We start from the raw sequence: 44,111 nt of genomic DNA, 5'->3' as shown, positions 1-44,111 counted from the left end.
CCCCCCCCCCCCCCCTGTCCCCACCCCCCCGTGGCGATACTCCCACGGTCCACTGCACCGGGCTTTCCATCGCCTCAACAGCCTACTGCCAAAACTCGGAGGTTACCACTTTTCGCGTCGCAGCCCCTCCGGGCCCATACTTTGTGGCAATCCGGAGCCTTAGCCTTTCTACCGTCCCTTCCCTTCCTGCAACTTCTTGATCGTATCCCGGAGCGCTATCGCCCGCTCGAACTCCAGGCGCTCCGCCGCTTCCCGCATATCGGCCTCGAGCTCGATGATCAGATTCGGGATCTCGGACTTTGGGACGTGCTTGATATCGGTGATATCGACCTCTTTCTCACGGATTGGTTTTACGATCGTCTGCGGCGTGATGCCGTGCCTGGCATTGTAGTCGAGTTGCATCGCCCGCCGCCGCCCGGTCTCGGCCATCGCCTTCTTGATAGAGTCGGTCATGGTGTCGGCGTAGAGCACGACCTTCGCGTTGACGTTGCGGGCCGCCCGCCCGATGGTCTGGACGAGGCTTCTTGCGTCGCGGAGGAAGCCCTCCTTGTCGGCGTCGAGGATGCCGACGAACCCCACCTCGGGGATGTCGAGCCCCTCCCGCAGGAGGTTGATCCCGACAAGGACGTCGTACTTCCCGAGGCGGAGCTGCCGGATGATCTCGGTCCGCTCGATGGTCTCGATCTCGGAGTGGAGGTAGCGGGTCTTGATTCCCTGCTCGGCGAGATACTCCGAGAGTTCCTCGGCGAGTTTCTTTGTGAGCGTCGTCAGGAGTATGCGGTCGCCGCGGTCGATGGTTGCCCGGATCTCCGCCATCACGTCCGGGATCTGCCCCTCGATCGGCCGGACCTCGACTGCCGGGTCGACGAGCCCCGTCGGCCGGATGATCTGCTCCGCGACGCTCGACCGTTTCAGTTCGTAGTCGCCGGGGGTCGCCGAGACGAAGATGACGTTTTGCATGTAGTCCGAGAACTCCTCGAACTTCAGTGGCCGGTTGTCGAACGCCGACGGGAGCCGGAAACCGTAGTCCACGAGGGACTTCTTCCTTGAGTAGTCACCGCGGTACATCCCCCTGACCTGGGGGAGGGTCTGGTGGCTCTCGTCGATCACCATCAAAAAGTCCTCCGGGAAGTAGTCCAGCAGGCAGTAGGGCTTCTCCCCGGCCTTCCGCCCGTCGAAGTGGCGGGAGTAGTTCTCAATCCCCTTGCAGGTCCCGGTCTCGCGGATCATATCGATATCGTAGAGCGTCCGCTGGCGGAGGCGGTGCGCCTCGAGCATGCCAAGGTTCGGGAGCCACCCCTCGAGTTCCTGCTCGATCGAGGCTATCGCCCGCTCCTTCTCCTCCTCGGGGGCAACGAAGTGCCTCGCCGGGTAGACGAAGAAGTAGTCCATCGTCTCCAGCCGCTCTCCTGATGTCTTGTCAATCTCGCTGATCCGGTCGATCTCGTCCCCGAAGAGCTCGATACGGATGATGTTATTGAAGTAGCCGGGGACGATATCGATGGTGTCGCCCTTCACGCGGAACCGACCCGGCATGAGCTCGATGTCGTTTCGCTCGAACTGGATATCGATCAGCCGCCGGATGATATCGTCCCGCCGCATCCGGTCGCGGACCTTCACCTCAAAGCCCATCCCCTGGAAGTTCGCGGGGTTCCCGAGACCGTAGATGCAGGAGACCGAGGCGACGATGAGGGTGTCGGGACGGGAGAGGAGCGATGCGGTTGCCGCAAGCCGCATCTGCTCGATCTTGGGATTGATCTGGGCGTCTTTCTCGATGTAGAGGTCGCGTTTCGCGATGTAGGACTCGGGCTGGTAGTAGTCGTAGTAGGAGACGAAGTACTCCACCCGGTTATCGGGGAAGAACGACTTGAACTCGTTGTAGAGCTGGGCGGCAAGTGTCTTGTTGTGCGCTATGACGAGGGTGGGTTTCTGGACCTCCTCGACGACGTTTGCTATTGTGAACGTCTTCCCCGAACCCGTGACCCCGAGGAGGGTCTGGAACCGCTCGCCGCGGGATAGGCCGCCGGTGAGTTTCCGGATCGCGTCGGGCTGCGAGCCGGTTGGCTTGAAATCCGCTTTAAGGTGAAATTCCGTCATGGTGCCACCGTCTTCTTCCTGAGGGTTCTGTGATACGTGATCGCGAACCGGTGCGCCTCGTCGCGGATCTCCTGGAGGAAGAGCGACGCCTTCTCGTGCCGCTCAAGCGGCAGGGGGTGGGAGAAGCCCGGCACGAAGACCTCCTCCTCGCGCTTCGCGATCGCCGCGATCGGGACTTTGACGCCGAGATCCCGGAGCACCGCGGTTGCCGCCGCAAGCTGCCCCTTCCCGCCGTCGATGAGGATAAGGTCAGGGAACTCGCCGCCCTCCTTCTGGAGGCGCGTATACCGCCGGCGGACCACCTCGGCAATCGCCGCGAAGTCGTCGATGCCCTCGACCGTCCGTATCCGGAAGCGCCGGTAGTTCCGTTTGTCGGGCTTCCCCCAGAGAAACCGGACCATCGAACCAACCATCGCCGTCCCGGAGAGGTGTGAGATGTCGAAGCACTCGATCGCGACCGGGAGGTCAGGGAGGTGCAGGCGGCGTTTCAACTCGTCCAGTTTGATCCGGTCGCCGAAGAACGCGATCTCGACGTTCTTCCTGACCAGGTCGAGCAGGTTCTTCTTCTCGCCCCGTTGCGGCACGACCACCCGGACTTTAGCGCCCCGGAGGTGGGAGAGGTAGCCCGGAAGCGCGTCGTCGACGGGCACGGGCAGGATCACCTCCTGTGGCGGTTCGTGGTCGGCGTAGTAGCGGGCGAGGAACTCCTCGATGAACCCCTCCGTCTCGTCGAACGTGTACTCGCGCTTCCCGGCAAGCGTCCCACGGTCGACGTTGAAGAGCATCAGAAAGACGGTTCCCTCGCTCACGATATAGTTGACGATATCCTCGTTGTAGGTCTTCTGCCGGTCGACGTGCTGGCGCTCGCGCAGCCCCTCGAGGGCCGTAATCTGGTCGCGGAGTTCCATCGCCCGCTCATACTCCTGCCGCTCTGCCGCGGCGACCATCTCCTCGCGGAGCGCCCGGATGAGCCCGGCGATATCGCCTTTGAGGACCGATTCGGCCCGCCGGACCCTCTCCCGGTATTCGTCCTCGGTTATCCTCCCCGTGCAGGGGGCGCTGCATGAGCCGATATGGGCCCGGAGGCACGGGCGCCGGGGAAGGCGCCGGCACGACCGGAGCCCGAATAACGATTTCAACAGGCGCAGCAGGTCTTCGCGCTCCCGGCCGGAGACGAACGGGCCGTAGTAACGGCCGTTCCCGTCGGGCTGGCGAGCGGTGTGGATCCGGGGGTAGGGCTCGTCGGTGACGTGGATGTAGGCGTACCTCTTCGAGTCCTTTAAGTCGATGTTGTACTTCGGCTGGTGCTTCTTGATCAGGGTGTTCTCGAGGATGAACGCCTCGACCTCGGTGTCGGTGACGATGAAGTCGATCCCGGCGATCGCGGCGACGAGTCTTTCGGTCTTCCGGTCGAGGTCGTGCCGGGAGAAGTAACTCGATACCCGTCGCCGGAGGTTCTTCGCCTTCCCGACGTAGATGATGGTCCCCTCGCCGTCGGAGAAGAGGTAACACCCAGGCTCGGTCGGGAGGCTCTGGAGGTCGATCATGGCTTCTTGAGGGTCTCCTTTAAGAACGCGCCCGTGTGGCTCCCTTCGACCAGGGCGACCTCTTCGGGGGTTCCGGCCGCGACCACCTCGCCGCCGGCGTCCCCGCCCTCCGGGCCGAGATCGATGATGTAGTCGGCGGACTTGATGACGTCCAGGTTGTGCTCGATCACGACCATCGTGTTCCCCCGTGCCACCAGGTCGTCGAGGACGGCGATCAGGTTCTTCACATCGTGGAAGTGGAGCCCGGTCGTCGGTTCGTCGAGGAGGTAGATCGTCTTTCCCGTGGCCCGCTTTGCGAGCTCGCGGGTCAGCTTGATCCGCTGCGCCTCGCCGCCCGAGAGGGTGGTGGAACTCTGGCCGAGTTTGATGTAGCCGAGCCCGACCCTTGAGAGCGTCTCGAGTTTGTTCTTGATCGACGGGAAGTGCTCGAAGTGGTCAATCGCCTCCTCGACGCTCATCTCAAGGACTTCGGCGATGGACTTGCCCCGGTATTTCACCTCGAGGGTCTCGCGGTTGTAGCGCGCCCCCTTGCACTCCTCGCACTCGACGTAGACGTCGGGGAGGAAGTTCATCTCGATCTTGATGAGCCCGTCGCCCTGGCAGGCCTCGCACCGCCCGCCTTTGACGTTAAACGAGAACCGGCCGGGCTTGTAACCCCGGACCTTCGCCTCCTTCGTCTCGGCAAAGACCTTTCGGATCTCGTCGAATACCTTGGTGTAGGTCGCCGGGTTCGAGCGCGGCGTCCGCCCGATGGGGCTCTGGTCGATGACGATCACCTTGTCGATCTCGTCGTCGAACGTGAGGCTGTCGTGCGCTCCGGGGAGCTCCCGTGAGCCATGGAGCCTCTGCATCAGCGCCCGATAGAGCGTCTCGTAGATGAGCGTGGACTTCCCCGACCCCGAGACCCCGGTGACGACCGTCAGGACGCCGATGGGGATATTCGCGTCGATGCCCTTGAGGTTGTTCTCCCGGCAGCCTGCAAGGCGGATGAACCGGTCGCTCTGTCGGCGGGTCGTGGGGACCTCGATCTTCAGGTCGCCGGAGAGATAGCGGCCCGTAAGCGATACCGGGTTTGCCGTGATGGCGTCCGGAGGGCCCTGTGCAACGATATCGCCGCCATGGAGCCCGGCCCCGGGCCCCATATCCACGACCCAGTCGGCGCTCCGGATCGTCTCCTCGTCGTGCTCGACCACGACGAGGGTGTTTCCGAGGTCACGGAGGCGCTGCAGGGTCTCGAGGAGTTTTCTGTTGTCGCGCTGGTGCAGCCCGATGGAGGGCTCGTCGAGGACGTAGAGAACCCCGGTGAGGTTCGACCCGATCTGTGTCGCAAGGCGTATCCTCTGCGCCTCCCCGCCCGAGAGGCTCCCGGCGCTCCGCGAGAGGGTCAGGTAGCCGACGCCGACCTGATTGAGGAACTCCAGCCGGGCGACGATCTCTTTTAGGACCTGTTTTGCGATCTCGCGCTCGCTCTCGGTGAGGTCCAGGGTCCGGAAGAACGAGAGTGCCCCCGTAACCGGGAGATCGGTGACATCGACGATGGACTTCCCGGCGACCTTCACGGCAAGGACCTTATCTTTGAGTCTCTTGCCCCCGCATGTCGGGCAGGGGAGGATTCGCATGAACTTCTCAAGTTCGCGGCGGCGATACTCCGACTGGGTCTGGTGGTAGAGCCGCTCGGCCTGGGGGGCGAGACCCTCCCACGTCCCGGAGTGCGACCACGAGTCCCCGTTCTTCATCTTCATCGAGAGGCGGAGGTGCTCCGATGAACCGAACATCAGCGCCTTATACTGCTCCTCGGTGAGGTCCTTGATCGGTGTTAAGACCGAGAACCCGAAGTGCTTCGCGACGGCGCCGAGGTACTGGCTCCGGTAGCCGTCGAGGAAGTTCCGGTAGAGCATGACGGCGCCTTCGGCGATGGATTTGCTCTTGTCCGGGATGATCAGGTCGGGGTCGAACTCCATCCTGATCCCGAGCCCGTTGCATTCCTCGCAGGCCCCGAACGGGCTGTTGAAGGAGAACATCCGGGGCTGGAGCTCCTCGAATGCAAGCCCGCAGACCGGGCAGGCCATGAGCGACGAGCAGGTCTCCTCCCGGCCATCTTCGTCGACGGCGATGACGAGCCCCTCGGACTTTGCAAGGGCGTTCTCGATCGCCTCAACGAGCCTTGAGCGCTCATTGACGGCAAGCCGGTCGATGACCACGTCGATGTCGTGCTTGCGGTAGCGCTCAAGGGTGATCTCCTCGTCGGTCCGGTGGATCTCGCCGTTGACCCGCACCCGGGTGTAGCCCTCCCGGTCGAGGTCCTTGAAGACCTGCTGGTAAGTGCCTTTCTTCTGCCGGATGATCGGGGCGAGGATGGTGACCGTCCCGGTCATCGTGGAGGCGATGTGGTCGGCGATCTTCTCCGGTGACTGGGCCTCGATAGGGATCTGGTGCTCCGGGCAGAACGGCGTCCCTATCCGGGCGAAGAGGAGCCGGAGGTAGTCGTAGATCTCGGTGACCGTGCCGACGGTACTCCGGGGGTTCCTGGACGTCGTCTTCTGCTCGATGGAGATGGCGGGCGAGAGCCCGTCGATGCTGTCGACGTCCGGCTTCTGCATCAGCCCGAGGAACTGCCGGGCATAGGCGGAGAGCGACTCCACATAGCGCCGCTGCCCTTCGGCGTAGATGGTATCGAAGGCAAGCGTGGACTTCCCCGATCCGGATACGCCGGTGAGGACTATAAGCCGGTCGCGCGGGAGTTCGACGGTGATATTGTTGAGGTTGTGCTCCCGCGCCCCCTTGATGATGATCTTCTTCATTGGTGCGTGCAGATATGTTTGTCCTCCAAGTTCATAGCCGTTTGCAGGCATCAAAATTTAAATAGAATCAGTTAACGGAGCCCGGAATGCCGTTTGTTTGGAGGGGTCAGGGAACATCTCCTGAAGGGCCACCCTTTTTGGTTTTTCCGGTCAAACCATTATACACCAGAAAAAGGAACTTTTTTATGCAGGAGTATCAGATAGTGCCGGGTGCGGGCGCCCCCCGGCGGGTCGTCGAGGTCGTGCAGGACAGGCACGGAAACCAGATCGAGATATTCGACCCGCCGTTCTACCGCAAAGAGTTCGAGGACGCCTACCGGTTCATCATCGACAACTACCGGGTGGCGCCGCGGGAGATCGGCCTCTTCCTCCCCTGCGCCGTGCGGAAACCCTACAGCCAGAGCCCGAGCCACAAACTCTTCCGGCGGATCATCGATGGCGTCCTTGCCCCGGAGGACTACCATATCACCATATTCGGCACCTGCGGGACCGTCCCCGCAGAGCTCGAGTGCATGTACCCTTACCGGAATTACCACTACATGCTTGGCAAGACCACGGACGAGCGGATCCGGCGGGACTTCCACCGGATCGAGGTCTACCGGCTGAAGGGCTACCTTGAGAAGACACGAGATACCTACCGGCACCGGCTCGCCTACTGCATCGGGCCGTTTAGAAAGGCGATGGTCGAGGCCGCGGAAGCGACCGGGATCGCCGTCGACCTCCTCCCCTCCGATCCCATGATCGAGCGGCTCTATGACATCGACTGCCCCTTCCCGGAGGGCAGCCTCTCGATGCAGGGCTACATCGACGAGTTCCGCGAAGGGCTCGAGAGGCTGGCGGGGGAGATACGCGTCAGGGAGACTACGGCTCTCGAAGGGTGCCCGGAGCGGCGGGGGGTGGTGAGGGCGTGATTGGTGGTGGGAAAAGAGCACTTTTTCAGAGGTACAAATCTCTGAAAGTTTCTGATGGCTTGAAAACTCCGAGTTGCACCTGATCAACCCCCACCCCACCCGCGCTTCGCGCTCCTCCCCCGCGCCCCCAAGGGGGGCGGGGGCAGCGCGTGGCGATAGTCCCACGTAAAACATGCACGCGATCTCGACTGGTAGAGGGTGCAAGTTACACAGGTGATAACAGTGGTTGGAATGGGTTGTAGAATAACCCAAACCAGGTTTCTCCCGGGTTGTCCCCATGCAGTGGACCGTGAGGGTATCGCCTTGGGGGTGGGGCTGACGGGGAGGAGGCATGCCCCCTCCCCTGTCTCAACACCAGGGCCATGCAGTCCATCATGATCAAGTCGTGCGAGATCACTAGGCCGGCATGCAATATCCCGGGTTAGATTTCCAAAACCCCCTCACTTCGGCTTATAGTATCCCCACTTCTCGAGCGCTTCCCGGAGTGCGGGAGCCTTCTTCGCCTTCTCCTCGAGCGTCTCGCCGTCCTTCCAGGCCTCGATCGCCTGCATGGTGGCCTCTGCGCCCGCCCGCGTGCCCCTGGGATGGCCGTGGATGCCGCCGCTGACGAGGAGAACGAGGTCGGTGCCGTAGATGTCGAGCACGTCCGGCACGAGCCCGGGATGGAGCCCGCCCGACGAGACGGGGAATGCGCTCTTGATATTGCCCCAGTCCTGGTCGAGGGCCATGTGGTCGACGGCGTTCGTGTGCTTCTCCCGGAGAATGTCCGCAAGCAGCGTGGCCTCCGCCCGGGTGCCGACCAATTTGCCCACAGCGGTCCCGGTGTGGATCTGCGAGACGCCGACAAGGCGCATCATCTTCGCCAGGAACTGCATCGTGATCCCGTGCTTCTCGTCCCGGTCAAAGGCCGCGTGCATCGCCCGATGGGCGTGAATCGCAAGCCCGAGATCTGAGCAGTAGTCCCGGAGGGTCGCGACAGCCGCCGTTCCGGTCACCACGACGTCGATCATCGCGTAGTTCCAGCCGTAGTCCGCAAGCATCTTCGCCCGCTCCTCCATCGTCCTGGTGTCGGCCGTGATGTTGATGAACGCGGACTTTGTCTCGCCGGTCTCCTGCTCGGCCTTATCCCGCATCTTCGCCATCGCCCGGACGCGATCCTCAAACCGGTTGAACGAAAGTGACGTCAGGTTCTCGTCGTCCTTGACGAAGTCAAACCCGCCCATCCAGGTCTCGTATCCGACCTCGGCGTGTTCCTCTGCCGTGAACCCCACCTTCGGCTTCGGGACCGCGCCCGTGAGCGGCCTACCACGGATCTTCATCATATCCCGGATCCCGTCCATCCCGAAGTGCGGGCCCTTGAAGTGCCGGAGGTATTCGACCGGGAGTGAGGCGTCGATCAGCCGGAGATTCGCGAGCGCTTTCATACCGAAGACGTTCCCGGCGATCCCGCTCAGGAGTTGGGCCGCGTTCCCCTCCTCCCAGAGGGCGAGCGGGTACGCGATCTTAACGTAGTTCCCCTCGATCTCGAACGCCTTCGCCTGGAGGTCCCGCATCCGGGGCGGCAGGGTAAAGAGCGTGGTCCAGGTCCCGGTCGAACTCTCCGACGCGATCCTCCCGACCGCCTCCTCCCTGCTGATCCCCTCCGCCGGCTCGAAGTAGTAGAGGGCTACGAGTTCGCCCGGGCCCGGAGTGTGGTTGAGGTCAACAAACTCTTCGTACCAGTCAATCGCCATAGAATCACCTCTTGAAGGAAGGGGTGCCCGGGTAGAAAAACCTTCCATTCTGAGCAGGATATAGAATACCGGAATCACTTTCTCCCCGCAGACGCCAGGTTTATCTGCCGGCGGGTCGAGAGGAAAGCAGAAGGAGTCTTATGGAACGAACTGCCGACAATTTGCGCCCGCTCTTCGATTACGATGCAGAAAGACCACCCGCGATCGAGATTGCCGGCACCGACGTCTCGGTCAGTGACCTGACCTACCAGACTGCCCCGGATCGGGGGGTTCGGGCCTACCTGGTGGCCCCGGCAGAAGTTGACCGGTCGAAACGCTCCGCTGCCATTCTCTTCCTCCACCCGGGACTTGGTTCCCGCGCCACGTTCCTCGCCGAGGCCGTGGCCCTTGCCGGGATGGGTGCGGCCTCCCTGCTCGTCGACGCTCCCTGGTCCGCCGATACGGCAGCAGCCTGGGGTCAGGCAGTCACGGATCCCGGGGAGGCCGTGCGGGAGTATACCCGGACGGTGATCGACCTTCGCCGGGGGATAGATCTCCTCATAGCGCAACCGGATGTTGACCCTGATCGGATCGGGTTCGTGGGCCACAGTGTCGGGGCGCTTTTCGGGGCGGTGCTCGCCGGCGCCGATCGGCGTCTTCGAGCCGCCGTCCTGATGACGGGCACCGGAAGGTTTGTCGACGTCGCCGCCGTGAACCTGCCCGACCTGCAGGGCGAGAAATTCGAGCATTACCGCCGGACGCTCGCGGAACTCGACCCTGCCGTCTGGGTCGGCCGTGCCGCACCCACCCCCCTCCTCTTCCAGGCCGCTCTTCGCGACGAGTTCTTCACAGAGGAGCAGTCCCGGGAGTTCTTCGAGCGGGCGAACGACCCGAAGTCGCTCGAATGGTACAATGCGGGCCACTGCCTGGACGAAGCGGCCCGACGCGACCGCATCGTATGGCTCGCCGGACGGCTCTCGCTGGATCGGCGGGAGGGGGATGGTTCCCGGTAGCGGGAAAGAATGGGTTGATTACTACGAATATAACTTTTTGTCATAATAGATAAACATTATTACGTGGTGAGTTCTTACCAATACGTGGCCAGGCGATGATGGACCTGCCTGTGCCTCGTCCACCCACCCTGCAGCGCGCTACTGCACGTCCTACCTGCACCCACCCAATCACTTTTTTAGCGCTCATTCGGAGATCCCGTCGAGAACCTTCTCGATCCTGTCCACCTTCGCCTCGATCCGCTCCAGCGACTGCCGTAGCATCTGCAATTCCGCGCCGGCATCCTTCTGTTCGGCGACATTCGCCACCTGCCCCTCGATCCACTCCTTGATCCTTACGACAATGATGAAGAGTAGCGTCAGGACGCCGAGATTTATGATAACAACGAAGGACCCGGCGAGCACGGCATTCAAAGAGTTCGAACCGCCGAGCAAACCGGCGATAAGGCCGCTGATCACGAGCAATGCAATAACGGCGCCCCACAGCGCCTTCAGGTAGAGTTGCCACCTATCCTGTTTCATCCTTCGACCTCTCTAACGACATAAGCACGTCCAGATTCAGCACCACCTCAAACGGCACCGCCCGGTAGCATCTCCGGAGGTACGGCGGTTCGTCCGATGTCCGGCTGACCCCCTTCGCGAGACCGAGTTTCTCCAGCTGCCGGAGGTAAATGGCGGCCAGCGGGCGCGATATGCCAAGTTCTTCGGCGACCTCGCGGGCATACTTCTCTTCGGTGGCGATCGCCCCAAGTACGGCAAGCCGCTGCTCGTTCCCGAGCAGAGCAAGCAGCCGCGCCAGTTCGGGAAGGGTGCTGAAAGATAACGTCAACATGTGTTGATTAATTTTTACAGGCATCAATGTTGCGATCCGATGTCTCACAGTACGCCACTCGGGCTCGCCGGGCTGGGAACTGCCTTGTTCCAAGAGATAGGCCACATTTGCTCTTCCTCCCTTCCCGGCGTCGGACCGTAATCTTCTTCCCCCCGCGGGGTGCGTGCACGCGTTGCAGGTGATTGGGTATGGCAGTCGACAGGGTGCGAAAGAACACGCCGCCCGAGATTAACGCCCGGATCGATCGCGAGATCGCCGGGAGTCTTCGTTATTTTGCCGCACAGGACAGTTTCGAGATAACAAAACGTATCTATGAACTGGAGACCGAATGGGACGTCGAACGGATGCTGGAGGCGAACGCGGCAGCCCTTGGGATGACGGGGCTCGTTCTCGGGGTTTTCCGCGACCGACGGTGGTTGATCCTGCCGGGTCTCGTCCTGCCGTTCCTGCTGCAGCACGCCGTACAGGGATGGTGCCCACCGCTTGAGGTTCTCCGGCGGCTGGGATTCCGGACAAGAAGGGAGATTGACCGGGAGAAGTATGCCCTGAAGGTGCTGCGCGGCGATTTCGCGAACTTCACCTCTGTTGCCGGTGCTCCACCGGGAGAGCGCGCAGAAGCAGCCCTTCGGGCAGCGGATGTGTGGAATGGATAGCGCCCGGGGAGAACTCCCCGGGGTGTGCCGTCCCGGGGAGTCTTTGGCGGGTCAGGTAGGTGGGTTGCAGGAGAGCCACTCAAAAGGGAAGGTGCTGGTCCTCCCCGGGTTATGCGTTCTGCCGGCATTGCAGGACCCCTTACGGAGGTGCATCCGGCCAGGAATCCACTTCTGGCGAATGACATCTGCGTGGGCGCCGCCGATCTGGTGTTGCCTGCATCCGGTGCATTTGGGGTATCTGCCTGAGTACATTCCTGTGTGGTCTGGCCAGAGAGCCGTTCCATTTTTTCGGTACCGGGGTTGCGACAGAGATGATGGAAAGGGTCGCCCGGTACCGACTGCTATATTGTCCCCCCGCGGGGGGAATGATTCCCCACCGCCATACAGAACTCGGCCCGGGGAGGGATATATTTCTACGGCGCCCCAGGTGGAATCGTTGAACCGGCCGGTTCAATGCTTTCTGCGGTATCCCGGATGTACCTGAGTGCTAACACCGCGTCTTCCTGTTTCTGATCGATGGCATGCTCCCCGGCAAACACCAGGAAGCGGGCGAGATCCTCAGGCTCCGTCGTCCCGGCAGCCGCCTCGACGACCGCATCGTATGTCCGCTCGGGGAAATAAAGCCCCCGGGCGGCCTCAAGGAGCGCCCGAGCCGCATCGGCACCGATCACGTTGCACTCAACCGCCCTCTGGATGGTCGCACGGATGTTCACGAGCGGTTCGGAGAGCGGCACAAATGTCTCGGGATCGAAGAGGAGCGCCACCTCGTCGTCGGCAACGAGCCTTCCCTCCCGGTAGGCCCGGTAGATCTCCCCGATGCCCTCCATCCCGAGGCTGTCGAGCTCCGCGGCCCGGAGCGCTCCCATGCTGGAGGCGCCGACGACCCGTATCCCGGCCCGGAGGGCAGCGAGAACCTCCCGATGGGCGACGGCGCAGTCCTGGAAGAAGACGCCGTCGATGAGCCCGATGATCCGGGCCCCGGTGCGTGCGGCATCCAGTATATCGCCTCGTTTGGCCGGAGCACGGTAATCGGCGTCGAGGATCCCCCGGGCGGTCGCATGGTCACAGCTGGGACCGAGGAAGACGACGACTCCGCGCGTCACGGCACCTCCCACCCATCCTGTCCTGGTCCATCGCATACATCTCAAGCCCCGGGACGATCACCCGGACGACCGGGATGCCGATCTCCGGCCGGGTGAGGTCGACCACGATCACCCGGGAGAGCCCGGCCGCACCGAGCCGGTCGGTGACGTGGTTGATGTCGGTGAGGAAATCATCGCTGTCAAACGACGGCATGGCCGCGAACTCGACCGCCTCGCACTCCGCAAACCAGTGCCGGTTCAGCCGCTTCGTCCGGTCGTAGCCGATCCTCTTCCTGACGTCCGCCGTGTCGGTATCCTCCCTCGCACCGTGGATCTGGGTCAGCCTGCTCTGGGCGACCTCCGTGAGCGCCCTGAGGACCGCAATCCGGGCGTTCATGTGCGACCCCATCCCGATCGTGAGGAGGGCGGGGTCCTTGAGGACCACGTCGTCGGCGACCGCGGCCACGGTGGGGATCCCGATATCGCTCGTGATGTCCTTCAGGGTGACCTCGACGCCGGCGGCCGCGAACTTCGCGAGCAGATCAGCGGCGAGCCCGTCGGCGATCCCCTCGATCCGGGGGCCGGTGTTCCGGGTCACCTCCACAAGCGACCAGGCGTCGCGCTCGACCACCTCCATCAGGGCATGGAAGGTCGCCTCCTCGAGGGTGTTTCCCGAGGCGAGCCCGTTGGTGTTGGTCCGAAAGAGGCGGCCGCAGGTCACCGGGAGGGGGTGGAAGACCGCATGGGCAGGGACGAGCACCTCCTCCTCCTGGACGATATCATACCCCTCAACCCAGGGGACCGGTATATCGGTCGGGACCCGTTCGGGCAGGATCAGGTCCGCCGGGTCGATCGCCGTCTTCCGGGCAGAGACCTCACTATACCGCCCGACGATGGTCTCACGGCCGTCCATCTCGCCCGAGTAGCGCTCAATCCCCTCCATCATCGCCGAGACTTCCGCCTCGATGGGGGTGGCTCCTTTACCGTTGTAGACCGATATCGCTCCCGCCCCGGCGGTCGGCCGGATGCTCGAGAAGACCGGTATCCCGATCCGGTCGAGGTTCGTGATATCGGCGACCCGGGTGATTCCCGCCGCCGGGAGCCTCGCTCGCGCCAGACGGAGCGTCTCTTCGGGCGGGACGGTGCGCTGGGTCTCTTTCCCGTAGGCCTTCCGGCACGACTGCAGCCGGATCATGCGTCGCCCCCTGAGAACTCGCCCGGCACCCAGCGCTCGCCCTCTTTCCCGATCTCCTTCTTCCAGATCGGCACACTCTGCTTGATCCGCTCGAGGATATACTCGCAGGCGTCGAATGCCTCCTTCCGGTGCCCGGCGCCGACGACGATGAGAAGGATGTTCTCCCCGACCCGGAGCCTTCCTATCCGGTGGATGATCTCGACGGCCGCTATAGGGTATTTTGCAAACGCTTCGTCCCGGATCGTTGTGAACTCCTTCTTCGCGACCTCCTCGTAGGCCTCGAGTTCCATCTCCTCGATCCCGCCGTCGTCCCGAACGACGCCGAGGAAAGTGACCAGAGCGCCCATATCGGGCTTTCGGACCCGGTCGATGACTGCGTTCACGTCAAAATCGTCTCTTGTTACGCTGATCATGCTTGCCAATCCTCCATCATCCGCCCGCCACCGGCGGGAAGAGTGCGACCTCGTCCCCGTCAGCGAGGGTGAGCGTCGCGGCCTCCGACCGCCGGACGCGCCTGCCGTTGTGCATCAGTATCACATACCCCCGGAGTTCGCCGTTCTCCTCAAAGAGCGCCTCTTTTGCCTGCTCCGAGGTCTCCCCGACTGCCGCAAGCAGCCGGCTCATCGTCGTTCCTGTGGGAACCTCAAGCATGAGGTCACCACCGATGGCCTCCCGCAACCGGGCAAAAGCCCTGACTCGAACCTGCATCTCACTTCTCCTCGATTCAGCACCGATCAATCCCGCACGCGTTGCAGTCTTCCTGCCGCTCGACCGCCAGAGTCGTCATGGTGGCGGCCCTTCCGTCCCAGATAAGAAGCCGGTCGGTTAGGAGGTCGCCGGTGCCGGTGATATACTTGATTGCCTCGTTTGCCTGAATAAGTCCGATGATCCCGGGCGTGGTGCCGATCACGGGAGTGACGCCCTCGATGGGCGGGGCTACTGGAAAAATGCATTCCAGGCAGGCCGTCTGGCCGGGGATGATCGTCGTCGCCTGCCCGTCAAACCCCCTGACCGCCCCATGGATGAGCGGCACGCCGCTCCGAAGCGCTGCCCGGTTGAGGGTGTAGCGCACCGCGAAGTTGTCGGCAGCATCGATGATGAGGTCGGCGCCATTCACGAGCGCGTCGGCGTTATCGTCGTTGACGGCAGCATGGACGGCGGTAACCCTGATCTCCGGGTTCTGTGTCCGGAGTTTCCCGGCCGCCGACTCGACCTTCGCCCGCCCGATGTCACGATCAGCATGGAGCACCTGCCGATTCAGGTTGGTCCGGTCCACGACGTCGCCGTCGACCAGCCGGATCTCCCCGATGCCGGCGGCGGCAAGGTAGAGAGCGGCCGGGCACCCGAGCCCGCCGGCCCCGACGATGAGCACCCGGGCAGTCGCAAGCCGTTCCTGGGCCTTTTCACCGAAGAGTGCAATCTGCCGCCGATAGCGTTCCAGTTCCCGATCCGTGAGCATCTTTATTCACTCATCCTCGCTGTGGAGAGGCAAACGTTCGCTTCCGCAGATGAATACGCAATTTATGTGGTGTCCACGGCAATTTGAACGTTGTGATTCCATGAAGTCTCCCGGGCCGGGGCCTCTGCCGGCTATCATCCCGCAAAATCCGGCACCCGCCATGGGCCACCCCCCTCCCGGGAAACGTATATATCGTTGGGGACGGATAATCCGCACGACCCTGCAGGCGAACCGGAGCAGGGAGTGAGAGCATGACAATAGGGCTTATCGATGATGGGGACGCCTGGGACGCGTTCGTGGATGAAAGCATCTCCGGCCGCCTTTTCCATAAATGGGAGTTCATGAAGATAACAGAGAAGCATACCGGCTTTCAATTTCTTCCTTACGGGATCTTCAAGGGCAACAGTCTGATCGCCATCATGCCGCTTTTTCAGAGGCAGACGCACGGGATCAACATCCTCCTCTCCCCACCTCCTCTCCAGTCGGTGGTGCCATACCTCGGGTTCGTCATGGGCCGCCATTACGATATCGCCAAGCAGAGCAAGAAGGAATCAATGCTCAAACAGGTTGGTGACGACCTGGAAGGCGAGTTTGCAGCCCTGGCACCGAACTACCTCTCCATAATCCAGGTTCCGGGTTTCATCGATATTCGACGGTTCCTGAGAGAGGGGTACCAGGCCCGGCTCCATTTCACCTATCTGATCGACCTCGATTCGCCGCTCGACGATATCTGGAACAGTTTCTCATCCAACCTCCGGACCAAACTGCGAAAGGTCGAGAAGAACGGCTACCACTTCGAGAAGAGCACCGACCTCTCGGTCTTCTACTCCACGGTCGCGGAGCGGTTCGGCGACCCCGAGATGAACATCCCGATGATCAGCCGCACCTACTTCGAGGAACTCTACCGGGCGTATCCCGATGAACTCGGGCTCTACTACCTCTACGACAACGACGGCGCCGTGACGGGCGTGCAGGCGACCCAGGAATACAAGGCTTTAACCCTCTGGATGGGTGCCCCGAAGATGACCGCGATGCCCGGGAACGAGTTCTTGCAGTGGTTGCTCCTCCAGCAGGCAAAGAAGGAGGGCTACCGCCAGATGGAGAACGTCGGGGCGAACAACGAGAACCTGAACCTCTTCAAGTCCAAGTTCAACCCCTCGCTCAACCTCTTTTTAGAGGTGAGCCGGGAGGACCTCATCGGCAGGGTTGCGCGATGGGCCTACAGCACCATCGCGAGCAAGGGGCCGGTGAAGCGCAAGGTCCTCTCCTACATCGAGTGACAGGCCGAAGACCCTTTATCGGCCCGTTTCATCCCAGCCTTCGAACCGGACCAGTGCCAGCGACGGCGGTCTTCCGGTGAGCCTTAAGGCATCGGATATCCGGTCGGTGATCGTAAGGTTGCCACCGGTTCTCTCCTGGTACTCCTGCATGAGGTAGGCGGTGTGGTTGCGGTATGTCCGGTCCCGGGTGACGAAGATCAGGTCCTCCTTAAGATCTTCTAAAAGTGTCTCCCAGATGAGTTCATCGCCAACGGTATCTGTACCTGTTGTCTTTGGGGGGTTACCAAGGAGTTTCCGACGTTGAGCCCGGGTGACGAGTTCTTCTGTCCGGCGGAGAACCCGCACGACCGGATCCTTGGAGAGTTCGGTGAATGCCCGGGCCACCGAATCGGCAGAAGGCTCCGCAATCATCCCCTGGATGTCATCATAGAGGGTGCGAACAGCCCGGTTGTACTCCTCCCCGGTACGCTGCAGCGGTGCAACGTTTGGATTTTCTCGTATAATCGACGGCAGGCGGACCTCCTCGGTCTCCCGCCTCCGCACGCCATCGGCGATGCGGTCAAGAACTTTTGAACGGTTGCGGAGGAACTCATCGATGATGATGTCGGGAAAGACGAGATGCTCCTTAAGCGCTCCGATATCAAGGAAGATCTCCATCGGATCCTCATTCGACTCGTAAAGTTCAAGAAAGAGGTTCGTATCAATGCATACGACGGTCATGCTGGCGGAAGATGGCGCCGGGGTACGATAATGGTTTCCCGGGCGCGGCCCGGTTCAGATTAAAAAAGAGAGTCGGGAGACCTTGCCTCACCGCCGGCCGTACTTCTTGAACATATACCAGAGCCCCGCGGCGACCCCCGCCATCACCAGGAGGCCAAGCACCGCGACGTAGGACTGCTCCTTGACCACAATCCGGTACTCGTCCTCCCCTTCGGCCTGGTCGCTCTTCACCGCGGTGACGATCTTGTACTCACCGGCGACGATGTCGGCCGGCGGGACTACCGTCACCTGCAGCGTCGCCCGCTCGCCGGGCTCAAGGCTCGCGACCGATGCCGGGTCGACGGTCACCCGCCACCCTTCGGGCGCGCTCATGTTGACGCCGATGTTCGTCAACGCTCCTCCGGAGCCGGCGTTCGAGACCGTCATATCGAACGTAAGGGTCTCGCCGCGGTTGATCTCGTGGCGGTAACTCTTCGCATACGTCCGCATGTCATAAGACCCCCGGATCCGGAGCGTCAGGTTCTCCTCATACTCCCGGGCGGCCGAGCCGATCACCGTCGTGAGGTTGTACTCCCCGATATCGACCGAGTAGGGCGGGATGAGGTCAAGGTAGAGAGACTTCTCTTCACCGGCAGGGATGTAGATCTCCGATATCTCCTCGGCGGTCTCGCGGCTCTCTTTGAACCGGGCATACCACTGCTCGGGGAGGCCAAGGACGGAGAGTGTGTAGGTATCGTCGTTTCTACCGGCGTTCTTCAGGATCATCTCGTACTGCGGGTTTGAGCCGATCGCCGCTACGCGGGACGGGGACTTCACCCGGAGTTCGGCAAAGAAGTTCTCTTTGTCAAGGGGCACGATCCCGAGATCGGTTGTCCGGCCGATCCGGACCTCGACGTCCTCCTTATCCCAGAGCCTGTACCCGGGTTTGGTGACGGTGACGGTGTAGGTGCCCATCGGGGCCCCGATGCTCACCTTACCCTCGGCGGTCGTGAGCATTCCCTCGATCCGGGTGTTGCCGTCGTAGAGGCCGACGTCGGCACCCTTCACGACGTTGCCTTCCTTATCGACCACAGTGGCCTCAAGCGTCCCGGTCTCACCGCTGTGGGTCTTTGTGACCTGGACGTAAAGCCAGATCGTGCCCTTGCCGATGCCCACCCGGATGGGATACTCCCCGACCGCAGCATGCCCGGAGGTCTCGGCCACCAGGCGGACGGTCTTCGTCTCGCCGGCCGGGATCAGCATCCGATAGACTTCGCGATCACCGTCCTCAAACCGGATCTTCCAGTTGTCGGTGCCCCGGAAGGTCCAGTAGTTGAGGAGGCACGTCCCGGTCTCCCCCCGATTCGTGACCGCAAGGTCAAAGACGGCGGTGTTACCGGCCTCGATCATCTCGCCGGGGAAGTCGCACCGGATCTCTGTCGGCATCGTCCCGCCCCCGGTTGCCGCCGCCGGGGCGATCAGCACGGCAAGGAGAAGGATGAGAAAAATTTTTCTTCCGGTCATCTCCTCACCTGATATCCATCCGCATGAACTTCACGTAGGTCGCGGCGAAGAAGGCCGACGGGAAGACGATGAGTGCGGCGATGTTCATCCAGACCCGGCCCAGGGCTTCGGCAAGACCGGGCTTCTCCTCTGGTGCCATACCATAGGGCACAGGTGCATCCATCGTCGCCATGATCTGCGGGTTCGTCACCGCTATCGCGACGGTGTAGTAGTTCATCTGCGGCGAGAGGAGGTTCGAGATATCGTTGATAAACCGCCGTTTATCTATGTAGTTCTGCATCTCCTCTTCATACTCTCTCCATGCCGGGTCGTCGGCTCCGCCGTAGACCACGTTCTGCGAGGCGGTGCTGACGAAATAGCCTCCGCCGCTCGAGGTCCGCACGACCTCTCTCGGCATGGGAGGCATCTCGGGCATCTCGGGGGGATCGCCAGCGAAGGCATCCGCGGCCATCGCCCCGAACATGGGAAGGAGCGAGGAGACCGCAAAGAAGATCACCAGGGTGTAGATCAGCGCGTTCCCGCTCTCTTTTGCAGCCGTCGACATCGTGAGCGCGACGGCGAAGTAGGCGAGCAGGAACCCGAGCGAGACCGCCCCGAAGATCAGGATGGCGGCAAACTCCTCCAGTGTCGGGACGATCGAGAAGATGAGGAGCAGCCCGAGGGCGATGGCGAGTGCGAGCGCCATGGCGAACCCCAGAGCCCCAACACCCCCGAGGGCCTTGCCGTTGATGATCTCGTCCCTGTAAAGCGGGTGGGAGAGGAGCGACTTCAAGGACCGTGTCTCCTTCTCCTTTGAGACCAGGTCAAACCCGATGGCAATGGCAAGGATGCCGCCGAGCATCGTCATGTAACTCATCATCGATATGAAGACGAACATGATCGAGGGTTTCTGGGGCATCCAGCTCGTGTACGGGTCTTCGAGCTCCTGCATACGCTGGAGCTGCTCGTTATACGATTCAAGGCTGTTGTTGTAGTTCTCGATGCCGTCGTGGATGCTGATCGCCGATATCACGAGAAGCAAGCCGAGGATGATGATGAACCGCCTGCTGGTGATGTGATCCGAGAACTCTTTTCGTGCTACGTTGAGTAACCGATCGACCGCCATTCTTACCTCCGGTAGGCCGCCATGAAGACGTCCTCGATATCCGGCTCTTCTATGCGCATCTCCCGCACGTGAAGCCCCTCCAGAAAGAGAGTCTCCGTGAGCCGGTCGCGGATGTCGGCCTTCGCCCGGACGACCGCCCGCGTCCCGTTCCGCTCGACGGATATGATCTCGGGATCCTCGAGTTCCGGCAGGCGCTCCCGGGTCTCGACGACGATCCGGACGGCATCACCGTCAGAGGGAGCAAGCGCCCGGGCGACCTCCTCAAGCGTCCCCTGCGCGACGAGTCTTCCCTTTGCAAGCAGCCCGACGGTCCGGCAGACCTCCCTGACTTCTGAGAGGATATGTGAGGAGACGAAGATCGTCTTTCCCTCGCCGGCGAGGTGCTCGACGAGTTCACGGTACTCCCTGACGCCCTCGGGATCGAGGTTTGCCGTCGGTTCGTCGAGGAAGAGCACCTTCGGATCGTTGATCAGCGCCTGGGCAAGCCCGAGCCGCTGCTTCATCCCGCGGGAGTATTCGCCGGCCTTCTGGGTAACGCCGTCGAGGTGGACGAGTTCGAGGAGTTTCGCGATCCGCTCTTTCCGCTCCCGCGCGTCCATCCCGTAGAACCGGGCGAAATAGTCCAGGTTCTGCTCGCCGGTCATGTTCCCGTAGAACCCGACGTCTTCGGGGAGGTAGCCGATGATCTCCTTCACCTTCAGCGGGTCTTTCGCGACCTCGATCCCATCGACCAGGCACCGCCCGCCGGTGGGCTCGATCATCCCGGTGAGCATCAGGATCGTCGTGCTCTTCCCCGCTCCGTTCGGGCCGAGGAAACCGAATATCTCGCCTTCCCCGACCTCAAGGTCCAGGCCGTCGACGGCCGCCTTGCCGTTGTACACCTTCGTGAGGCTCTCTGTTCGTATCATATCACCACACCCCGCCCGGTCCGGCGGTGCCTACTGCTGACTTTGATATCCTCTTATTAACGTTTTCTGTGACACGCGTCTACACGTCGAGTGAGGAAGCACGATTTCGATCGCTGTGGAACTGCCATTTTTGGGAAGTCCCCGGAAACCTGCCGTTGATCCGGCAATTGCCCGTGTGCCGGACTCCGCGCGGCGTGAGTCGCTGGATTGGTGTGCCTGCATCAGGCAAGAGCCGCCTGTCCATTCGGCGCGCTACGCAGGAGTATGGGCGGGAACGGGAGATAAAACGATGGTAAACTACGAAAAAAATTGAACCTATGCGTTCCGGAGTTCATACAGAGAGAGCAGTCTTTGTGGCTTCCATCCGCAGCACCACGTCATGGGATAGACCCGACCAACGCGAGTCGTCGGAGCCTGACCTCCCGGGTTCGTCGGTCTCAGGATAGCCCGAAGATCCTTCTCTTTCAACTGCTGTCCAGTCCTGATCGCCATGACCGCGGCAACCTGGCTGCAGGCCGAGCAGCGCTTCGGAAAAGAAGAAGAGTCCTACCCGGGTTATTCTGTCCCTGTCGTTTTCCTTGCAGTGGGGGCCACCAACCCGGCAAAACTCCCGGTCTGGTCTGGAGTTCTCCTGACAATGGTGGCGCGCACATCCATGAAGAACAGCAGTAAACTCCATATCGCGATTGCTTTTGTGAAATACCAGAATACCCTCGGCAGGTCGGGATCCTCTCGATGAATTTCCTGCCATCGCACCCGATTTCCACGTTATCTGCCGGTGATGAATCTCGATAGTTCAGGTCGGAAGGGACCCCTGCTGCCTCGCAAAAGGCGACCAGGGTAATCAGCACCCTAACTTTACTGAGACTCCCCGCCGATCGTCCCTTGATTCATGGAGATGAAATAATTTTTCTTTAAGAAGGTTGGATTTTTAATATTATTCAAATCACGACATCCCCGGGTCAATAACGCTGTGAAAAGGATATATACAACTATTATAGTTCCACTCAAACAAGTCGCCCCGGTTCCGGACACGCAAATCACTCCATTAAGCAGCAGTATATGCAGATATCTCGGGTATATGGGCCTCCCCCAGTTTTCTTCTTAAGCAGCTCGAATGAAATGTTTATATAGTACAATTAACACCGTAGCATCAGGCCCAGGTGCCAGGAACCCATCCCCCGTCCGGCAGTCGCTATCAGGACGGGGGCCGCTCGCCTCATCCAGGCGGGCAGTGACGCAGTCGGATACGGGCCTGCGTTAGGGTGTGTTTCCGTGGTACCCGTGTGGATACCGTTTTACCCGGCGTGCGTGGCCCTGCCGGGGTCAGGTGAAGGTAAGAACAACACTCAGTCCGCTTGGGTGTGGGATCACGCCCCCTACCTTAGGGCATTCCAGGAGCAGGAAGTTTGCTCGACTCCGGTTCTCATGTTCCCACGCCAGGAGCCGCCGCAATGAGCACCTGCGTAACTGCCTCCCCTACCGCCCGCACGACCGGAGAGATTGTCAGGCACGGTAGTAACAGGAGAGAAAGAACTCATCTTCATACAGGCGTAACCTCCTGCGATTCTGGAAAGCAACCATGGCAGCAGGCCATTGCCTCCCGGACCCTCGCTGCCATCATCCCGGCTTACAACGAGGGGCTGGTTATTGGATCGGTCGTCCTCCAGGCACAGCAGCACGTCGACCGGGTCATCGTCATCGACGACGGCTCGACCGACCGGACCGCCGAGATCGCCCGGCTCGCGGGCGCGGACGTCATCGAGATGCTGGATAACGGGGGCAAGGCGAAGGCGATGACGGCCGGGTTTGCCCGAGCTCGCGAGATTGGCTTCGAAGCCGTTGTGATGCTCGACGGCGATGGCCAGCATGATCCCGCTGAGATTCCAGCCGTCGTGGCCCCGGTGCTCGCGGGGGAGGCCGACCTCGTCATCGGCTCCCGGTTCCTGGACACCGGGGTAAAGATCCCGAAGTATCGCGTCGCCGGGCAGAAGGTCCTCAACGGGTTCACGAATCTCTCGACAGACGGGGAGTTCGTGACGACCGACTCCCAATCTGGCTTCCGGGCGCTCTCCCGCCGGGCTCTCGATAACCTGAACTTCGCATCAGAGGGCTACACCATCGAATCGGACATGATCGCTCACTTCGCATCGATCAACCTCCGGATGACTGAAGTCCCGATCTCGGTTACCTATGACGTTCCCCACAAGCACAAGAAGAACCCCATCTCCCACGGCTTTGGAGTCCTCGCCCGAATCGTCGGTTTGATCGGCTATAAGCGGCCGCTCCTCTCCTTCAGCGTTCCGGGCTTCCTCATCGCTCTCACAGGGATCTGCGCAGAGACCTACACCTACTCCGAGTACTATCGCACCGCCCAGTTCCACTACATCGTCTTCATCGGCGGGGTTGCTGCACTTACCCTTGGGCTGCTGCTCGTGACATCGGGGCTGATCCTGAACTCGCTGGTGAGCATCATCCCCCCGTCAAACTCATCATGGAGAACTCCGATGGCGTCCTGGCATAGAGTTTCTGTGATGAGACCGTTATCTCAATGATTTTATCCTGGACTTCTAACGGAAGCGCTGAGTATAGAGGAAGACAGAGCACTCTGTCCGCTCTGCTCCTTGAGATGGGATTTCCTTTATCTGGCCGGGCGTATCCATTCAGCGCATCCAGCGAAGGATAGAAGTACCGCCTTGGAAATATCCCCGCATCGTTCAGACGCTGCTGGGTTTTGAGCAGCGCATCCTCCGAAGGAAAGAGCACAGGGAAGTAGGCATAGTTCCGCGTGGCGCCCTCTTTCCATACGGGTATCTCGAAATGATCCTTTAATGCCTCATAATAGCGTTTATAAATCTCTTCCCGCTCCTGAAGAACACTATCGATCTCGTCCAGCATGCACAACCCCATGGCAGCATGGAACTCGCTCATTTTGGCATTTATCCCCTCATCGGCGACCTCTCCCTCTTCGTAACCGAAGTTGATGAGCCTGCACGCCCGCTCGTAGTCCTCGCGCTTTTTAAAGACTATTGCCCCGCCTTCAACGGTGTGAAACACTTTCGTCGCGTGAAAACTGAGCGTGGCGGCGTCACCCCACTGCAGAACGCTTTTGCCGTTTAACCGTACGCCGAAAGCATGGGCAGCATCATAGATCACCTTCAGGCCATGATCCTTTGCAATTCGGTCGAAGGCTTCTACATTACAGGGATTTCCGTATACATGGACCGGAACCAGGGCTGTAACCTCAGGATCCAGGATCATCTCGGCCTTTTGAGGAGACAAGTTCAGGCTGCTCGCGTCGATATCGGCATAGACCGGCTCAATCCCCCCCCATTTGAGGGAACTGCTCGTCGCTACGAATGTGAACGGCGTGGTGATGGCTACCCTGGAGATGCCAAGAACCTTATAGGCTATCTGGAGAGCAAGGGTCCCGTTGGCCACCGGGAGGAGATTCTGTACACCCAGGTAGTCTTCAAGGCGGGCCTTCAACTCCTGCACCAGGGGACCGTTGTTCGTAAGCTGGTTATTCTGGTAGCAGCGTTCAATGTATCCAAGGTACCTGCTCATCTCCGGGAGATGGGGCCTGGTCACCGGGATCATGTTGTCCTCCTCGCATCGAATCCCAGCAGTTCGAGGAGATAACATCCATAGCCGTTCTTTGCTATAGGTTGCGCGAGTTCCCGTACCTGCTCGGCGGTTAGCCAGCCGTTGCGCCAGGCAATCTCCTCCAGGCAGGCTATCTTGTAGCCCTGCCGCTTCTCTATGGTCTCAACGAACTGTGCGGCGTCGAGCAGGCTGTCATGGGTGCCCGTATCCAGCCAGGCGAAGCCTCGCCCGAGCAGTTCTACGTTGAGGGTGCCACGTTCCATGTACACCTGGTTAATGCTTGTAATCTCGAGTTCGCCACGGTCCGATGGCTTGACCTGTTTGGCAATCTTCACGACGTCATTATCGTAGAAGTAGAGGCCGGTAACGGCATAGTTCGACCTGGGGTAGGCCGGCTTCTCATCGATGGAAAGAACCCTCATCTGTTCATCGAACGTCACAACACCGAAGTGCTCTGGATTTTGTACCTGGTATCCAAACACCGTTGCACCGACATTTTGGTTGCGGGCTTTCTTGAGCCGGGGAGTAAAGTTTAGGCCATAGAAGATGTTGTCCCCCAGGATCAGGCACACATGGTCGTTGCCGATAAACTCCTCACCGATGATGAAGGCCTGGGCCAGCCCGTCGGGATTGGGCTGAATCGCGTACGTCAGGTTGATCCCGAACTGGGTCCCATCCCCGAGGAGCCGGATATAGCCGTCTTGATCCTCCGGGGTGGTGATGATCAGGATATCCCGGATCTCTGCGAGCATCAGCACCGATAAGGGGTAGTAGATCATGGGCTTGTCATATATCGGCAGGAGATGCTTGGATATACCCCGGGTAATGGGATAGAGCCGGGTTCCGCTGCCGCCGGCGAGTACGATGCCCTTCATATGCCGACACCCAGCCTCTCTCTTCGATAGGAGCCGTCCTGAACTCTCTTGCACCAGGTCTGGTTCCCTAGATACCACTCAGCAGTCTTGCGAAGACCGGTCTCAAACGTCTCCACAGGAACCCAGCCAAGTTCAGTCTGTATTTTGGTAGGATCGATAGCGTAATGTCTGTCATGGCCGGGTCGGTCCTGCACAAATGTGATCAGGTCGTGATAATGCTTGATGCCCTCAGGTTTATTGGGAGCCAGTTCTTCGAGTAACTCGCAGATCATCTGTACGACTTCGAGGTTCCGTTTTTCATTGCGCCCACCGATGTTGTAGGTCTCACCAGCTTCCCCCTGTGTGGCCACCAGGCAGAGGGCCCGAGCGTGGTCTTCGACGTAGAGCCAGTCACGAATCTGATCGCCTTTACCATATATCGGCAAGGACCTGCCCTCCAGGGCATTGAGAATCGTGAGTGGGATGAGTTTTTCCGGGAACTGGTACGGGCCGTAATTGTTGGAGCAGTTCGTTACTACTGCCGGCAGTCCATATGTCCGGACCCAGGCCCTGACAAGGTGATCCGAACTTGCCTTACTTGCAGAATAGGGCGAACTTGGTGCGTACGGGCTGATTTCAGTGAAAAGTCCCTGGGCATCTCCCAGGTCGCCGTATACTTCGTCGGTCGAGATGTGGTGGAAGCGGAACTGGTTCTGTTTTTCCGGAGGGAGACCTTCCCAGTACTTCCGGGATGCTTCGAGAAGGGTATAGGTTCCGATTATGTTGGTCTGAATAAATGCTGCAGGACCGTCAATAGACCGATCTACGTGCGATTCTGCAGCAAGATGCATGACAATATCCGGTTGATACCGTTCAAGCACCTTATGCAGTCCAATCGGATCGCAGATGTCTATCTGCTCGAAATGATAGCGTGGGCTGTGCTCAACCTCTTTGAGCGATTCCAGATTGCCCGCGTAGGTTAACTTGTCAAGATTAATCACTGTGTGACTGGACAGTTTAATCAGGTAACGGATAACAGCAGAACCAATGAATCCCGCTCCCCCGGTGACGATGATCTTCTTTTCTTGTTCCTCATCTATCATAACCGTTTATTCCCCCTCCGGAGACCGACCTCACCTAACTGAACCTCTCTACGACGTACAGTACATGCATCCTTCCCACACCCTCCCGTTGCTCCCCCGGGGCATCCCCATCATATCCACAACGATCGGCTCCCCGTTGCGGTTCGTGGGCAACGCATCAAGTTTCAGCGACGCAAAGGCGCTGTGTCGAGAATAAACAGTAATAGAGCCCACCGTGCCCCGGATTCCCCGAAGCAAGGCGGCCGGCTTCGCCCCGAGCCGCTCGATCTCGATGGGTGAAGGGAGCCGGTCGTAGCCATAGATGTCGGTATCAGACTCCTTGAGTTCGTGAACTATCTTCCTGACCGGGCTCGCCCGGGTGTCGGGGACGTTCTCTCTGGAGGTCAGACCCGGGATGAGGATCCCTGGATGCCGGATAACCCTGCCGCCCTGGTTCTGTCCCTTGATAGCGATATCGGCGACGGTCTCGGCGGCCGAGACGACGTAGGAGATGTCGGGATCTTTTGCCTTCGTCACCAGGGCGGGGACGGCGATGAGTACGGTGTCGGCCTCGCGAATCCTGGCCGGGTCCACGGTGGCGATGACGTTGCTGTCTGGTTGCGCATTGATCCCGGCGATCTTGTTCGCGTCAAGGGCATACCCGGTTGTTCTGGTATCCTGAGTGAACGCATCGACGGGGGGTAGCCGACGTATCCGAGGCCAACGACGTCGACGGTTATGTCCTTCTCCGGTCCCCCAACCATAGGACAGTTACCTCTAGTGTTCTATATAGAGTGCAGGGTATTCCTGGAACCGTAACACTTGAAGGTTGCGGTTGCCCATGCAGGTAAGACAGGGGTGAAGTGAAGCTATAACCTGGACAGCCTTACCACGGGGAACGGGTAACCTGTGTGATCCTTTGGAAAGGGCTATGAAATATAGTGAACCCTGCTCTCCATACATGGAGAGCAAGAGGCAAAAGAGCGCAAACTGGTTCGGACAGGTCCGGCGACCGTCGAGATAGGTAACGACCCCCGGGTGGCGCTCTCTATTGCTTTGATATTTGCCAGGACCGGGTTAGGGGAGAGGGGGGTTGGGACCATACCCTCGTGCCTGAGGAAGACCGGTGTGTCGCCATAGACTGAGAAGGACAAAGCGGCAGCGACGATTGCACCCTACAGTCTTTCGCCGTGGCGAGCACACTGAACGTGCCGGTCACGTTCACCTCTTTCGAGGGGAAGGAGGCCATCACTGACCGCAGCACGGACGGGATGGCTGCCTGCCCTTACAACTGTAACCGGCTCCTCTCCAGAGATCCCGTCCCCCGGACCGCCATCCCGGTGTTCCTGCGGATTCTGGCGAGCAGAAAGAGGCCATGGTCAACGACGTTGCCGATGAGGTTGTAAACGGCCTTCTTCACCATCAGATCCGCGTATATCGATACCCGCGAGGTCCATCGTGTTCTCCTCGATGAAGTCCGTCGAACGGATGAACCCGTCAAAGAGAGAGCCTTTCTAAATCCGGCTACGCTCTTTCTCAAAAGGTTCGGTACCGCTGGCCGGCTCCGCAGTCATGGGATGGAGCCGATCAATGCGAGTTATCGGAGCCTGACCTCTCGGCCCCGGCCGGTCTCAGGATAACCCGGAGGGTCTTTGTTGTTTCGTCGATGGCGGTGTGCTCGATAGTCATCGGCTGTCCGGCCCCTATCGCCGTGATCGCCGCAAGCAGGCTGCAGATCGGGCAGCCGACCATGGTGCAGCACTTCGGGGAGGCCTCCCTGACAGCCCGGCAGCCGGGAAGGAGACGGTAGGCGTTCAAGGTGACGACGATGTTTGCGCCGTCCTGCACCGCTTTCGTCTTTCCGGCAATCTCGAGGATGTCGTCACAGACCTCTGTTACACATGCAAGAAGTCCCTCATACTCTCTTTCGGGAACCTCAAGGGCATGCTTCTCCCGGAGGTGCGCGAGGAGCGGGGCGCATGCCGGGACAATCCGGACGGCGCACCCACTCTCGCCAGTGACATAGGAGTAGTCACCCCTGGGCGTCACCGGAAAGGTGCTGGTGACCGGGATGACCTCGACGACGGTCCCGTCCGCCTCCGGGACGAACCAGGCATTGCCCTGGATCCCAAGGTCTGCACAGAGGGTGGCGATGCTGACGGTCCCCTGGACGGGGAGGAGGGCGGTGATCTCAGGGTCGATCGGCTCGCCCTTGTGAAGCGCGAGGAGGAAGACTCCGGCGATGAAGCAGCCTGCGCCCGCAAGGACAAGCGTCGCGGTGGTGATGTCCCCCCGCCCGGTCGCGCCCGCAAGGGCGAGGAGGCTTACTGCGGCGAGGATGAGGAGAAATGCTCCCAGGAAAGGGTTGTTTCCCGTCATGCTTCGCCTCCCGCCCACCGGGCCAGCCGATAATCCTGGAGGAGGAGGGCAAGATAGCCGCAGCCGAGAGCGCCCGCAAGGGCAAGGAGGGGGAAGGACACGGTGCTGCTGACAGCAATGACTCCGGAAAAGGCGATTGTTGCGGCGGCGAAGGTCGCGAAGCCCCGCCGATACTCGATGAATGCGGCAAGGACGATCATCTGCAGGATGAGTGCGGCAACGATGTTGCCTGCCGCCACGACCAGGACCTCGGCCGTGCAGAGGAGGATGAACCGCCGGTCGGTCGCCATCAGAGCACCTCCATGGCATCAATCCCGGGAAGAGGACTTGCACCGACGGGAGCCTTCAGGACAACCCGCATCTTCTGGCTCTTTGCTTCGTTAGCCAGCTGGACAAGATGACTCCTGTCGCCAGTCACGAGGAGGGAGTAGAGCCGGATCTCAACGGCGTTGGCACGGGAGAGCGCCTCCCGTATTGCCACCGTAAAGGGCACAGGGTTCTCCGCCGCGAATGCCGAGATGATGTCGCTGAGTCTCTCATGGTACGCCCTCTCCTCTGGTCCCGCCCCAATGGCAGGACGACGCATTCGGGCCATAAGGACAGCGGATCCCGACGCACGGTAAAGGGGAGCATGGGGTTCAACCGGGGCAAGGCTGCCGAGGATCGCAACGACCTCCCGGATATCCTGTGCCCCGGGGAGGAACCGGACGACCTCTCCGCTGGTGATGATCAGGAGGGAACAGTTCCCATGAGTGTTAATCACCTCTTCGGCCGCACTGTAGACGGTCATCGTAAATCGGGCGAGGGTCGTCAGGTCCCCGTTCAGAGTCGTCGGGAGGTCGACGGCAATAAGTGGTATTCCACCCTCAAGCCCTGCGATCTCTCTGACGTAGAGGGTGCCGCGCCGGGCCGTGACCTTCCAGTCCACGTGCCGGGGATCGTCGCCCGAGCGGTAGGGCCGGAACCCGCGGACATCCTGTCCGGCAAGCGCAGCCTTCCTGTCCACCCGCGTATCTTCTCCGCGAACTCCTCTTCCCCTGCCGACCCCCCAACTCCCCCCCGGGAAGACCTGGAGGTGTGGAGCGTTGTAGTGGCGACAGATGAGGTCCCGGGAGAAGTAGGCGTCACTTGCCTCGACAATGACTCCGCCAAAGGTTGTCCCCCCCGGGGCCATGAGCCAGACCGTGTAGGTCGCGACCGTCCCCGGCGGCGAGAGCGGGGGGTCGCCCGTCGCAACCGCCGGGGGAAGATCACGCACCCGGACCGTGAGCCCGGGCGGAGCAGAGAGATCTGCCCGGACTCTAATACTCGCCATCGCTCCTTGCCGGAGGAGTTTCGGCTCGACTTCACGCTCTACGGCAAGGGAGGCGGCAACAATAGCGAGATCGCGCTCGAACCGCCAGCCCCGCCAGAGGAGGAAGAGTCCGAGGGAGCCGGCCGCAAGAGCCGCTGCCGGGTTCGCGAGGGGGAGGGCAACAGCGGTGAGGGCGAGGGCGAGGGCTGCGATTCCCCCGGTCTTCCAGGTCGGCCGGAACATTGTCAGGACACTCCAACGCTCTTGATGATCTCATTGATGACCGCCTCTGGAGTAACACCGGTGATCGCCGCTTCCCGGGTGAGGATAATGCGGTGCCGGAGCACCGGCAGGGCCAGGGCCTGGACATCGTCGGGGATCACATAGGTCCGACCGTTCAGGGCCGCCCGGGCCATAGAGCCCCGGAGGAAAGCAATCGAGGCACGGGAACTCGCGCCAAGCTGGACGTCGCCATGGGACCGTGTGGCGAGCACAACGTCGCGTATGTAGGCAAGGATCACCTCGTCGACCTTGACCGCCCGGACAGTTGCGGCCATGGCACTGATGCTCTCAGGTCCGAGAATAGGAGCGAGCCGGTCCTGGTAAACCTTCCAGTCCAGTTCCCCGGCCCGCTCCCGCCGGAGGATCTCGAGTTCGCTCTCCGGGCCGAGGTGGGTAAGGGTGGTGCTGAACATGAACCGGTCGCGTTGGGCCTCGATGAGTGGGAAAGTGCCTTCAGCGTCGTAGGGGTTCTGGGTGGCGATGACAAAGTAGGCTTCACTGAGCGGGTAGGATGTACCGTCGATCGTAGTCTGGCGTTCGCTCATCGCCTCGAGAAGAGCGCTCTGGGTCTTGGGAGTCAGGCGATTGATCTCGTCGACCATCAGGAAGTTCGTGAAGATCGGGCCTTTCTGGAGGACGAACTCGTTTTTCGTTCGATCGTAGATCCGGACACCGACGATATCCGCCGGCTGGAGATCCACGGCCCCCTGGACGCGCCGGAACTCGTAATCCATCAGTCGTGCGACTATCTTGCAGATGGTGGTCTTTGCTGTTCCCGGGACACCCTCGATGAGGAGGTGCCCCCCACTGATCATGCTGATGAAGATCTCCTCGATGAGGGGCTGGTTCGCGACCACTACCTGCTGGGTGATCTGCCAGACCTCTTCATAAGCATTTGTGATCGTTTCTATACGTTCTGTCAGGCTGTTATCAGACATTCTCTCTCCTCCCGAACCAGCAGGCTACCGGCAGGACGGCCAGGGCAGCCAGGGTAGACGCGGCCAGCGGCGTCTCCCGGGCCCAGACCAGGGTGTTGATGAACGAGTTTCTGGTCCCGATCCTGCTATGGGCGCCGTCGATGAGAAGTGGCTGGAGATCTTGAATGAATTTCGGATTCTCTTCGAGCATGGCGTTGATGAAAAGGCTCGAATCCCCGAGCACGGAGAGGTTGCCTTCATGTGCACAGACAACTACGGTTCCAAAGGTCTCCCGGCCGCCGGGCCGACCGTCGCGGTCGAGATCTTCCCAGGTCATGACCGAGGTCTCAAAGAGGGGGTCGCCGCCCTCGACCGCCGCCGGCCGGTTGAGGAGGATGGTCTCGACGCCGGTAAAGAGGCCCGCGTTTTCGACGATGTGTCCAACAAAAAGCCCGGGATCAGCGCGATCCCGGTCAAGACTCACGAAATTTCCCGGACGGACCCTCATGGTGCTCCTGAGATCCTCAAGGAATGGGTTTGCTGTCCCCTCCTCGTCGGCAATGAGGACATGCCCGCCGTCGTCGAGGAACATCCGCAGGTATCCAACATCTTCGGGGGTGAAGGGTTGATCGGGCGCGAGGATGAGAAGCGTCGCCCCGGGATAGCGACTGAGATCCCGGAGATCCCGGACCTCCTCGGCGGCCAGATCCGAGGTGCCGTTCCAGCCAATGTTGTAGCGGCTGTACTCCTCGGTGGTGGTGGTGACATGAACAAAGATCACCCCGCCAGCAAGGAGGAGGACAAGGAGGATCGCCCAGGTCTCACGCTGCATCATCATCCCACCCGAGAGCTTCCTGTTCCATTGCCTGGAGCTCTTCCTCCGATGGTATCTCTCCCGCGTAACGGATCCGTTCGTAGCGCTCGAAGAACCCGGCATGTGCCGGGACAAGCCAGGCACAATCCCGTGGGGTCTTTGTCTCGGGGAGCCCGAGCCGTGCACGGAGTGTGTGGAAGAGGACGGTCGCGGCAACTCGTGGGGGGAGAGCCGCGATCTCCACATGCGACGGGATTGTCTGGTCGACTTCTGGTGTCGTCTCGATCACCGGCGTCGAATCTATCTTCATGGGCCCTGTCGCCACGAGGTTCTTCACCGGTAGGCGGCGCCGGAGGTACCACCCGGTCCCAAGCGCAGCCCCTACCGCTGCTACGAACGGAAGAGGAGACAACTCCTGGCCTCGTATGATAGCGGTTGCCGTCGGGCTCTCAGAGGTGTTCAAGGGATAGTTCACGGCGTGAAACTCCGCCCGGATAGCGTGCTCCCCGGCGGAAAGGGTGACCTCTCTTCTGTAATTGCCATTCCTGTCTGTCTCGACCCCGATAAGGGTGGTGCCGTCGATCCGGAGGATGACGGGAGCACCCGCGACCGGCCGACCATTCTCTGCCATAAGATTCCCGGTGCAGATGATGGTCGGTCGATTCAGTTCCCTGACAGCGAGGGTGATGGTGGTGTTTTGAGGTTGGACGAGAAATCTCGCGACCCCGGAGTAGATTGGCCCCGAGGTTGCATGGACAAGGTGCTGCCCGGCAGGAATTTTGCCGATCAGGTAGGAACATGTATAATTGCCCAATTCGTCAAGGGTGGCGTTTCCTGCAATTCTGCTGTTGACGTAAACCTCAACGGGGGTCCCGGGAGTGCTATTGACGTAACTCCCGGTGATAGAAAGGGTGTCCCCATAGCGCCCTTTACCGGGGATGACCCCTATCAGGAGGGGCGATTTTGTATTCTTGCGAGTCTCGTTCCATCGTTCTTCCGTGGCGTTCGCGATCTCCACAAAATTCCTGATGCTTTCCTGATATGGGGTCAAATTCAGCCTGTATTTTTCTCCGATCTCGGTCACTTCGGCTTCATGGCTTACATAGGTAGCAAATCCTTCCTGCATCTTCTGCCGGAGGGTCTCGCTCTCGTAGACGATCGCTGCATGCTGCTCATCATCGTCGCGGACTTCGATCTCGAGCCGCTGGAGATCTTCAAATCGCCGGACGTCGTGTAAAAGGGTCGCAAGGGAAGCGAAATTCTCCTGATTGCTCTGCTGGAACTCGCCTATGTCGGTACCGGAGACATCAAGGGTGACAACCAGCTGGTCGAATTGCCTGGAGAGGTCGCTGTAGTGGGCGAGGTCGCGCTCAGCACTCTTGTAATCGTTATGTTTGATCATGAAGGTGAGAGACCCGGTATGTTCAAGGAGAGCATCCATCATGCTGATAAGAGTGCTGACGTCACTACCCGGGTGCCCTGGAACAGTTCCCGGATCGACGTGAGCGGCGGTGGAAGTATTCAACGCAGTGTAGAGGGCCGGGCTGGTTACCTCACTGGCAAGGAGGAGGAGCGCCGCGATGGCAGCGACCGTGAGGATAAAACGTGAAGCCCAGATGTTCATATGGCAAGGATCTCCAGAATCTTATTCATGACAATGTAGGCAAAGCAGGCGACTCCTACCATAATGAGGTAACCGATGTAGCGCATGTAACGAGGCTGCGAGAAAGCACCGTCAATCAGAACCGCGACGACGAGGAAGCCCATGAGAGAGAGGACAAAGAATATCTCAAGATCGAGAGTACGGTTAAGAACCATGAAAAAGGCAACAATGATGACCCAGATTGCGAGGAAAGCCGCAGCATAGTATTTTTTTGCGCCTGGCATCACGACCTTTCGGCCCTGCAAGCGATAATCTGAGACAATATTCCCTCCCCTGGAGAAAGGAACCCGAAGAGATCTCTCAGGTCGCAGGTCCCCGGACAACGCAACGGTGTCCAGGTGAGTTTCAGCCTGTGGTGAGATCCTCCTATTCCCGCCTGTCCCGGACGCCAGGGTTGCTGTTATGGCCGAGATCCTGGATATAACTGCTCCGGACCCTCCGGATCGTGTCTCGGTTCCACCTTCAGACAGAGACCGGAGCCACTCGTCGGTTTCGTGCGGAGCGTCCAAGATCGCATGCACCTCCTCGACGGAACGGGAGGTTGCCCGGGACTCCCCGGCAGCTCTTTTCAGACGGACAGCGGGTCCAGTGGGAGGCTTTGTTCCCGGCGGCTTCGGCGTCATGGTTCGCAGATCAGGGGATGTATGGAGTGGATGAGGTTGTCCAGACCCCAACCTCGCGGTAATCGACTTCAACGATATCTTCTCCCGCTATGCCCCGGGCATGGTGGGAATCGGTACCGGGTTCGAGGGGCAAAAGGGCCTCGCTCGGAACCTTGACCTCCAATGTGCTTGCATGCCTATGAAACCTGTAGCGAGCGGCAACCATGAGGCCTGAACCTGTAGCAGGCCCGACGGTGGCAGGATGAAGACCCTTATACTCCCTGACATCATCGACTGGTGGTACCGTGACGCGGGCGTCTGGGCCTGTGGCGGTCGCGGCTGCCGGGATGAGGGGGGCGATGACCGCACCATGCAGCAACATGCCTATTATAAGGCTCTTCATGGTGAACCCAATCGTTAAACCCCGTTATATACTTTTTTGTTAGAATGACCAACCCTCTTCCGGGGTGTAGGGGAAGGGACCTTGATGAATAGTTTAAATTCGGCAGATGCTCTCACGTGCTCCTTAACACTGTCAGAGTTGCGCCTCTTCTCAACATTGGATCCATTCCGGATGGCGCAGCCCTGTCCTCCAGAGTAGTTCCGTCCGGGATGGTTGCTGCCTGCCGGCAGGACATGGCGCGCGCATTCATCAATTGCCATGCAGCGACGGATACCATCGTTATTAACTTGAACCGTCAGAATATTCAGAATAAATTGACCAGGTTCTGGCAAAGTATCCTGGCACCACAACCAAAGCATGTGTCGTCTACTGGCGGGACTCCATGCATAGCAGGTCAAGGAAACTGTGACTACTCCTCAAAACATGATTCAGGATGACCAACGCCTCTCTATTTCGGAAAAAATCCTGAAGGTCTGTTGATCTTCGCAGAATCAATAATGTTTCACTGAATGGTCAAAATTTTTCAAGAATATTCCAGATGCAGCTGTAACCGGGCGTGACCTATAAGGGACATACTTAAATATCATTAAATGCACTTACGCCCGAATGTCCACCTCTCGCCCAGGATCGCCAAAAAGGCAATTAAATCGGGTTAAATTTTGATTAAACGCACATACAGAATATTAGAATCGATTGTCTCAATTGCCTCCGGGCTCAATTGATGGAAAATTATATATAAAATGGATGACTCAGTAGCACCAGGCCAGGCTCCTAGAAATCCATCTCCCTTTCGGCTCAAGCGACCCGGAATGGGTTCGCTCAATAAATTCGGGCGAGCAGATATGTTATAGGATAAGGGCCTGTCTACGGGTGTGATTCTTTGCAATCCGGGTTGACACGAATTCATGCGGAAAGCGCGGTCCTGTCGCATTCATTTGTGGCTGAAGAATCGGTCACGGTAGCCGGCGGTGTAATTGAGGAGCCCTGCTATCGCGGGAGGCGGGTTGCCGTGGTTGTCCCGGCATACAACGAAGAAGATCTGATCGGTGAGACGCTCGACGGCATCCCCGACTACATTACCAGGATCTATGCGGTGGACGACGGTTCGTCCGATCGGACCGGGGCAATCATCGATGCCTACGCTCGACACGATCCGAGGATTGTTCCCATCCATCACAACCCAAACCTGGGTGTTGGGGGAGCAATCACTTCCGGCTACCGGAGGGCAATCGAGGATGGAATGGATGTTGCCGCAGTGATGGCCGGCGATAACCAGATGGATCCGGCTTACCTGCCCGGCCTCCTTGACCCAATCATCGACGGTCGAGCCGATTACACGAAGGGCAACCGCCTTATCAACGAGACCTACAGGATAGGGATGCCAGCGTGGCGCAGTCTCGGCAACTCTCTCCTCACCTTCCTCACCAAGATCGCCTCGGGTTACTGGCAGATGATGGACCCCCAGAACGGTTACACGGCAATCTCGAAAAAGGCCCTCTCTGAGATCCCTCTCAACAGCATCTACCAGGGCTACGGTTATTGTAACCATCTTCTGGTCTGGCTCAATATCTATGGGATGAAGGTGCAGGATGTCGCGATCCCGGCCCGGTATGGCCGGGAGAAGTCGAAGATCCGCTACTCGACCTATATCCCCCGGGTCTCGAAGCTCCTTCTTGGGAACTTCCTCTTCCGCTTGAAGACGAAGTACATCCAGATGGGTTTTCATCCCCTTGCGTTCTTTTACTTCGCCGGGGCGGTGCTCACGCCGCTCGGGATCATCGGGGGGCTCGTCACGCTCTGGGAGAAGTTCGTGTTGGGGTACTCGGTACTCTTCGTGCACGGGACACTGTCATTCCTGATGCTTATGATGGGGATGCAGTTCTTGTTCTTCGCAATGCTGTTTGACATGCAGGCTGAGTTGCAAATAAGTGGAGGCCAATGATGAGATTTGGTCTTCTTGTCCCCACTTTAAGCATCTCTACCCTGAAATGGCCGGGTAAACCCATCTATCACAGTGATCCAGAATGAGTTCCAACGATAACCATCAGATCTGCTCCCGATGCATTTCAGATGCAACCATACCTGATATCAGATTTGATGAGAGGGGTGTCTGCAATTTTTGTCGTATTCATGACAGCCTGAATGAGCAGTTTCCCCTTAATGATAAAGGAAAACAGAAGTTAGACCAGATCGTAGGTAAGATACAGAGAGATGGTCAATTCCGGAAGTATGACTGCATAGTAGGTGTCAGCGGAGGCACGGACAGCACCTTCTGCCTGTACATGGCAAAGAGATTGGGATTGCGTCCACTTGCGGTTCACTTCGACAACGGGTGGGATTCTGAAGTCTCCATTGCCAATATCAACAACGCTATCAGAATACTTGAGGTTGATCTCGAGTGGATTACCGTCGACTTTAAAGAATTCAGCGATATCCAGCGCTCGTTCCTGAAAGCATCAGTTCCCGATGTTGAGATCCCGACAGATCTTGCCATCCATGCGGTTCTCCACCGCGTGGCCGCAAAGAATAATGTCAAATGGATCATTAATGGGATGAATTTCCGCACTGAGGGCATACAACCTCTTAAGTGGAGTTACATGGATGGGAGGTATGTCCGGAGCATACAGGAGCGGTATGGCCATCTTCCGCTTGTAACCTACCCTAACCTGACAATCCGGAATATGGTTGATTTTTCTCTCATTAAGGGTATCAAGACCCTCCCTCTCCTGGCCTACATGAACTATAGTAAGGCGGAGACGAAGGATATCCTCAGGCGCGAGGTAGACTGGAGTGACTGTGGAGGGCACCATTTCGAGTCTCTTTACACACGTTTCGTGATCACCGATCTCCTCTGGAAGAAATTCGGGATAGATAAGCGGAAGATTCAGTTATCTGCCGAAGTGCGTTCAGAGAAGTTAACCCGGGATGCAGCACTTGAGATCCTGAAGACTCCTCCGGGCGGGGATGCAGAGGTTACAGAGATCGTTCTCGGGAAGATTGGATTTACAGAAGAAGAGTTCAGAGAAATTCTCTCTCTCCCTCCAAAGACCTTCCTCGACTACCCTACCAGTTATCCACTGATCAAGGCTTTGAAATGGCCTATCAGACTGGCCTGCTCCATGAACGTCATCCCGAAGATCTTTTATGAAAAGTACCTGGGGGCGCAGACGTAGTATGCGGATCGTTGTCGATATCAACCATCCGGGTCATGTTCATTACTTCAAGAATTTCATCCGGGAGATGAAACAGAGAGGCCATGAGATCATAATTACGGCAAGCCATAAAGATGTGGCAACTCAGCTGCTCCAGTTGTACGGGTTGGATTACGTTGACCTCGGGAGTTATGGGATCTCACCTTTTCAGAAACTGATCAATATCCCAATAATGGACATAAAGATGTACCGGGCGGTAAAGGACTTCCGCCCCGACATCCTTCTCGGCTTCTCCTCAATCAGGGCGGCGCATGCATCCAAGTTTCTAGGTGTGCCTGCTGTTATCTTCGATGACACCGAGCATGCCGCGTGGGAACACCTTCTGTACGTTCCTTTCTCCACTGTGATCATGACACCGAGTTGCTTCCGCAAGGATCTTGGGGAAAAACAGGTCCGGTTCGACAGTTATATGGAGCTGGCTGCCCTGCATTCCGCCTGCTTCACGCCCGATCCCTCAGTGTTGTCGGAAGTAGGGTTGACCGAGAATGATACGTTTATTGTCGTCAGGTTTGTCGCCTGGCAGGCGAGCCACGACATCGGCCAGCGCGGTGTCCGCGACAAGGTCGGGCTCGTGAAGGCGCTGGAAAGGTACGGGCGCGTCCTGATCACCTCAGAGGGGGCCGTACCACCAGAGTTGCAGCACTACCAGATCCGGATCTCCCCGGAGAAGTTGCATGACCTGTTGTATTATGCAACACTGTACGTGGGCGAGGGAGGGACGACAGCGTCAGAGGCGGCAAGCCTGGGAACGCATGCCATTCATGTATCCACTACGGCAAAGCATTGTGGTATATTCCGTGACTTGAACCAATATGAATTGCTCTGGACGTCTGAAAGTGATGATGATACCCTCAAAAAGGCAATCGAGTTGCTTCGGAACCCAGAACTCAGGAATGCAGGGCGACATAAACGGGATCGATTGAATCACGAAAAGATGAACATAACGACCTTCATGATCTGGTTCGTTGAGAATTTCCCCGGAAGCGTAGGGATAATGAAAGAACGTCCCGATTTTCAGAATAACTTTTCAATTTAGGAGGTCGTTATGAAGGTATTAGTATTGTCTCCTCACACAGACGATGCTGAACTGGGGTGTGGTGGAACAATCATTAAACTCTTAGAAGAGGGGCATGAGATCTTCTGGGTCACATTCTCCACAGCTGAAGATTCCTTACCTGAAGGCCTCCCAAAAGATACCTTAAAGGTAGAATTTCTCAATGTAACCCGTGATCTCGATCTTAGAACGGAAAACTGCAAAGTGTTTGATTTCAAGGTACGGAATCTCCACCAATATCGTCAGGATATATTGGAGGACTTGATCAAAACCAGGAATCAGTACAACCCTGATATTGTGATTGGGCCGTCTCTCAACGATCTTCATCAAGATCATCAGGTCGTAGCACACGAGATGGTCAGAGCCTTCAAGACTACGTCGAGTGTTATCTGCTATGAATTACCCTGGAACCATGTCACATTTAACACACAGTGTTTCAACAAACTCAATGAGCATCAGGTCGAGAGGAAGTGTAAGATCCTGACAAATTATCGATCCCAGTTCATCAAGGGTAAACCCTACTTTTCAAAAGAGTTTATTTATGGCCTGGCGAAGACTCGAGGAATCCAGTGTAGTTCGGAATACGCTGAGGCTTTTGAGGTTGTACGATGGATGGTTTGACTGTTCTTGTGACTGGCGCAGGGGCTCCCGGCATAAAAGGTACACTCTATTCCCTAAAAGGAAACTTCGAGAATAGAGACGTAAGGGTAATCGGAACAGACATAAAGCAAGAGGTCGTTGGAAAATACCTATGCGACAGTTTTTACCGCATTCCAAGACCAACTGACACGGGTTATCTGGACCTACTCCTCTCAATCTGTCAAAAGGAGGGCGTAGACGTCGTAGTCCCTCAAAACACCCTTGAACTACCCGTTTTAGCAGAGAATAGATCTTCGTTCTCCGACATTGGAACATCTGTTGCTGTCTCCGATGCATCTGCAATCTCTGTCGCAAATGACAAATACAGACTGATGAGGCTGGCAGAACAGATAGGTGTGCCTACTCCGAAATACGGTCTTGTAAACAATTTTGAGGCCCTGACTGATTTTGCAAAGGAATTGGGATGGCCGGATAAACCGGTGGTTGTCAAACCACCGCTCTCCAACGGGATGAGAGGCGTACGTATAGTCGACGAATCCCGTGATCTTAAAGAGATGTTCTATTTGGAAAAACCGACGTCGTTGTTCGTGAAGATGAAGAGTCTGTACGAGATTTTAGGATCCGACTTTCCGCCTCTGATAGTAATGGAGTATCTCCCCAATGCAGAATACACTGTCGATGTCTTGAAAACCCCGGAATATACAATTGTTCCAAGGAAGCGGGACCTCATTCAATCAGGCATCACCTTCCACGGCACGGTCGAGTATCACGAGGCTCTCATCACGTATGCGCGAAAACTTAGTGAAGCAACCGGACTAAACTACGCGTTCGGTTTCCAGTTCAAAATGGACGAACATAATACCCCAAAATTGTTGGAGTCCAACCCGAGAGTTCAGGGCACAATGGTTCTTTCGACGTTTGCAGGTGCCAATATCATTTATGCTGCTGTTAAGCGTGCTTTGAACGAAGATGTGCCTGGTTTCCAGATTAAATGGGGGACGAAGATCCTTCGTTATTGGGGGGGCATAGGACTCGAGAACAACAATACTGCTGTGGGATTTTTATGAAAGTCTGGCAGAAATACTCACAGTATCTGTTGTCCGGCGAATGGCATATTCATACAGATTATACCGATGGTAAAGGTTCAGTCGCAGATTACTGCAGAAGAGCGGCAGAACTCGGCATTCCTCTGGTTGCGTTCACTGAACATATCCGCCGGAATCCGGGTTATGATTTTCAGGCTTATCTGGAAGATATCGATAGAGCGCGAGAGCAGTACGATTTGTTCATCCTTTCCGGGTGCGAAGCGAAGGTCCTCCCTGACGGAACTCTTGATGTTGAAGATAATGTCCTGGAACAGGTCGATTACCCGATATTTGCTTTCCATTCATTTCCACAGGATATAGATGTCTATCTCGATGCATTCTACCATGTCCTGAAAAACCCCCGTATCAATACCTGGGCGCATCCCGGTATATTCCTGAAACGAGCCGGGTTACATTTACAGGAAGGAGAGTTATGTCTGATATTTAAAGCGCTCAGCAACAGCGAGGTCCTGATCGAACTAAATAAAAGGTACAACGCACCTCCGGATGCGTGGATCGATCTGGCGAGAGGCCAGCAGGTAAACTTTGTCAGGGGCAGTGACTGCCATTGTGTTGAGGATTTAGGATGATAGAGGTTCAATCAGGCCCTATGCCCGGTCCGGGCGCCACACACTCACGTAGTCTGGTTTTTACGATCTGTGACGCTGCTGATACGTCCGGGGAGATCAATGGATTTATGAAAGTGCAAGCCGCCAATCTCGACGGAGGTGGTTTTCGGAGGGGGGGCAGGCATCTCTACGCCGTGACGGATGCCATCATCGATCTTCCTCACAAAAAAACATTGACGGCCTTTGTAAGGTTCTTGATGCTAAAACTGCCAGGACCCGCATGGGTTGGAGTGAAAGCGAGGTCTTCCGACACTGATATGCATTGGGGGTTATTATGACCGAACTACGAGTTTGTACAAGATGCGTCTGTGACGACAGTATCCCGGGAATATCTTTCGATACGGATGGAGTATGTAATCTGTGCAAGAACTACGATCTCATCGAACAGGAGTTCCCCTTAAGTGAGGCTACACAGCAGAGATTCCAGCAGATTGTTGACAGTATAAAACGGAGTCAAAGAACCGCAAAATATGACTGCCTTATAGGGGTTAGCGGAGGAACAGATAGCATCTATACTCTATACATTGCATGTAAATACGGACTTAACCCGCTGGTGCTGCATGTAGATGATGGATGCGACACGGAGATATCCATCCAAAATATTCAAAATGCGGTAAACAGGTTGAATGTTGATCTGTATACTGTAAAATTAGATGAGAAAGAGATCGTTGATTTAGAATTAGCTTTCTTTAAAGCATCTGTTCCGGATCTGGAAGTGCCTCCAGATCTGGCCATAACGGCATCGCTGTATAAATGCGCTGCGCAGTTCGGGATAAAGTACATTCTCGTCGGCAGTTCGTTTAGAACCGAAGGAAAAATGCCTCCGGGATGGAGTTATGGCGATGGAAAATACTTAAAATCCGTTCATGATAGATTTGGCCACGTAACTCTTGAGACGTTCCCGAATGTGCTGCTTAAAGATTATCTGTATTACTTCGCTTTTAAGGGGATACGAGAGATTAAGCCTTTGTATTATCTGCCGTATGTTAAGGAGGATGTAAAGAGACTTCTCGAAAAAGAACTGGGATGGATCGATTACGGTACAGGTCACCATGAGTCCATATATACCCGGTTTGTTCAGGGATATTTGCTGCCGAAGAAGTTTGGCATAGATAAAAGGAAAATTCATTATTCGGCGTTCGTTCGATCCAACCAGATGACCCGGGACGAAGCTCTGGCGAAACTTGAACTGCCGGCATGCAATGATGATACAGTTAGGGCAGATATGCTGTATCTCCGCAACAGGTTCGGCATCAGCCTTGAAGAATTCGAGAATATTATCAATTCTAAGCCGAGAGCACAGTCCGAATTCGATTCGTATTATCCTCTCGTCCGTAGACTACAGCATCTGATAACCATCGCATACAGACTGCATCTGTTTCCCACTAAGATCTACGGGAGTTATAACAGGGAATAATAGTCATGTTGCGTGTTCCGTTCACCACCTCATTTAAATACTTGTAGTGAGGGAGAGTAAATCGTTGTTCCGACTCATGAGGGGATTGACAGACACTGGAGATTGAGATAATGTACGCAAAACCGGATCGGCTGGAGGTTCTAAAGGATAAATCTCTCCTGCTTCTCACTTCGTCCTATCCAGATCAGGATGATTCATTTGCCGGGGATACGTTTGTAAAAAACCCTGTTGCCGAGTTGCGTCACTATTTCAAGAAGGTCGTGATCATTTCTCCAATCTTTCAATCCTATGGTCGTTTTGGGAAAGATAAGATCTGTAAAGACTACTCTTACGACAACGTAGAAGTCTATTATCCCCGAAGCATCTATATCCCAATCGTCTGGCTGAGTAAGATCCTGATCGACAACCGGTTACAGGTGGTGGAACAAACCATCAAGGAACACCGTCTCCACTTTGATCTTATTCATGCTCATTTCACCTGGCCATCCGGCTATATAGGGGTTAGACTGAAGGAGAAATACGGGAAGCCGGTAGTCACCACCATTCACGAGAATGGTGATTGGTTTGAACAGGAGGTCACCATGGATCACCCTCTTATCAATACGGCCTGGTCTGGTGCCGATGCCCTCATCAGGGTGAACAAGAAGGACGTCCCAGTGCTACAACGTTACAACAGATGTGTCCGTGCGATTCCCAACGGATTCTCTCCAGCCTTCCATCCTATCGAGACAGCCATCGCACGGGAACGGCTCAACCTCCCGGAGGAGAGAAAGATCATCTTCACACTGGGAGGGTTGATCAAGCGAAAGGGCTTCAATTACTTAATCAACGCGATGGAACAGGTCTGCAGCCAACGGGATGATGCATTCTGTTATATCGGTGGGGCAGGTCCGGAGTGGAGAGGTCTGCAAAAGCAGATCATCCGATCGCATCTGGAGGAGAATGTGCAACTGCTAGGGTCTGTCCCCGGGGATCAGTTGACCCTCTGGATGAACGCCAGCGACTTCTTTGTCCTGCCGAGCCTCAACGAAGGCAACCCGACGGTCATGTTCGAGGCCCTTGGATGCGGAAAGCCTTTTGTGGGGACCAGGGTCGGCGGAGTGCCGGAGGTGATCACCTCTGGCGAGTACGGTCTGCTGGTCGAGCCCGCCGACCCTGATGATCTGGCAGAGAAGATCCTCACCGCGCTGGACCGGGAGTGGGATCGGGAGGCAATCCTCGCGTATGCGGAGCGGTATACATGGGCAAATATTGCAAAGGAGACGATGGGCGTCTATGCCCGGTTTTTAGGATGAGAACTGGATGAGATCTCCCAGGAGAGAGCCAGAACGGCTCTGCTACGAGCAAACTCATGCTCTCGTTCGCCTGCCACCGGCAATCCCGAAAGATCTGCAAAGAGGAGG

42 protein-coding genes are annotated in these 44,111 nt (G+C 58.1%); 14 read left to right on the top strand and 28 right to left on the bottom strand.

Annotated features, from left to right (window positions below):
- Window positions 1-168 precede the first annotated feature (168 nt).
- From uvrB to uvrA, 3 genes are read right to left on the bottom strand one after another with little or no spacing between them, the layout of a single operon-like run.
- Complete coding sequence (gene uvrB, locus QZ650_RS05830) at window positions 169-2,097, bottom strand: excinuclease ABC subunit UvrB (protein ID WP_292520512.1); 1,929 nt, start codon at window positions 2,095-2,097, stop codon at window positions 169-171.
- Window positions 2,094-3,644, bottom strand: coding sequence for an excinuclease ABC subunit UvrC (gene uvrC / locus QZ650_RS05825; RefSeq protein ID WP_292520513.1), 1,551 nt, complete (start codon window positions 3,642-3,644; stop codon window positions 2,094-2,096). Before uvrC ends, uvrB begins: the two co-directional genes overlap by 4 nt.
- The gene (gene uvrA / locus QZ650_RS05820) at window positions 3,641-6,445 is read right to left on the bottom strand and encodes an excinuclease ABC subunit UvrA (protein WP_292520515.1); all 2,805 of its coding nucleotides are present in this window, start codon (window positions 6,443-6,445) and stop codon (window positions 3,641-3,643) included. The genes uvrC and uvrA overlap by 4 nt, the downstream gene beginning before the upstream one ends.
- 185 nt (window positions 6,446-6,630) lie before the next feature.
- Here uvrA and QZ650_RS05815 point away from each other — a divergent pair, with 185 nt between their 5' ends.
- On the top strand, window positions 6,631-7,356 hold the full coding sequence (locus QZ650_RS05815; RefSeq protein ID WP_292520517.1) for a DUF5591 domain-containing protein: 726 nt from the start codon (window positions 6,631-6,633) through the stop codon (window positions 7,354-7,356).
- A gap of 440 nt (window positions 7,357-7,796) precedes the next feature.
- Here the strand turns inward: QZ650_RS05815 and rbcL are convergent, their stop codons facing one another.
- Window positions 7,797-9,089 carry a type III ribulose-bisphosphate carboxylase gene (gene rbcL / locus QZ650_RS05810; protein WP_292520519.1) on the bottom strand — a complete coding sequence of 431 codons (1,293 nt, stop codon included), beginning with the start codon at window positions 9,087-9,089 and terminating at the stop codon, window positions 7,797-7,799.
- Window positions 9,090-9,229: 140 nt separating this feature from the next.
- On the opposite strand from rbcL, the gene QZ650_RS05805 reads away from it, so the two are divergent.
- Window positions 9,230-10,081: a dienelactone hydrolase family protein gene (locus QZ650_RS05805; RefSeq protein ID WP_292520522.1), complete on the top strand. Its 852-nt coding sequence runs from the start codon at window positions 9,230-9,232 to the stop codon at window positions 10,079-10,081.
- 183 nt (window positions 10,082-10,264) lie between these two features.
- Here QZ650_RS05805 and QZ650_RS05800 read toward each other — a convergent pair whose 3' ends face one another.
- Together QZ650_RS05800 and QZ650_RS05795 are read right to left on the bottom strand one after the other, a co-directional pair.
- A complete protein-coding gene (locus tag QZ650_RS05800) occupies window positions 10,265-10,600 on the bottom strand; it encodes a hypothetical protein (protein WP_292520524.1) in 336 nt (111 codons plus the stop codon).
- On the bottom strand, window positions 10,587-10,910 hold the full coding sequence (locus QZ650_RS05795; RefSeq protein ID WP_292520526.1) for a winged helix-turn-helix domain-containing protein: 324 nt from the start codon (window positions 10,908-10,910) through the stop codon (window positions 10,587-10,589). The genes QZ650_RS05800 and QZ650_RS05795 overlap by 14 nt, the downstream gene beginning before the upstream one ends.
- Before the next feature lie 188 nt (window positions 10,911-11,098).
- Here QZ650_RS05795 and QZ650_RS05790 point away from each other — a divergent pair, with 188 nt between their 5' ends.
- A complete protein-coding gene (locus QZ650_RS05790) occupies window positions 11,099-11,563 on the top strand; it encodes a hypothetical protein (RefSeq protein ID WP_292520527.1) in 465 nt (154 codons plus the stop codon).
- A 413-nt stretch (window positions 11,564-11,976) separates the two neighbouring features.
- Here QZ650_RS05790 and QZ650_RS05785 read toward each other — a convergent pair whose 3' ends face one another.
- The 5 genes from QZ650_RS05785 to QZ650_RS05765 are packed head-to-tail and all read right to left on the bottom strand — an operon-like array spanning window position 11,977 to window position 15,299.
- Window positions 11,977-12,666, bottom strand: coding sequence for a TfuA-related McrA-glycine thioamidation protein (locus QZ650_RS05785; protein ID WP_292520529.1), 690 nt, complete (start codon window positions 12,664-12,666; stop codon window positions 11,977-11,979).
- The gene (locus tag QZ650_RS05780; protein WP_292520531.1) at window positions 12,626-13,840 is read right to left on the bottom strand and encodes a YcaO-related McrA-glycine thioamidation protein; all 1,215 of its coding nucleotides are present in this window, start codon (window positions 13,838-13,840) and stop codon (window positions 12,626-12,628) included. Before QZ650_RS05780 ends, QZ650_RS05785 begins: the two co-directional genes overlap by 41 nt.
- Complete coding sequence (locus QZ650_RS05775; protein WP_292520533.1) at window positions 13,837-14,253, bottom strand: molybdenum cofactor biosynthesis protein MoaE; 417 nt, start codon at window positions 14,251-14,253, stop codon at window positions 13,837-13,839. Before QZ650_RS05775 ends, QZ650_RS05780 begins: the two co-directional genes overlap by 4 nt.
- 16 nt (window positions 14,254-14,269) lie before the next feature.
- Window positions 14,270-14,548 carry a ubiquitin-like small modifier protein 1 gene (locus tag QZ650_RS05770; RefSeq protein WP_292520534.1) on the bottom strand — a complete coding sequence of 93 codons (279 nt, stop codon included), beginning with the start codon at window positions 14,546-14,548 and terminating at the stop codon, window positions 14,270-14,272.
- Window positions 14,549-14,564: 16 nt separating this feature from the next.
- Window positions 14,565-15,299 carry a HesA/MoeB/ThiF family protein gene (locus QZ650_RS05765; protein ID WP_292520535.1) on the bottom strand — a complete coding sequence of 245 codons (735 nt, stop codon included), beginning with the start codon at window positions 15,297-15,299 and terminating at the stop codon, window positions 14,565-14,567.
- Between the two features lie 251 nt (window positions 15,300-15,550).
- Between QZ650_RS05765 and QZ650_RS05760 the strand changes: the two genes are divergently transcribed.
- Entirely contained in the window at window positions 15,551-16,579 is a 1,029-nt protein-coding gene (locus QZ650_RS05760; protein WP_292520538.1) for a GNAT family N-acetyltransferase, read from the top strand.
- Between the two features lie 15 nt (window positions 16,580-16,594).
- Here QZ650_RS05760 and QZ650_RS05755 read toward each other — a convergent pair whose 3' ends face one another.
- The 4 genes from QZ650_RS05755 to QZ650_RS05740 form a co-directional block, all read right to left on the bottom strand.
- A complete protein-coding gene (locus tag QZ650_RS05755) occupies window positions 16,595-17,299 on the bottom strand; it encodes a PIN domain-containing protein (protein WP_292520540.1) in 705 nt (234 codons plus the stop codon).
- An 87-nt stretch (window positions 17,300-17,386) separates the two neighbouring features.
- On the bottom strand, window positions 17,387-18,802 hold the full coding sequence (locus tag QZ650_RS05750; protein ID WP_292520542.1) for an NEW3 domain-containing protein: 1,416 nt from the start codon (window positions 18,800-18,802) through the stop codon (window positions 17,387-17,389).
- A 4-nt stretch (window positions 18,803-18,806) separates the two neighbouring features.
- Entirely contained in the window at window positions 18,807-19,907 is a 1,101-nt protein-coding gene (locus QZ650_RS05745) for an ABC transporter permease subunit (RefSeq protein WP_292520544.1), read from the bottom strand.
- A 2-nt stretch (window positions 19,908-19,909) separates the two neighbouring features.
- Window positions 19,910-20,815 carry an ABC transporter ATP-binding protein gene (locus QZ650_RS05740; RefSeq protein WP_292520546.1) on the bottom strand — a complete coding sequence of 302 codons (906 nt, stop codon included), beginning with the start codon at window positions 20,813-20,815 and terminating at the stop codon, window positions 19,910-19,912.
- Window positions 20,816-21,305: 490 nt separating this feature from the next.
- Between QZ650_RS05740 and QZ650_RS05735 the strand changes: the two genes are divergently transcribed.
- Window positions 21,306-21,554: a hypothetical protein gene (locus tag QZ650_RS05735; protein WP_292520548.1), complete on the top strand. Its 249-nt coding sequence runs from the start codon at window positions 21,306-21,308 to the stop codon at window positions 21,552-21,554.
- A gap of 715 nt (window positions 21,555-22,269) precedes the next feature.
- Window positions 22,270-23,370: a glycosyltransferase family 2 protein gene (locus QZ650_RS05730; RefSeq protein ID WP_292520550.1), complete on the top strand. Its 1,101-nt coding sequence runs from the start codon at window positions 22,270-22,272 to the stop codon at window positions 23,368-23,370.
- On the opposite strand, the gene QZ650_RS05725 is transcribed toward QZ650_RS05730, so the two are convergent.
- The 13 genes from QZ650_RS05725 to QZ650_RS05665 form a co-directional block, all read right to left on the bottom strand.
- Window positions 23,288-24,415 carry a DegT/DnrJ/EryC1/StrS aminotransferase family protein gene (locus tag QZ650_RS05725; protein ID WP_292520551.1) on the bottom strand — a complete coding sequence of 376 codons (1,128 nt, stop codon included), beginning with the start codon at window positions 24,413-24,415 and terminating at the stop codon, window positions 23,288-23,290. The genes QZ650_RS05730 and QZ650_RS05725 overlap by 83 nt on opposite strands.
- Entirely contained in the window at window positions 24,412-25,296 is an 885-nt protein-coding gene (gene rfbA / locus QZ650_RS05720) for a glucose-1-phosphate thymidylyltransferase RfbA (protein ID WP_292520553.1), read from the bottom strand. Before rfbA ends, QZ650_RS05725 begins: the two co-directional genes overlap by 4 nt.
- Window positions 25,293-26,378, bottom strand: coding sequence for a dTDP-glucose 4,6-dehydratase (gene rfbB / locus QZ650_RS05715; RefSeq protein ID WP_292520555.1), 1,086 nt, complete (start codon window positions 26,376-26,378; stop codon window positions 25,293-25,295). Before rfbB ends, rfbA begins: the two co-directional genes overlap by 4 nt.
- A gap of 48 nt (window positions 26,379-26,426) precedes the next feature.
- On the bottom strand, window positions 26,427-26,951 hold the full coding sequence (locus QZ650_RS05710; protein ID WP_292520557.1) for a UDP binding domain-containing protein: 525 nt from the start codon (window positions 26,949-26,951) through the stop codon (window positions 26,427-26,429).
- A gap of 691 nt (window positions 26,952-27,642) precedes the next feature.
- Window positions 27,643-27,780, bottom strand: coding sequence for a hypothetical protein (locus QZ650_RS05705; RefSeq protein WP_292520559.1), 138 nt, complete (start codon window positions 27,778-27,780; stop codon window positions 27,643-27,645).
- A gap of 164 nt (window positions 27,781-27,944) precedes the next feature.
- Complete coding sequence (locus tag QZ650_RS05700; protein WP_292520561.1) at window positions 27,945-28,736, bottom strand: hypothetical protein; 792 nt, start codon at window positions 28,734-28,736, stop codon at window positions 27,945-27,947.
- The gene (locus QZ650_RS05695) at window positions 28,733-29,026 is read right to left on the bottom strand and encodes a hypothetical protein (protein WP_292520563.1); all 294 of its coding nucleotides are present in this window, start codon (window positions 29,024-29,026) and stop codon (window positions 28,733-28,735) included. Before QZ650_RS05695 ends, QZ650_RS05700 begins: the two co-directional genes overlap by 4 nt.
- A complete protein-coding gene (locus QZ650_RS05690; protein WP_292520565.1) occupies window positions 29,026-30,273 on the bottom strand; it encodes a DUF58 domain-containing protein in 1,248 nt (415 codons plus the stop codon). The genes QZ650_RS05695 and QZ650_RS05690 overlap by 1 nt, the downstream gene beginning before the upstream one ends.
- A gap of 2 nt (window positions 30,274-30,275) precedes the next feature.
- Window positions 30,276-31,250: a MoxR family ATPase gene (locus QZ650_RS05685; protein ID WP_292520567.1), complete on the bottom strand. Its 975-nt coding sequence runs from the start codon at window positions 31,248-31,250 to the stop codon at window positions 30,276-30,278.
- A complete protein-coding gene (locus tag QZ650_RS05680) occupies window positions 31,243-32,064 on the bottom strand; it encodes a DUF4350 domain-containing protein (RefSeq protein WP_292520569.1) in 822 nt (273 codons plus the stop codon). The genes QZ650_RS05685 and QZ650_RS05680 overlap by 8 nt, the downstream gene beginning before the upstream one ends.
- Window positions 32,051-33,667: a hypothetical protein gene (locus tag QZ650_RS05675; RefSeq protein WP_292520571.1), complete on the bottom strand. Its 1,617-nt coding sequence runs from the start codon at window positions 33,665-33,667 to the stop codon at window positions 32,051-32,053. Before QZ650_RS05675 ends, QZ650_RS05680 begins: the two co-directional genes overlap by 14 nt.
- Complete coding sequence (locus QZ650_RS05670) at window positions 33,664-34,329, bottom strand: hypothetical protein (RefSeq protein WP_292520572.1); 666 nt, start codon at window positions 34,327-34,329, stop codon at window positions 33,664-33,666. Before QZ650_RS05670 ends, QZ650_RS05675 begins: the two co-directional genes overlap by 4 nt.
- Before the next feature lie 10 nt (window positions 34,330-34,339).
- Window positions 34,340-34,711, bottom strand: a complete 372-nt coding sequence (locus tag QZ650_RS05665) for a hypothetical protein (RefSeq protein WP_292520574.1) — start codon at window positions 34,709-34,711, stop codon at window positions 34,340-34,342.
- Between the two features lie 937 nt (window positions 34,712-35,648).
- Between QZ650_RS05665 and QZ650_RS05660 the strand changes: the two genes are divergently transcribed.
- From QZ650_RS05660 to QZ650_RS05625, 8 genes are all read left to right on the top strand, one after another.
- Window positions 35,649-36,653 carry a glycosyltransferase family 2 protein gene (locus tag QZ650_RS05660; RefSeq protein WP_292520576.1) on the top strand — a complete coding sequence of 335 codons (1,005 nt, stop codon included), beginning with the start codon at window positions 35,649-35,651 and terminating at the stop codon, window positions 36,651-36,653.
- Between the two features lie 82 nt (window positions 36,654-36,735).
- Complete coding sequence (locus QZ650_RS05655; RefSeq protein WP_292520578.1) at window positions 36,736-37,884, top strand: N-acetyl sugar amidotransferase; 1,149 nt, start codon at window positions 36,736-36,738, stop codon at window positions 37,882-37,884.
- A gap of 1 nt (window position 37,885) precedes the next feature.
- Window positions 37,886-38,959, top strand: coding sequence for a DUF354 domain-containing protein (locus tag QZ650_RS05650; protein WP_292520580.1), 1,074 nt, complete (start codon window positions 37,886-37,888; stop codon window positions 38,957-38,959).
- Between the two features lie 9 nt (window positions 38,960-38,968).
- Window positions 38,969-39,598, top strand: a complete 630-nt coding sequence (locus QZ650_RS05645) for a PIG-L family deacetylase (protein WP_292520582.1) — start codon at window positions 38,969-38,971, stop codon at window positions 39,596-39,598.
- A complete protein-coding gene (locus tag QZ650_RS05640; RefSeq protein ID WP_292520584.1) occupies window positions 39,586-40,644 on the top strand; it encodes an ATP-grasp domain-containing protein in 1,059 nt (352 codons plus the stop codon). The genes QZ650_RS05645 and QZ650_RS05640 overlap by 13 nt, the downstream gene beginning before the upstream one ends.
- Window positions 40,641-41,252 carry a PHP domain-containing protein gene (locus QZ650_RS05635; protein WP_292520586.1) on the top strand — a complete coding sequence of 204 codons (612 nt, stop codon included), beginning with the start codon at window positions 40,641-40,643 and terminating at the stop codon, window positions 41,250-41,252. Before QZ650_RS05640 ends, QZ650_RS05635 begins: the two co-directional genes overlap by 4 nt.
- A 313-nt stretch (window positions 41,253-41,565) precedes the next feature.
- Window positions 41,566-42,708: an N-acetyl sugar amidotransferase gene (locus QZ650_RS05630; RefSeq protein ID WP_292520587.1), complete on the top strand. Its 1,143-nt coding sequence runs from the start codon at window positions 41,566-41,568 to the stop codon at window positions 42,706-42,708.
- A 110-nt stretch (window positions 42,709-42,818) separates the two neighbouring features.
- Entirely contained in the window at window positions 42,819-44,003 is a 1,185-nt protein-coding gene (locus QZ650_RS05625) for a glycosyltransferase (protein WP_292520589.1), read from the top strand.
- The last annotated feature ends 108 nt before the right edge of the window (window positions 44,004-44,111 follow it).

Origin of the sequence: Methanoculleus sp. (assembly GCF_020696975.1) — an archaeon.
In the GTDB taxonomy this organism is placed as follows: Archaea; Halobacteriota; Methanomicrobia; order Methanomicrobiales; family Methanoculleaceae; genus Methanoculleus.
Note: the sequence above shows the minus strand (reverse complement) of the source record. Positions and strands in the feature narration are given on the sequence as shown.

What these genes read in the sequence shown, in the direction of transcription:
- uvrA (WP_292520515.1), bottom strand. Translation starts at nt 6,445, where the DNA reads ATGAAGAAGATCATCATCAAGGGGGCGCGGGAGCACAACCTCAACAAT.
- rfbB (WP_292520555.1), bottom strand. Translation starts at nt 26,378, where the DNA reads ATGATAGATGAGGAACAAGAAAAGAAGATCATCGTCACCGGGGGAGCG.
- QZ650_RS05755 (WP_292520540.1), bottom strand. Translation starts at nt 17,299, where the DNA reads ATGACCGTCGTATGCATTGATACGAACCTCTTTCTTGAACTTTACGAG.
- QZ650_RS05795 (WP_292520526.1), bottom strand. Translation starts at nt 10,910, where the DNA reads ATGTTGACGTTATCTTTCAGCACCCTTCCCGAACTGGCGCGGCTGCTT.
- QZ650_RS05760 (WP_292520538.1), top strand. Translation starts at nt 15,551, where the DNA reads ATGACAATAGGGCTTATCGATGATGGGGACGCCTGGGACGCGTTCGTG.
- QZ650_RS05730 (WP_292520550.1), top strand. Translation starts at nt 22,270, where the DNA reads ATGAGCACCTGCGTAACTGCCTCCCCTACCGCCCGCACGACCGGAGAG.
- QZ650_RS05635 (WP_292520586.1), top strand. Translation starts at nt 40,641, where the DNA reads ATGAAAGTCTGGCAGAAATACTCACAGTATCTGTTGTCCGGCGAATGG.
- QZ650_RS05645 (WP_292520582.1), top strand. Translation starts at nt 38,969, where the DNA reads ATGAAGGTATTAGTATTGTCTCCTCACACAGACGATGCTGAACTGGGG.
- QZ650_RS05725 (WP_292520551.1), bottom strand. Translation starts at nt 24,415, where the DNA reads ATGATCCCGGTGACCAGGCCCCATCTCCCGGAGATGAGCAGGTACCTT.
- QZ650_RS05695 (WP_292520563.1), bottom strand. Translation starts at nt 29,026, where the DNA reads ATGGCGACCGACCGGCGGTTCATCCTCCTCTGCACGGCCGAGGTCCTG.
- QZ650_RS05740 (WP_292520546.1), bottom strand. Translation starts at nt 20,815, where the DNA reads ATGATACGAACAGAGAGCCTCACGAAGGTGTACAACGGCAAGGCGGCC.
- QZ650_RS05675 (WP_292520571.1), bottom strand. Translation starts at nt 33,667, where the DNA reads ATGAACATCTGGGCTTCACGTTTTATCCTCACGGTCGCTGCCATCGCG.
- QZ650_RS05690 (WP_292520565.1), bottom strand. Translation starts at nt 30,273, where the DNA reads ATGTTCCGGCCGACCTGGAAGACCGGGGGAATCGCAGCCCTCGCCCTC.
- QZ650_RS05745 (WP_292520544.1), bottom strand. Translation starts at nt 19,907, where the DNA reads ATGGCGGTCGATCGGTTACTCAACGTAGCACGAAAAGAGTTCTCGGAT.
- QZ650_RS05805 (WP_292520522.1), top strand. Translation starts at nt 9,230, where the DNA reads ATGGAACGAACTGCCGACAATTTGCGCCCGCTCTTCGATTACGATGCA.
- QZ650_RS05790 (WP_292520527.1), top strand. Translation starts at nt 11,099, where the DNA reads ATGGCAGTCGACAGGGTGCGAAAGAACACGCCGCCCGAGATTAACGCC.
- uvrB (WP_292520512.1), bottom strand. Translation starts at nt 2,097, where the DNA reads ATGACGGAATTTCACCTTAAAGCGGATTTCAAGCCAACCGGCTCGCAG.
- QZ650_RS05750 (WP_292520542.1), bottom strand. Translation starts at nt 18,802, where the DNA reads ATGACCGGAAGAAAAATTTTTCTCATCCTTCTCCTTGCCGTGCTGATC.
- QZ650_RS05665 (WP_292520574.1), bottom strand. Translation starts at nt 34,711, where the DNA reads ATGAAGAGCCTTATAATAGGCATGTTGCTGCATGGTGCGGTCATCGCC.
- rfbA (WP_292520553.1), bottom strand. Translation starts at nt 25,296, where the DNA reads ATGAAGGGCATCGTACTCGCCGGCGGCAGCGGAACCCGGCTCTATCCC.
- QZ650_RS05700 (WP_292520561.1), bottom strand. Translation starts at nt 28,736, where the DNA reads ATGACGGGAAACAACCCTTTCCTGGGAGCATTTCTCCTCATCCTCGCC.
- QZ650_RS05680 (WP_292520569.1), bottom strand. Translation starts at nt 32,064, where the DNA reads ATGATGCAGCGTGAGACCTGGGCGATCCTCCTTGTCCTCCTCCTTGCT.
- QZ650_RS05705 (WP_292520559.1), bottom strand. Translation starts at nt 27,780, where the DNA reads ATGGTGAAGAAGGCCGTTTACAACCTCATCGGCAACGTCGTTGACCAT.
- QZ650_RS05625 (WP_292520589.1), top strand. Translation starts at nt 42,819, where the DNA reads ATGTACGCAAAACCGGATCGGCTGGAGGTTCTAAAGGATAAATCTCTC.
- QZ650_RS05655 (WP_292520578.1), top strand. Translation starts at nt 36,736, where the DNA reads ATGAGTTCCAACGATAACCATCAGATCTGCTCCCGATGCATTTCAGAT.
- QZ650_RS05630 (WP_292520587.1), top strand. Translation starts at nt 41,566, where the DNA reads ATGACCGAACTACGAGTTTGTACAAGATGCGTCTGTGACGACAGTATC.
- QZ650_RS05670 (WP_292520572.1), bottom strand. Translation starts at nt 34,329, where the DNA reads ATGACGCCGAAGCCGCCGGGAACAAAGCCTCCCACTGGACCCGCTGTC.
- QZ650_RS05650 (WP_292520580.1), top strand. Translation starts at nt 37,886, where the DNA reads ATGCGGATCGTTGTCGATATCAACCATCCGGGTCATGTTCATTACTTC.
- QZ650_RS05775 (WP_292520533.1), bottom strand. Translation starts at nt 14,253, where the DNA reads ATGATCAGCGTAACAAGAGACGATTTTGACGTGAACGCAGTCATCGAC.
- rbcL (WP_292520519.1), bottom strand. Translation starts at nt 9,089, where the DNA reads ATGGCGATTGACTGGTACGAAGAGTTTGTTGACCTCAACCACACTCCG.
- uvrC (WP_292520513.1), bottom strand. Translation starts at nt 3,644, where the DNA reads ATGATCGACCTCCAGAGCCTCCCGACCGAGCCTGGGTGTTACCTCTTC.
- QZ650_RS05640 (WP_292520584.1), top strand. Translation starts at nt 39,586, where the DNA reads ATGGATGGTTTGACTGTTCTTGTGACTGGCGCAGGGGCTCCCGGCATA.
- QZ650_RS05800 (WP_292520524.1), bottom strand. Translation starts at nt 10,600, where the DNA reads ATGAAACAGGATAGGTGGCAACTCTACCTGAAGGCGCTGTGGGGCGCC.
- QZ650_RS05780 (WP_292520531.1), bottom strand. Translation starts at nt 13,840, where the DNA reads ATGATCCGGCTGCAGTCGTGCCGGAAGGCCTACGGGAAAGAGACCCAG.
- QZ650_RS05770 (WP_292520534.1), bottom strand. Translation starts at nt 14,548, where the DNA reads ATGCAGGTTCGAGTCAGGGCTTTTGCCCGGTTGCGGGAGGCCATCGGT.
- QZ650_RS05765 (WP_292520535.1), bottom strand. Translation starts at nt 15,299, where the DNA reads ATGCTCACGGATCGGGAACTGGAACGCTATCGGCGGCAGATTGCACTC.
- QZ650_RS05685 (WP_292520567.1), bottom strand. Translation starts at nt 31,250, where the DNA reads ATGTCTGATAACAGCCTGACAGAACGTATAGAAACGATCACAAATGCT.
- QZ650_RS05815 (WP_292520517.1), top strand. Translation starts at nt 6,631, where the DNA reads ATGCAGGAGTATCAGATAGTGCCGGGTGCGGGCGCCCCCCGGCGGGTC.
- QZ650_RS05735 (WP_292520548.1), top strand. Translation starts at nt 21,306, where the DNA reads ATGACCGCGGCAACCTGGCTGCAGGCCGAGCAGCGCTTCGGAAAAGAA.